This window comes from Bradyrhizobium sp. 160, assembly GCF_023073735.1.
Lineage (GTDB): Bacteria > Pseudomonadota > Alphaproteobacteria > Rhizobiales > Xanthobacteraceae > Bradyrhizobium.
Genome location: NZ_JADPKD010000057.1, coordinates 1 through 52,573 on the forward strand (window position 1 = coordinate 1; position 52,573 = coordinate 52,573).

The 52,573-nt window shown below is 60.2% G+C and carries 70 protein-coding genes and 1 pseudogene (1 of these 71 cut by a window edge); 24 read left to right on the forward strand and 47 right to left on the reverse strand.

From position 1 onward, the window contains the following. Positions 1–364: 364 nt before the first annotated feature. The 6 genes from IVA98_RS22760 to IVA98_RS22785 all read right to left on the reverse strand — a co-directional run bounded on the left by IVA98_RS22760 (position 365) and on the right by IVA98_RS22785 (position 5,712). Positions 365–778, reverse strand: coding sequence for a hypothetical protein (locus tag IVA98_RS22760; protein WP_247355560.1), 414 nt, complete (start codon positions 776–778; stop codon positions 365–367). An 89-nt stretch (positions 779–867) separates the two neighbouring features. Next, positions 868–1,329 (reverse strand): hypothetical protein, encoded by a 462-nt coding sequence (locus IVA98_RS22765; RefSeq protein WP_247355561.1) that lies wholly within the window; start codon positions 1,327–1,329, stop codon positions 868–870. 38 nt (positions 1,330–1,367) lie between these two features. Further along, positions 1,368–3,653, reverse strand: a complete 2,286-nt coding sequence (locus IVA98_RS22770) for an AAA family ATPase (protein WP_247355562.1) — start codon at positions 3,651–3,653, stop codon at positions 1,368–1,370. 97 nt (positions 3,654–3,750) lie between these two features. Further along, positions 3,751–4,299, reverse strand: a complete 549-nt coding sequence (locus IVA98_RS22775) for a hypothetical protein (RefSeq protein WP_247355563.1) — start codon at positions 4,297–4,299, stop codon at positions 3,751–3,753. A gap of 511 nt (positions 4,300–4,810) precedes the next feature. Further along, a complete protein-coding gene (locus tag IVA98_RS22780; protein ID WP_247298639.1) occupies positions 4,811–5,017 on the reverse strand; it encodes a hypothetical protein in 207 nt (68 codons plus the stop codon). 425 nt (positions 5,018–5,442) lie between these two features. Continuing rightward, positions 5,443–5,712: a DUF3551 domain-containing protein gene (locus IVA98_RS22785; RefSeq protein WP_346657732.1), complete on the reverse strand. Its 270-nt coding sequence runs from the start codon at positions 5,710–5,712 to the stop codon at positions 5,443–5,445. Between the two features lie 241 nt (positions 5,713–5,953). On the opposite strand from IVA98_RS22785, the gene IVA98_RS22790 reads away from it, so the two are divergent. Next, complete coding sequence (locus tag IVA98_RS22790) at positions 5,954–6,676, forward strand: SOS response-associated peptidase (RefSeq protein ID WP_247298636.1); 723 nt, start codon at positions 5,954–5,956, stop codon at positions 6,674–6,676. 128 nt (positions 6,677–6,804) lie between these two features. Next, on the forward strand, positions 6,805–7,074 hold the full coding sequence (locus IVA98_RS22795) for a hypothetical protein (protein ID WP_247298633.1): 270 nt from the start codon (positions 6,805–6,807) through the stop codon (positions 7,072–7,074). Here the strand turns inward: IVA98_RS22795 and IVA98_RS36990 are convergent. After that, positions 7,071–7,196 (reverse strand): hypothetical protein, encoded by a 126-nt coding sequence (locus IVA98_RS36990; protein ID WP_256467106.1) that lies wholly within the window; start codon positions 7,194–7,196, stop codon positions 7,071–7,073. The two genes, IVA98_RS22795 and IVA98_RS36990, sit on opposite strands and share 4 nt — an antisense overlap. Positions 7,197–7,441: 245 nt before the next feature. Here IVA98_RS36990 and IVA98_RS22800 point away from each other — a divergent pair, with 245 nt between their 5' ends. After that, on the forward strand, positions 7,442–7,807 hold the full coding sequence (locus tag IVA98_RS22800) for a response regulator transcription factor (protein ID WP_247298630.1): 366 nt from the start codon (positions 7,442–7,444) through the stop codon (positions 7,805–7,807). Between the two features lie 35 nt (positions 7,808–7,842). On the opposite strand, the gene IVA98_RS22805 is transcribed toward IVA98_RS22800, so the two are convergent. The 7 genes from IVA98_RS22805 to IVA98_RS22825 all read right to left on the reverse strand — a co-directional run bounded on the left by IVA98_RS22805 (position 7,843) and on the right by IVA98_RS22825 (position 10,886). Next, positions 7,843–8,139: a hypothetical protein gene (locus IVA98_RS22805; protein WP_247298628.1), complete on the reverse strand. Its 297-nt coding sequence runs from the start codon at positions 8,137–8,139 to the stop codon at positions 7,843–7,845. A gap of 125 nt (positions 8,140–8,264) precedes the next feature. Further along, on the reverse strand, positions 8,265–8,441 hold the full coding sequence (locus IVA98_RS37700) for a hypothetical protein (protein WP_524536399.1): 177 nt from the start codon (positions 8,439–8,441) through the stop codon (positions 8,265–8,267). Beyond that, complete coding sequence (locus IVA98_RS37705; RefSeq protein WP_524536400.1) at positions 8,416–8,754, reverse strand: low affinity iron permease family protein; 339 nt, start codon at positions 8,752–8,754, stop codon at positions 8,416–8,418. Before IVA98_RS37705 ends, IVA98_RS37700 begins: the two co-directional genes overlap by 26 nt. Then, complete coding sequence (locus tag IVA98_RS22815; protein WP_247298625.1) at positions 8,751–9,830, reverse strand: glycosyltransferase family 4 protein; 1,080 nt, start codon at positions 9,828–9,830, stop codon at positions 8,751–8,753. Before IVA98_RS22815 ends, IVA98_RS37705 begins: the two co-directional genes overlap by 4 nt. A gap of 10 nt (positions 9,831–9,840) precedes the next feature. Then, positions 9,841–9,969: a hypothetical protein gene (locus IVA98_RS36995; protein WP_256467105.1), complete on the reverse strand. Its 129-nt coding sequence runs from the start codon at positions 9,967–9,969 to the stop codon at positions 9,841–9,843. 422 nt (positions 9,970–10,391) lie between these two features. Beyond that, positions 10,392–10,637 (reverse strand): hypothetical protein, encoded by a 246-nt coding sequence (locus tag IVA98_RS22820; protein ID WP_247298622.1) that lies wholly within the window; start codon positions 10,635–10,637, stop codon positions 10,392–10,394. A 24-nt stretch (positions 10,638–10,661) separates the two neighbouring features. Continuing rightward, positions 10,662–10,886, reverse strand: a complete 225-nt coding sequence (locus tag IVA98_RS22825; RefSeq protein WP_247298620.1) for a hypothetical protein — start codon at positions 10,884–10,886, stop codon at positions 10,662–10,664. Here IVA98_RS22825 and IVA98_RS22830 point away from each other — a divergent pair. Next, positions 10,885–11,421 (forward strand): response regulator, encoded by a 537-nt coding sequence (locus IVA98_RS22830; protein WP_247298617.1) that lies wholly within the window; start codon positions 10,885–10,887, stop codon positions 11,419–11,421. The two genes, IVA98_RS22825 and IVA98_RS22830, sit on opposite strands and share 2 nt — an antisense overlap. 797 nt (positions 11,422–12,218) lie before the next feature. Here the strand turns inward: IVA98_RS22830 and IVA98_RS22835 are convergent. The 5 genes from IVA98_RS22835 to IVA98_RS22855 form a co-directional block, all read right to left on the reverse strand. After that, positions 12,219–12,407: a hypothetical protein gene (locus tag IVA98_RS22835; protein WP_247298614.1), complete on the reverse strand. Its 189-nt coding sequence runs from the start codon at positions 12,405–12,407 to the stop codon at positions 12,219–12,221. A 163-nt stretch (positions 12,408–12,570) separates the two neighbouring features. Next, a complete protein-coding gene (locus IVA98_RS22840; protein WP_247298611.1) occupies positions 12,571–13,305 on the reverse strand; it encodes a hypothetical protein in 735 nt (244 codons plus the stop codon). Continuing rightward, entirely contained in the window at positions 13,302–13,718 is a 417-nt protein-coding gene (locus IVA98_RS22845) for a phage holin family protein (protein ID WP_247298609.1), read from the reverse strand. The genes IVA98_RS22840 and IVA98_RS22845 overlap by 4 nt, the downstream gene beginning before the upstream one ends. Continuing rightward, a complete protein-coding gene (locus IVA98_RS22850; protein WP_247355564.1) occupies positions 13,715–14,380 on the reverse strand; it encodes a hypothetical protein in 666 nt (221 codons plus the stop codon). Before IVA98_RS22850 ends, IVA98_RS22845 begins: the two co-directional genes overlap by 4 nt. A 10-nt stretch (positions 14,381–14,390) precedes the next feature. Next, a complete protein-coding gene (locus IVA98_RS22855) occupies positions 14,391–15,353 on the reverse strand; it encodes a DUF3618 domain-containing protein (protein ID WP_247298603.1) in 963 nt (320 codons plus the stop codon). Between the two features lie 322 nt (positions 15,354–15,675). Here IVA98_RS22855 and IVA98_RS22860 point away from each other — a divergent pair, with 322 nt between their 5' ends. Then, positions 15,676–17,070, forward strand: a complete 1,395-nt coding sequence (locus IVA98_RS22860) for a carbohydrate porin (protein ID WP_247355565.1) — start codon at positions 15,676–15,678, stop codon at positions 17,068–17,070. A gap of 945 nt (positions 17,071–18,015) precedes the next feature. On the opposite strand, the gene IVA98_RS22865 is transcribed toward IVA98_RS22860, so the two are convergent. The 5 genes from IVA98_RS22865 to IVA98_RS37710 all read right to left on the reverse strand — a co-directional run bounded on the left by IVA98_RS22865 (position 18,016) and on the right by IVA98_RS37710 (position 20,012). Further along, positions 18,016–18,219, reverse strand: coding sequence for a hypothetical protein (locus IVA98_RS22865; protein WP_247355566.1), 204 nt, complete (start codon positions 18,217–18,219; stop codon positions 18,016–18,018). Positions 18,220–18,233: 14 nt separating this feature from the next. After that, a complete protein-coding gene (locus tag IVA98_RS22870; protein WP_247355568.1) occupies positions 18,234–18,437 on the reverse strand; it encodes a hypothetical protein in 204 nt (67 codons plus the stop codon). Positions 18,438–18,873: 436 nt separating this feature from the next. Further along, a complete protein-coding gene (locus IVA98_RS22875) occupies positions 18,874–19,041 on the reverse strand; it encodes a hypothetical protein (RefSeq protein WP_247355569.1) in 168 nt (55 codons plus the stop codon). A 62-nt stretch (positions 19,042–19,103) separates the two neighbouring features. Beyond that, positions 19,104–19,421, reverse strand: coding sequence for a hypothetical protein (locus IVA98_RS22880; protein ID WP_247355570.1), 318 nt, complete (start codon positions 19,419–19,421; stop codon positions 19,104–19,106). A gap of 24 nt (positions 19,422–19,445) precedes the next feature. Beyond that, positions 19,446–20,012 (reverse strand): DUF1236 domain-containing protein, encoded by a 567-nt coding sequence (locus IVA98_RS37710; RefSeq protein WP_524536401.1) that lies wholly within the window; start codon positions 20,010–20,012, stop codon positions 19,446–19,448. Between the two features lie 67 nt (positions 20,013–20,079). Here IVA98_RS37710 and IVA98_RS37715 point away from each other — a divergent pair, with 67 nt between their 5' ends. Together IVA98_RS37715 and IVA98_RS22890 are read left to right on the forward strand one after the other, a co-directional pair. After that, positions 20,080–20,307, forward strand: coding sequence for a hypothetical protein (locus IVA98_RS37715; protein WP_524536402.1), 228 nt, complete (start codon positions 20,080–20,082; stop codon positions 20,305–20,307). Between the two features lie 448 nt (positions 20,308–20,755). Continuing rightward, on the forward strand, positions 20,756–20,983 hold the full coding sequence (locus IVA98_RS22890; RefSeq protein ID WP_038383553.1) for a hypothetical protein: 228 nt from the start codon (positions 20,756–20,758) through the stop codon (positions 20,981–20,983). 274 nt (positions 20,984–21,257) lie between these two features. Here IVA98_RS22890 and IVA98_RS22895 read toward each other — a convergent pair whose 3' ends face one another. From IVA98_RS22895 to IVA98_RS22920, 6 genes are all read right to left on the reverse strand, one after another. Continuing rightward, a complete protein-coding gene (locus IVA98_RS22895; RefSeq protein WP_247355572.1) occupies positions 21,258–21,767 on the reverse strand; it encodes a PRC-barrel domain-containing protein in 510 nt (169 codons plus the stop codon). A gap of 123 nt (positions 21,768–21,890) precedes the next feature. Further along, on the reverse strand, positions 21,891–22,109 hold the full coding sequence (locus IVA98_RS22900; RefSeq protein WP_247355573.1) for a hypothetical protein: 219 nt from the start codon (positions 22,107–22,109) through the stop codon (positions 21,891–21,893). Continuing rightward, a complete protein-coding gene (locus tag IVA98_RS22905) occupies positions 22,106–23,242 on the reverse strand; it encodes a glycosyltransferase family 4 protein (RefSeq protein WP_247355574.1) in 1,137 nt (378 codons plus the stop codon). Before IVA98_RS22905 ends, IVA98_RS22900 begins: the two co-directional genes overlap by 4 nt. Before the next feature lie 133 nt (positions 23,243–23,375). Continuing rightward, positions 23,376–23,888, reverse strand: a complete 513-nt coding sequence (locus tag IVA98_RS22910; RefSeq protein WP_247355675.1) for a hypothetical protein — start codon at positions 23,886–23,888, stop codon at positions 23,376–23,378. A gap of 13 nt (positions 23,889–23,901) precedes the next feature. Next, entirely contained in the window at positions 23,902–24,102 is a 201-nt protein-coding gene (locus IVA98_RS22915) for a hypothetical protein (protein WP_247355575.1), read from the reverse strand. Positions 24,103–24,180: 78 nt separating this feature from the next. Then, entirely contained in the window at positions 24,181–24,333 is a 153-nt protein-coding gene (locus IVA98_RS22920; RefSeq protein ID WP_247355577.1) for a hypothetical protein, read from the reverse strand. 37 nt (positions 24,334–24,370) lie between these two features. On the opposite strand from IVA98_RS22920, the gene IVA98_RS22925 reads away from it, so the two are divergent. Next, positions 24,371–24,811 carry a hypothetical protein gene (locus IVA98_RS22925; RefSeq protein WP_524536403.1) on the forward strand — a complete coding sequence of 147 codons (441 nt, stop codon included), beginning with the start codon at positions 24,371–24,373 and terminating at the stop codon, positions 24,809–24,811. Between the two features lie 80 nt (positions 24,812–24,891). Here IVA98_RS22925 and IVA98_RS22930 read toward each other — a convergent pair whose 3' ends face one another. The 5 genes from IVA98_RS22930 to IVA98_RS22950 form a co-directional block, all read right to left on the reverse strand. After that, positions 24,892–25,311 carry a hypothetical protein gene (locus IVA98_RS22930; protein ID WP_247355578.1) on the reverse strand — a complete coding sequence of 140 codons (420 nt, stop codon included), beginning with the start codon at positions 25,309–25,311 and terminating at the stop codon, positions 24,892–24,894. 95 nt (positions 25,312–25,406) lie between these two features. Beyond that, positions 25,407–25,754 (reverse strand): DUF1236 domain-containing protein, encoded by a 348-nt coding sequence (locus tag IVA98_RS22935; protein WP_247355579.1) that lies wholly within the window; start codon positions 25,752–25,754, stop codon positions 25,407–25,409. 311 nt (positions 25,755–26,065) lie between these two features. Continuing rightward, complete coding sequence (locus IVA98_RS22940) at positions 26,066–26,425, reverse strand: PRC-barrel domain-containing protein (RefSeq protein WP_247355580.1); 360 nt, start codon at positions 26,423–26,425, stop codon at positions 26,066–26,068. 94 nt (positions 26,426–26,519) lie between these two features. After that, positions 26,520–26,765: a hypothetical protein gene (locus IVA98_RS22945; RefSeq protein ID WP_247355581.1), complete on the reverse strand. Its 246-nt coding sequence runs from the start codon at positions 26,763–26,765 to the stop codon at positions 26,520–26,522. Between the two features lie 24 nt (positions 26,766–26,789). Next, a complete protein-coding gene (locus IVA98_RS22950) occupies positions 26,790–27,293 on the reverse strand; it encodes a hypothetical protein (RefSeq protein ID WP_247355582.1) in 504 nt (167 codons plus the stop codon). A 182-nt stretch (positions 27,294–27,475) separates the two neighbouring features. Here IVA98_RS22950 and IVA98_RS22955 point away from each other — a divergent pair. The 5 genes and pseudogenes from IVA98_RS22955 to IVA98_RS22975 all read left to right on the forward strand — a co-directional run. Beyond that, positions 27,476–27,772, forward strand: a pseudogene (locus IVA98_RS22955) (hypothetical protein); the annotation flags it as partial. After that, positions 27,769–27,930, forward strand: a complete 162-nt coding sequence (locus tag IVA98_RS22960; RefSeq protein WP_247355583.1) for a hypothetical protein — start codon at positions 27,769–27,771, stop codon at positions 27,928–27,930. The pseudogene IVA98_RS22955 and the gene IVA98_RS22960, both read left to right, overlap by 4 nt. An 80-nt stretch (positions 27,931–28,010) precedes the next feature. Beyond that, positions 28,011–28,202 (forward strand): hypothetical protein, encoded by a 192-nt coding sequence (locus tag IVA98_RS22965; protein ID WP_247298600.1) that lies wholly within the window; start codon positions 28,011–28,013, stop codon positions 28,200–28,202. Between the two features lie 451 nt (positions 28,203–28,653). Then, entirely contained in the window at positions 28,654–29,238 is a 585-nt protein-coding gene (locus IVA98_RS22970; protein WP_524536404.1) for an ATP-dependent DNA ligase, read from the forward strand. 486 nt (positions 29,239–29,724) lie between these two features. Continuing rightward, positions 29,725–29,928, forward strand: a complete 204-nt coding sequence (locus tag IVA98_RS22975; protein ID WP_247298850.1) for a hypothetical protein — start codon at positions 29,725–29,727, stop codon at positions 29,926–29,928. Between the two features lie 865 nt (positions 29,929–30,793). On the opposite strand, the gene IVA98_RS22980 is transcribed toward IVA98_RS22975, so the two are convergent. The 4 genes from IVA98_RS22980 to IVA98_RS22995 all read right to left on the reverse strand — a co-directional run bounded on the left by IVA98_RS22980 (position 30,794) and on the right by IVA98_RS22995 (position 36,017). Further along, complete coding sequence (locus tag IVA98_RS22980) at positions 30,794–31,519, reverse strand: phage tail protein (RefSeq protein WP_247355584.1); 726 nt, start codon at positions 31,517–31,519, stop codon at positions 30,794–30,796. Then, complete coding sequence (locus IVA98_RS22985; protein ID WP_247355585.1) at positions 31,516–31,902, reverse strand: hypothetical protein; 387 nt, start codon at positions 31,900–31,902, stop codon at positions 31,516–31,518. The genes IVA98_RS22980 and IVA98_RS22985 overlap by 4 nt, the downstream gene beginning before the upstream one ends. A gap of 207 nt (positions 31,903–32,109) precedes the next feature. Next, positions 32,110–34,080, reverse strand: coding sequence for a hybrid sensor histidine kinase/response regulator (locus tag IVA98_RS22990; RefSeq protein WP_247355586.1), 1,971 nt, complete (start codon positions 34,078–34,080; stop codon positions 32,110–32,112). A gap of 1,025 nt (positions 34,081–35,105) precedes the next feature. Then, positions 35,106–36,017: an MBL fold metallo-hydrolase gene (locus IVA98_RS22995; RefSeq protein WP_524536406.1), complete on the reverse strand. Its 912-nt coding sequence runs from the start codon at positions 36,015–36,017 to the stop codon at positions 35,106–35,108. Positions 36,018–36,917: 900 nt separating this feature from the next. On the opposite strand from IVA98_RS22995, the gene IVA98_RS23000 reads away from it, so the two are divergent. Further along, on the forward strand, positions 36,918–37,277 hold the full coding sequence (locus IVA98_RS23000; protein ID WP_247355588.1) for a phosphotransferase: 360 nt from the start codon (positions 36,918–36,920) through the stop codon (positions 37,275–37,277). Between the two features lie 263 nt (positions 37,278–37,540). Here the strand turns inward: IVA98_RS23000 and IVA98_RS23005 are convergent, their stop codons facing one another. Beyond that, on the reverse strand, positions 37,541–38,506 hold the full coding sequence (locus IVA98_RS23005; protein ID WP_247355589.1) for a hypothetical protein: 966 nt from the start codon (positions 38,504–38,506) through the stop codon (positions 37,541–37,543). 311 nt (positions 38,507–38,817) lie between these two features. On the opposite strand from IVA98_RS23005, the gene IVA98_RS23010 reads away from it, so the two are divergent. Further along, positions 38,818–39,234, forward strand: a complete 417-nt coding sequence (locus IVA98_RS23010; RefSeq protein ID WP_247355590.1) for an ester cyclase — start codon at positions 38,818–38,820, stop codon at positions 39,232–39,234. Positions 39,235–39,324: 90 nt separating this feature from the next. Then, positions 39,325–39,501 (forward strand): lactonase family protein, encoded by a 177-nt coding sequence (locus tag IVA98_RS23015; protein ID WP_247355591.1) that lies wholly within the window; start codon positions 39,325–39,327, stop codon positions 39,499–39,501. Between the two features lie 156 nt (positions 39,502–39,657). Here IVA98_RS23015 and IVA98_RS23020 read toward each other — a convergent pair whose 3' ends face one another. Together IVA98_RS23020 and IVA98_RS23030 are read right to left on the reverse strand one after the other, a co-directional pair. After that, the gene (locus IVA98_RS23020) at positions 39,658–39,867 is read right to left on the reverse strand and encodes a hypothetical protein (protein WP_247355592.1); all 210 of its coding nucleotides are present in this window, start codon (positions 39,865–39,867) and stop codon (positions 39,658–39,660) included. A gap of 521 nt (positions 39,868–40,388) precedes the next feature. Then, complete coding sequence (locus IVA98_RS23030; RefSeq protein WP_247355593.1) at positions 40,389–41,939, reverse strand: winged helix-turn-helix domain-containing tetratricopeptide repeat protein; 1,551 nt, start codon at positions 41,937–41,939, stop codon at positions 40,389–40,391. A gap of 98 nt (positions 41,940–42,037) precedes the next feature. Between IVA98_RS23030 and IVA98_RS23035 the strand changes: the two genes are divergently transcribed. Beyond that, the gene (locus IVA98_RS23035; protein ID WP_247355594.1) at positions 42,038–42,520 is read left to right on the forward strand and encodes a cupin domain-containing protein; all 483 of its coding nucleotides are present in this window, start codon (positions 42,038–42,040) and stop codon (positions 42,518–42,520) included. A 191-nt stretch (positions 42,521–42,711) separates the two neighbouring features. On the opposite strand, the gene IVA98_RS23040 is transcribed toward IVA98_RS23035, so the two are convergent. From IVA98_RS23040 to IVA98_RS23050, 3 genes are all read right to left on the reverse strand, one after another. Further along, positions 42,712–44,022 carry an adenylate/guanylate cyclase domain-containing protein gene (locus IVA98_RS23040; RefSeq protein WP_247355595.1) on the reverse strand — a complete coding sequence of 437 codons (1,311 nt, stop codon included), beginning with the start codon at positions 44,020–44,022 and terminating at the stop codon, positions 42,712–42,714. Between the two features lie 378 nt (positions 44,023–44,400). Then, positions 44,401–45,252, reverse strand: coding sequence for a hypothetical protein (locus IVA98_RS23045; RefSeq protein ID WP_247355596.1), 852 nt, complete (start codon positions 45,250–45,252; stop codon positions 44,401–44,403). Between the two features lie 444 nt (positions 45,253–45,696). After that, positions 45,697–46,104, reverse strand: coding sequence for a hypothetical protein (locus IVA98_RS23050; RefSeq protein ID WP_247355597.1), 408 nt, complete (start codon positions 46,102–46,104; stop codon positions 45,697–45,699). 364 nt (positions 46,105–46,468) lie between these two features. Between IVA98_RS23050 and IVA98_RS23055 the strand changes: the two genes are divergently transcribed. From IVA98_RS23055 to IVA98_RS23070, 4 genes are all read left to right on the forward strand, one after another. Further along, positions 46,469–47,044, forward strand: coding sequence for a tyrosine-type recombinase/integrase (locus tag IVA98_RS23055; protein WP_247355598.1), 576 nt, complete (start codon positions 46,469–46,471; stop codon positions 47,042–47,044). Positions 47,045–47,172: 128 nt separating this feature from the next. Then, positions 47,173–48,111, forward strand: coding sequence for a hypothetical protein (locus IVA98_RS23060; RefSeq protein WP_247355599.1), 939 nt, complete (start codon positions 47,173–47,175; stop codon positions 48,109–48,111). A 233-nt stretch (positions 48,112–48,344) separates the two neighbouring features. Further along, complete coding sequence (locus IVA98_RS23065; RefSeq protein WP_247355600.1) at positions 48,345–48,914, forward strand: hypothetical protein; 570 nt, start codon at positions 48,345–48,347, stop codon at positions 48,912–48,914. A gap of 117 nt (positions 48,915–49,031) precedes the next feature. Further along, complete coding sequence (locus IVA98_RS23070) at positions 49,032–49,361, forward strand: DUF3768 domain-containing protein (protein ID WP_247355601.1); 330 nt, start codon at positions 49,032–49,034, stop codon at positions 49,359–49,361. Positions 49,362–49,388: 27 nt separating this feature from the next. Here the strand turns inward: IVA98_RS23070 and IVA98_RS23075 are convergent, their stop codons facing one another. Further along, entirely contained in the window at positions 49,389–49,619 is a 231-nt protein-coding gene (locus IVA98_RS23075) for a helix-turn-helix domain-containing protein (RefSeq protein ID WP_212258283.1), read from the reverse strand. A 101-nt stretch (positions 49,620–49,720) separates the two neighbouring features. Here IVA98_RS23075 and IVA98_RS23080 point away from each other — a divergent pair, with 101 nt between their 5' ends. The 3 genes from IVA98_RS23080 (at position 49,721) to IVA98_RS23090 (ending at position 51,633) form a co-directional block, all read left to right on the forward strand. Continuing rightward, entirely contained in the window at positions 49,721–50,353 is a 633-nt protein-coding gene (locus IVA98_RS23080) for a DUF4339 domain-containing protein (protein ID WP_247355602.1), read from the forward strand. 251 nt (positions 50,354–50,604) lie between these two features. Beyond that, positions 50,605–50,844 (forward strand): hypothetical protein, encoded by a 240-nt coding sequence (locus IVA98_RS23085; protein WP_247355603.1) that lies wholly within the window; start codon positions 50,605–50,607, stop codon positions 50,842–50,844. Between the two features lie 447 nt (positions 50,845–51,291). Continuing rightward, the gene (locus tag IVA98_RS23090; protein WP_247355604.1) at positions 51,292–51,633 is read left to right on the forward strand and encodes a hypothetical protein; all 342 of its coding nucleotides are present in this window, start codon (positions 51,292–51,294) and stop codon (positions 51,631–51,633) included. 366 nt (positions 51,634–51,999) lie between these two features. Here the strand turns inward: IVA98_RS23090 and IVA98_RS23095 are convergent, their stop codons facing one another. Continuing rightward, positions 52,000–52,573 carry the 3' portion of a DUF5131 family protein gene (locus IVA98_RS23095; RefSeq protein ID WP_247306364.1) on the reverse strand. 251 nt of this gene lie beyond the right edge of the window, so the window shows 574 of its 825 coding nt (coding positions 252–825); its start codon lies off the right edge, out of view; its stop codon occupies positions 52,000–52,002.

Genomic DNA, 52,573 nt, shown 5'->3' on the forward strand with positions numbered 1-52,573 from the left:
CGACTTTGGAATCGAAAACCTCATCGAGCTGATCAGGTTCTATAAAGACAACCCTGGACTGCTCAGGCGGTAACCCTGCGGCCTACGCCGAATGGATACAACGCACGCGACCGGTGTCGCAGCTTTTTTCCAAAAGATCAGTGGCCGCGCGATCGACCATCCGAAGCAGCTTAGGCATTCTTGGCCGACCAAGGAACCTGTTCGCAGGCCGGCAGTAGGAGGGCTTGCTCGCCACACAGCTCTATGTCGCGCTCACGCAACCCGGAAAACGGAGACCTTGCTTCCAGAGGTTCCATCGGCATTTCACACGTGTCGTCATCTTGGAGGCGAGCCCATTTGTGTTAACAATCGGTCTCTGATCAGCCTACTCGTTCGGAATCGTCCAGAAGGGCAGCGCCGTCGCTACCTCTATCGCGCTTTGCCCGCGAGCTCTGTATTTTGCCTTGCCGTTGACGAACTCGACCGGACCAAACAGGGTGAACCAGTCCATCAGGGGGTGGGTGTCCATAAACGCAGGAACTGCGGCTATCAAACGATCAATGAGCCTGACATTGCCGTACATCTCGACGTGCGCCAGCACAGAACACGCGACCTGATGCAGGTCTTGGCGCAACTCCATCAGCTCTGCGTTGAGCGCGCCAAAATCGACCTTGTTGGGCAAGTCGCCGAGAGTGAACTGAGCGCCGGATTCCTGCTTCTGCACCCTCAGCAGACCCGTGTCTGTACGCCGGCGTTTGAAGTCATCTATCAGCCTCAGAATCGGTCGAGTATGGTTCATCCTTGTCACTTGGCTTCCCACCCTCAATAATCCGAGCCAGCCGCTATTTTCGACGCAGTCATCGTAAAATCGCAAATGCGACAATGCGTTTAAACCAGCTTTCGGAATCGATCGACCAATTGACCGTACCGAGCACCGTACCCGTCTGGAAAATGCTGACACCACGCGGCAAGGAACCGTTTCTCCAATTCCGGCCTCTTTTCACGCCGCAGAATGATGGCAATGCGCCAGGGATAGTACGGCGCCGGCACTTCACCCATCTTCAGATACCTGGCGAAAGACTCGGCAACGATGGCCGTCTGCTCTCCAAGATCGTTATCAATTCTCTTTAGATGATTTCGGAATTCGCCTTCATCCAGTGAAAGGAAGGCTGGTCCGGACGACGCTTGATTCCAGGTTTCGCCGGTTGCAACCATTCGCTCGAGTACTGCATGCTGGTGGGCGGACAAATCAGCGATCTCATGACGGGACAGCGGAGGCGTCTGCTCCATGCACTCAATCAGTACGAGCAGCGCATCGTAGTCGACTTCACTCGCCATGTTTTCAGACACGATGGAAGGCCCCTTCTCTCCTCCCAACGAGGGCACCTCTACGCTTCAAGCGCATTGATGACCCTCAGCGTCCGGCGCACATAGCCCTTGAGTTCGGTGTCGTCGATCCGATCCGGCGTGGTGTCGTTGTTATCTTCGCCGTGATGATACTCCGCCGAGTAACCATTGATTTGATCGAGCTCGTCATAAAGTGCCGCAGCCGCGTGGGTTGCGCCGCCCTCCCGTATCTTGCGCACCATGTCACCCAGCCAGTCATTATCCTGAAACGAGCTGGGGAATGTGGTCCGGCAATAGGCCTCCAGCACCACCCGCATTTTGCGCACTAAATCAAGTAGATTGCCCGATCCGTTCGACACGAAGCTGCGCAGGTCGTCGGTATCGGTGAGAGTTCGGCCTTGGCATGCCTTTTCTATGTCGACCTCCGCCAGCCTCGTTCCGAGCGCTCGGTGATCCGACAGCATGAAGCAGATGCGTTCGGACGAGGGCGCCTTCGCCCAGAGCTGCTTGAGAAAGGTGGGATCGTGCGAAAGGACAATCAGCTGCTTGCAGGCGCGCGCCACCCGCATGATTTCATGGCCTGTCTGCCTGCGCCGGTACACGTCCTGGCTGGTGAAAGGATCATCGAAGACGACGATCTTGTTAGCTAGGTCGGCATCCTGCTCCAGACCCGCCAGGAAGAATGATAGAGCCAAGGTCATCTTGTCCCCGGCACTGAGGGTATTCTTGAAGCTCGGTTGCGTTTCCGGGGTACGGCTGCCGCCAACGTCAACGGGGGTGCCGTTGATGACGAGCTGATACGATGTGCTCGCGATACCGCCTGGATAACTGTGGGTGGTTTGCGCGATTCTGAATCCGGCGTTGAACAGGTCGAGAAGGTCGTTGATGCGGTTCTGGTAAGGCGCAACGACAGTTCTTGTATGTTCGTTGAGTTCAGCCCGGATCGCACCTCGTTCTTCATCAATGGCCGTCTTTTCTGCCACCAACCTGTTGTGTTCGTCGCACAGTGTCAAAATGGTCGGCGTATGGCGGGCCTTCACGGCCTCAAGGTGGCTTAAACGCCGCTTCGCCCCTTCAAGATCAGCCGTGCCAAGCTCCTGTTTCTTGGCGACGATCGCAGCGTTTGCCCGCGCGACTCTTGCATTAAGTTCGGCCAGATCTTCAAAAACCTTGCGATAGGATTCAACGGCAGCTTCGCAAGTGGGAGGAATGTCAACCACCTCCAAGGGAGCGCGCGCCTTACGATCAAGCAGGTCAAGCAGTGCTTGGCGAAGGTTTCGGACCGCGTCCTCAAATGCCGGCGGCAGCTTGAGGCTGTCCCACTCAAACGCAAGGTACTCCTTCCAGAATTCGCCGCCGGAACTGTTGCGCTCAGCCTTTGCGGCCTGGGTCGCGATGAAGCCTCCCCCGAAATCCGACGCAGTACGCTCTCGCAGAGCCGATACGTCCTTGTGCAGCCGAGCGTATTCGTCGCTGAAAACGGCGCGGAAAGCTTTTACAAGCGGTAGCCCGGCGATCCCCTGCCCGCAAAAAGGACAGTCATCATTGGCGAAATTCAAGCCGGTCGACACCCAGTTGCCGCCACCGTTCTTCATGTTGTGAGCGGCGAAGTGCTTTTCGATCATCCGCTCCGCATCATCGGCAATTCCATCAAGCGTTCGGCGCAGCGTTTCCCGTATTCCCGATGGCATCATATGAAGGTCGAACGTCGACAATTCCGGGCGCGCAAGGATCGTGTCGATCTGAGAGAGGGCTGCCACTTCGACTTCTTGCCTGTCAATTTCGGCGTCGATGTCCGCCTGAGCCTCCAGATTCAGGAATGTCTCAAGTGACATTCCCGTGCCGAGATGCGGCTGTAAGCTCCTTGTTGAAGCAGAAATCTCGGTGGTCCTGGCGCGACTGTCTGCGGCAAGCTCGGAGTCGCGTTCGGCCAGCCCGACCCCGGCGCTTCCTACGATGATCCGGTAGAGGTTCCGCTTCTGGGCAACATCAACGACTTCACCGGCGTGAACGTTCTCTGCGACAAAGAGGCCATCAAAGATGCCGAAGGAGGGCTTGGCTTCGCTCCAGCGCCCCCCATCGAACCGGATGACCCCCGTATCAAACAGAAGTTCGACCTTGCTGGCCTCCGTGGTCCCGAGCGATTTTCGGCCGATGAGTTGATCGGACTGCCCGGTGTGAAGGGAGCGCAGGACGGCACACAGCGTGCTTTTGCCAAACCCGTTGGCGCCCGAAATGAACGTATGCTTAAACAATTGCGGATTTGGAGAACCGGCGGAATTGCGAAACCGCCCGATATTCTTGATGGAAATAAACTTCGTCAGCATTCATGCCCCCTTGAATGCCCGTGACTCTAGGTTGTAGCCGGGCGTAAATAAAGCCGGGCTGTAACCTACTCAACAATTTCCTTGATGGGACGAAAGGCTAAGGCGCTGCAGATGGCGAGCGGCTGCGCTCAGAATCTGCTGAACCATGTTTACAGCGAGCTCGCCTCGTAAGCCCGTATTGCTGCAATCTCCTCCTCGACCAGCTTCTGAAATGCACGAAGGCGAGATAACATTGGTCGCGCTCCTTTTCGAGGAGGTCAGCCATCTCAGCCAGATCGAGCGGCTCATTGCCTCCGAACGTGTACCTGATGCTACCAGCCGCCCCCTCGGTTCTGCTAACCGTTCCTGTCAGTCCGATCATAAACCGGGACGAGAATCCATGGTTGTAGTTGTGTCGGAAATTATCTGACTCCTCGTTGAACGCTCTGCCTGCGATCAGTTCGACGCGGAGCTTAAAGCGGCGGTATTTCTTCCACCCTTTGCAATACGGTTCGATGTCGTTGAGGTAGAGGTTTTTTAGCGGGAAATTGTCTTCCCAGGTCGCTGGGCTCTTGGCTCGGTTTGCTTGGTGACCGAGGTGCCCTGCCGCATACGCAAAACGCGACTTGATTGCATAGGGGTGGCCAAGTGCGACTGTGCCCAGCATACCAATAAATTCATGCGCAACTTCAAGCTTCTCGTCGTCCGATAAAGGAGCTGTGACCGTGGCCCCCGCAGCCGGTGCACGTGATGGGCCAGGTCGTTGATGATGTTCGCGAGCTCCGATGCATACTCCTGCAACATCAGGCTGTACGCCAACCAGGCAACCGGCAACGGATCAGGAAGGGTCCACCAAGAGTAGGGCATGAAGCAACCGCCTACCGCGCTGGAATCCAGCTCTTGGCGAAATCGAGCGTAAAGCTCGGTGAGACGCTTCGAACGTTGAAACGTGAATTCATCTGGCATGGACTTGCATCCTGAAAATGGCGCGAGGTCGGGTTACGTTTGTACAGTCCTTCAGGACAGCGCCAAACGAATTTAAACGCTCTTTTTCCCGTGCAGATCGACATTAACGGCCAACTCGCCGCCCTGCTCAGGATTTCCGAGAGGGCGGCTGAACCCTAGAGTCTAGGGAAGCGTTGGTTGCAGGGACAGGATTTGCACCTATGACCTTCAGGCTATGCCCCTGACGAATCGTCGCGAAGCTGCCCTCGCTTGATCGGCTTTTGTTGGATTCTTTTAGCTGAGGTCTGTCGTAGCTCCTCGACGTCCAGATTCGGCAGGTGCTTGTAGTCGTATTTAACTTCGGCTTTCAGGACGGTCGTGTTTTGCTCGGCAGCCGCAATGATCGTGGCGAAAGTGATGCCGCACATTTGCATCAGCACGGCGTGCCGCTCGTCAAACTCTTGAGCGAACAGGGAGGGTAGGCTTGCTCGATTGTGAAGGCGCTAGTATTCGTCCGCCCTCTGGAGCGATGTAGCCTTGAACTGAAAGCAGGTTGCGACGCGCTCAGCCGTTCCCCGCCCTAATATTCCGCACCTGATCCATAATGGCCTCCGTCGCGTGGTCACCCGGAAGCTCTCGCCGAACCGGCCGTTCTGCCGCCGCGTCAGACGGCGCGCATTAGGTTTGCGGGATTGAGTGCAAGGATCTTGCACTTGCTTGCGCATGGAACTTTGATCAGTCGCAGTTTCGTTCAGCGTGAAATATCGCGGAGGGCAGAACGTTCGAAGGGCGGCAATGATCCGTGCCGCCGCGGTGTGATAAAACTGCAATTGTCGTCAAGCAACACTGGGGCGACGCAGCACCATCATCTGGCGCGGCCACTCTGGGAACGGGAATACGCTTGGGGCCAATACGGATTGTTCAAGCACATGGCGGGCAGTCCCGCCGCCGCTGCTTTACACTGATCCCAAGACGTAAATTTGCACTCGAAATATGTGCTGCCACCCCAGACCCACCTTTGCAAGCAAACCGGATACTTGGGATCGTAGGTTTGCGCTGTTGCAGGTACAATCGTCGACAATGCCGTACCGCCGAACAACAACCAACGTAGCATTTTGCGCATGGCCCGCCTCATTGCCAATCGACCATCTGAGAACCTAATAGGCGCACCAACGGGCAAGTCGGTCAAGTCAGGCCAGCTTGTGAATCGCCGGCAACGTCCCGCCAGAACAAGTGGACATCTCCCGACAACCTTCGTCCACGATCTAGCGAGCAGGCTCCGCTGCAGCAAGTGCGCCAAGGCCAATCGCCGGCCTGCCGCCACACTGCTACAGTTGGCGCAGCGCCCTCGCCAGGCCGCTGCGGAGACCTGACGAATGTGCAATTTGTACTCGATCACGACCAACCAAGCTGCCATCTCGGCGCTGTTCCGCGTCGTCAACCAGTACGTCGGCAACCTCGCCCCGATGCCCGGCGTGTTTCCGGATTACAAGGCGCTGATCATCCGGACCGGAGCCGACGGCCGGGAGCTCGCGCTTGCCCGCTGGGGTATGCCGTCGTCGTCGAAAGCGCTCATAGACGCGACGAAGAAGCGCACCGAGAAGCTACAGGCCAAGGGCAAGACGGTGGATTTCAAGGAATTGCTCCGGCTGGAGCCCGACGGCGGCACGACTAACATCCGGAACGTGAAGAGCAAACACTGGACGCGCTGGCTGGGGGCCGAGCACCGCTGCGTGGTGCCGTTCAACTCCTTCAGCGAGTTCAACAAGGCCGAAGGAGGAGACGTCTGGTTCGCGCTCGACGAGACCCGCCCGCTCGCTTGCTTCGCCGGAATCTGGACCGAGTGGACGTCCGTCCGGAAGGTCAAGGAAGGCGAGACGACCAACGACCTTTATGCGTCCCTGACGACCGAGGCGAATGCCGAGGTCTTCGCCATCCACCCGAAGGCCATGCCCGTGATCCTGACCACGCCCGAAGAGGTGGAGACCTGGATGACCGCGCCGGCGGAAGAAGCGCTGAAGCTTCAGCGGCCGCTGCCGGACGGGACGCTCCGGATCGTCGCCCGCGGCGTCAAGGAAGATCCCGCGCCGGCGACGTAGCGTTCTGCACAGGCGCTGCGGAACACGTGGACAAGCCTTTGCTCTGCCGATTGCGAATCCCTGCTGCGTGCTAACCGCCCGGAACGAAAGGCGGGACACAAGGATTCGTCCCGGCAGGAGCGATGTCGATGCTGATGATGAAGGAACAACGGCCGGCGATCCGGACACTGCGCGGCTGGGCGATCTTTGTGCTGCAGGAGGCCGGCGCCATCCGCGAATGCGACGAGCACGGGTGGATGCAGGAGCGGGCCGATCCGCACGCCCGCGAGCGGGCCAGCCACATCGCCCGCCTGAATCCGCCGGAAGGCATCTCTCCGGATGAAGCCGCCGCCGAAGTTCGCGATGTCCTGGAATCGATCGGGGACACCTGCCCCGAATGCCCGGAGCAAACGGACTAGACCAGCGGCTGCTCGGACGCGCCGTGGGTGCCGGGACGAATGCGGGCGATCTCGAGCCAAGCTTGCGCAATCTGGATCCAGCGCTGCCGCTCGAAGCCGTCCGCGCGCACGGCTTCCTTCATCGCCGCTTCCGCTTGCGACCGAGGATCGTAATCTCTGCCCATGACACGGAATATCGTAGCCGACCGCGGTTAACCGCAAGTGGCGTCCGGTCCGTAGGAATGCGGACCACGAGGCCGGTGCGCGCCGCCCATCGCCACTCCGGCGCGGCGCTCTCGCGATGCGGCTGTCCCCATCGCCCCCGGGAACGACCACCAGCTTGGGCCGTTCGACATTGCGTAGCAAATGCCATCGTGATGAGCTACCAGTGAGCGTGCTTCTCGTTGAGGACGATCCTCTCATCCGCGAATTCGTCGTCGAAGCCCTGCGCGACGCCGGCTATCACGTCATCCATGCGAGCACGGGCGAGGAGGCGCTGGCCTGGTGCAAGCGGCACGCGGCGGACGTTCTCGTCACGGACATCCGGCTGCCGGGGGACGTCGACGGATGGCAGATCGCGGAGCGTTGCCGCGAACACGACCCGGACTTGCCGGTCATCTACGCCACCGGCTTCTCCCCCACTACACCGCGCCCCGTGCCGGGCAGCCGCACCTTGAGGAAGCCCTTCCATCCGGACGAGATCGTGCGGATGGTGAAAGAGCTCGGCGGCGGAAATCGGACGTCACCGCACTAGCGGAATCCTCCGACGCCAACCGCCTCGCTTCAACGTCACTGCTGATCCGGCTTCTTGGCCGGCGGGCCGCTCTTGTTGCCAGGCAGCCCCTTGATGTTGGACGTGTCCTGCTGCTGCACCGTGGGATTCTGCTGGTTGAGTGTCGAGCCGGAGCCGACGGTCTCTCCCGCCTTTGCCGCCGGACCATTCTTGTTGCCCGCCTGGCCGGCTATGCCGGCACCCGAGTTCTGCGCACTCGGAGCGCCGGAGACGTCCGGCTTCGTGGTCTGGGCAAGTGCGACGGGGGCGGAAAGCGCCAGAGCAAAGACCAGCGCGCTCGCAATGGACCTCATGGTGAATCCTCCTCTGAAGCAATTCGGAAGCGCGGATTGCGGCTACCTTCGACTCGAGCTTCGCGTTGCCTCGCGCGTTCCTGCCGTGGCGGCGAGGCCGCTTCTTTGCGCTGGGCTATTAGCCGTCAGCATCGTTCTGGGATCTGAGTGGGCGGCGTCTGCCTGAGCTTCTTCTCTCCGCCCCCACCGCCTTGGCGCGCTCCTGGCAGCGGGTGCTGCAACTCCTCCAATTCGTCGGCCGAGAGATGCTCGATGCCGACGAAGGAATTTTGGACGCTACCGGTCCGGATGAGCTCGTCCAACTTGACCTGGATCGCAGCGCTGTCCCGGTTTTGGGAGTTCTGTATCGAAGACCATCAGAAAGGTCACGATGGTCGTGCCTGTGTTGATGACGAGCTGCCAAGTGTCCGAGAAGTGGAAGAGAGGTCCAGTGATTGCCCAAATCACAACTACCGCGCAGGCCAGAACAAAGGTCGATGCACGGCCGGCCGCCTCGGAGGCCTTGTTTGCGATGGACGCGAACCACCGCCGCGGGTGCCGCTCGCTTTTCCTGGTGGCGCATGCAATCCTCCTTCTATCGAGCCGTAGCCGGACGTGCTGAACAGCGCCGCTCACCGGGCGAGCGGAGACGCGGGCGTACCGAGGTGTTCGGCGGCGACCTGCGGGACGATACTGGCGAGCTTCTGGTAGTGCCGCACATATGCGCGTGCCATCCGTTCCGACGTGAAGCGTTCCTCGAACCGCTCTCGCACGGTTCGCCGGTCGATGCGGGCCAGGTTCTTCACGGCCCTGACCGCGTCCTCCTCGCTTTCGACGATGAAGCCCGTGACGCCTTCATCCATGACCTCCGGCACCGATCCGGCCCGATACGCGATCACCGGCGTGCCGCAGGCCATCGCCTCGATCATGACCAGGCCGAAGGGCTCAGGCCACTTGATCGGAAACAGCAGGGCCGCAGCGCCCGACAGAAACGGCTGCTTTCCGCGCTCGTCGACCTCGCCGACGAGCTGGACCTCGGCTCCATCGATCTGAGGCTCGATATTCTTCTTGAAATAGGCCGCCTCTCCTCCCGGGACCTTCGCCGCGATCCGCAAAGGCATCCCGGCGGCGCGGGCGATCCGGATGGCGTCCTCCGGTCCCTTCTCGGCCGTGAGCCGTCCGAGAAATGCCAGATAGGATCCCCGTTCGTATGACGGACGGAACTGGCCCGCCGGCAGACCGTGATAGACGGTGCCGCACCAATTCGCGCTTCGGATCGGGGTGCGCTGGTGATCGGAGATCGAGACGAAGCACGCGTCCGGAAATTCACGAAGCGCCTCGGGAATGCCGGGCAGATCCAGGCGTCCGTGCATGGTGGTGACGAACGGAATTCCACGGCTCGTCAGCACCGGCAGGTGCAGCCAATCGATATGCGAATGGATGACGTCGAACTCCCGGGCACGCCGGGAGATCGCCTCCAACAGAAGCGCAGCGGCCAGATTCGGGTCGACGCGGGGACGGCCCAGGCGCAGCGCGCGAGGCCAGACCGGATGAAGTTCTGCGCGCGTGGTGGAGTCCCCGCTCGCAAACAGGGTCACGTCATGGCCGAGCTCGACGAGCTCGTCCACGAGCCAGGCGACGACCCTTTCGGTGCCGCCATAGAGCTTCGGGGGAACGCTCTCCGCGAGCGGCGCGATCTGGGCGATTCGCATCGGAGCGGCCTCAGTCCGCCGCGGCGCTGCGCGACGTGAGGCACAACAGAGCCAGCGCGGCGCACACCATCGCCAGGAAGGTCCCGGCCGAGATTTCCACGGGTGCTCGCGAACGCCGGCGCGCGATGGCTGCTTTCATTGGCAACCTCAATCGATCGCCACCAACCGCCGCACCGGGGGAACGTTCCGCTGCTCCGCTCCGGGCAGGTGACCCCATGCCCGCCGCGTTGGACCAGCCAATGCGCACGCCGCCTCGGGGCATCGTTGCCGAAATCTCCCGGAACGACCACCCTCAGTCAGGCGGGGCCCTTGGCATGCGCCTGCGGGCCACTCCGATCGCCGAGCAGCTTGCCTGATGTCGTGTTGACCACATGAAGTGAGCCGCAGGCAGGGCAGCATACAGAGACGTGCATCTTCGCTGCCAAGGACGTCGAACGGTCGTGCACCTCGTGCTGCACGTTCATTTAAAGAGGGCCGGCTGCGTCATGCCCAGACTATGCGGCAGCAGGCGTCTCCGCGAAATTCCGGATGTTCACTTAGGGGCTACCTCGATCGACGGGTCTAACCGTCCTTGAGCGCGTTCTTGACCTCACGCGCGGGCCAGCTTTCGCCTTCAGGAACGACGCGCACCCTGCCCCCGCCGCCGATCAGCACATGCGAGGCGCGATCGTCTTCGGCCGGAGCGACGACGATGGCCGTCTCCGGCTTCCAGTTCAGCGTCAGATCGAGATCGCCCGGAAAGATCTGCCAGCGCGAGCCGTCGTCGAGCTCGACGATGTGACTCTCCGAATGCGCCCGGATCTTCATGGCGGCGGCTCGCCATTTCGGGCGCTACTTCTGAGGCGCCGGCGCCTGGGCGTTCGAGTTGTTCGGATTGGTCTGCTTGTTGGCCTCGTGATGGCCGATGGCGCAGCCGGCGGCAGCTCCGAGCTTGCCGTGTCCGGCCATGTGGCCCGCGACGCCGCCGACGATGGCGCCCTTGATGCAGCCCTTGGCTTCCGCCGGCGAAATGGAGGCGAGCGCAAGGACGCACGCCGCGGCCAGAATTGCTTTCATGATCGATCTCCGAACAGAAATGGTCCGGTGGATCAAGTCCCCGGACGGCCTGCCGTTCCCCCGGCGGCGGCCCTGCCGTACCGGCTACCACGTCAAGTTCGAGGGCCGTCAGCCGGCCAGCCCTGCGCGGGAGGCGGGGAACGGCCGGATTGGCGCAGCGTTGGCCGGAGAGCAGGTGCTGGAGGTTGGCATGGCCCGCGTAGTCCTCGTCGTCGACGACGAGCCGTCGGTACTCGATGTGACGACCCTGATGCTGGAGGATCTCGGGTGCGACGTGGTGTCTGCCGGCAGCGGCGGCGAAGCGCTGGCACTCCTGTCCGAAAACCGAGAGATCGAGGTCCTCATCACCGACCTCAACATGCCTGGAATGAACGGCTACGAACTGGCGGACAAGGCGGCGGATCTGCGGCCGGACCTCCTAATCCTGCTGTTGTCGGGGCGAGAGGGCGATGGCCACGGCCATCCAATCCTTTGCAAGCCTTTCCTAGAAGAGGATCTCGCGCGGACGATGAGGCAGACCACGGGGCTCTGCTAGAGCCGGACTCCCGCCGGACTACTTGGCGGGAGGCCCAATGGACTGTCGGCCCGCTTGCGGTGCAGCAGGTCGACGTCGCAAACCGCGCAGACGTGGTGTCGCCCGCGCGGCCGCACGTGCGTCATCCGTCCTTCAGCGCCGGCTCAGGCGGCATCGCGACCGCCAGGAGCCGAAACCGGCGAGAGGACCCCGCGACGGAACCGCCCGCTTTCCTCGCTGCCGCACTTCGGACATTTGAAGGCGATCTCGCGCTGCGCGGACATATCCTTCCCGGAGCTGACGGCCATCGGCCACGCGCCGCAACGAGGACAGTTCACCAGCAGGTCATTCGTTTCCAACATCGCGATGGCTCCTGAACCTGCGCCCACAGCCGCCAACGAGCCGACAGTGACGCCGTTCCTCGCAGGGCGCGCAGGACTGCCATCACCTCAGCCATCCCCGAGCTCCATCACATGCACTGGGGCGTCGAGATGGCCCGCAAGGGCGGCGTCTCTCCGCACCGGGTCCTGAACGCGATGGCTCTCCGGAGATCACGCGCTACCTGCCGGAGAAGCGGCGTCCGTTCGCCCGGGCGGCGCGGTGCAGCAGGCGCACGCGGTCTCGCTGGAGGGCCTCGCGGTCGCCGACAACGGCTGCAAACAAGGTAATGCCGCTGCGGAGGTCGGCGACTACCAAGCCCTAAGAGGAGTCTAACCGCGCTCTTTTAGAGAGGGCAGATCTATCCTTCGTGAGTAACAGGCCTCCAGTTGTGGAGGCCTCTCGTCAGGAAGTCGCGACGAGGGGTCTTCTGCTTGGATCTAATCTTTTTGTTTCTCTTCTGCGGTTTTTCCATCCGAGCTTTTAGAGCGTTCTTCGAAACGATCAGCGCCCCTAGCTAGATCGTCCCCCATCTTGCTCTCGTTTTTCGCTTCTTCCTTGGAAGCTGCTTCGCGCAAGCCCTGAGCGGCCCGTTCCCCCGCTTTTGATGATTTTCGTTCCTCACCCATCTGCGGCTCCTTGCTCTAAAGACAATCCCCGGAAACTTCCCAGCCCTCGCTTCGCCATCAATTCGCGAGCTGCCTAAAAGCCGGCATCAAAGCATTCCGCGGCGCATGTTCAACTCCTAACTCCACGGGCAGTAGCGCGTGAGAGGGCCCACCGGCCCGTCCCTCACAACTGCTTCTGCTTGCTCTTTTCCTTGGCAGCGTGAGCGGCATCAGTTCCCGCCTGCTTCATGCGATCGACCGCTTCTGCTCCGATGTCACTCGCTTCGGCTGCGATCGTATCAGCAGCTTCGCGCAGCGCTTTCGATACAGCGGTACCGCGTCTGCTCAGGTCATTCTTCACTTCGTCGCTGACCCCGCCGATGTAGTCGTCTTCAGTCTGGGTCGTTCTGAACGCGCCTGCGAGAGCAGCACCGATCGCCAAACCGATCGCGCCGATGACCAGCGGCTGGCGCTCCATCAGGTCGCCGAGCGACGACTGCACTTTCGTTAAGGTATCTCCCCCTGGCAGAGGATTGCCCATCTTAGCAAACTGTTCGCGGGCGTAAGCAACGCCCTCGTCAAACCGGTCGCGTACTCCGTCTACTGCTTCAGACATCGACTCGGTTGGCGTTTGCGCTGCCTCGCGTGAATTCCCGGCCACGCCCCCTTCATGATCCATCTCAGGTGCGGTCGGCGGCGCCGCGGTCCGCTGCAATCCCGAGGCTGCGGCCCTCAAATTGCTGGCGCCGCTATCGACCACACCGGATGCGACGTTGGCGGCGGATTGCGCAGCGCCCTTCAGTTTCTCGTCGCCGACAAGCAGCCAGAGTGCTCCGCCTCCGATAAGCGCCGCGGAAAGCGGGTTCTCTCTAGCGGCAGCGAGTAGACTGTCAAAAAAACCGGTTTGCGCACTGCTCATCGCACCATTCCCTTCACGGTATCTTTGTCCTTTTCGAGCTGGCGGATTGTTTCCCGCGGCGTGAGGGTGCGTGCGTCCAACCGCTTCATGCCGACGGCAAACAGAGTGCCCGATATGGCGGCGGCGACGATCGCCGATGTCAGGTAAGCCAATGCTGGTGACCAACCGGCACTTATCAACGCTGATGACAACGCGAACAGCGCCATCACGATGGCGGGGATGACCAGAACCGCGCCACCGACCAGAAGTCCCAACGCTCCGCCGAGCTTTTGCACCTTTTCGGCAAGTTCGGCCTTCGCCAGATCGACCTCATTCTGAAAAAGCTTCGCGACCTGAGCCATAGCGTCGCCGACGAGGCCCGAGACGTTGTAAAGATCGCTTTTCCCGGTTTCGATGTCGCGCTTGATGCTCATGATGCACCGCCCCCGCCCGAAGTAGGATTCTGCCGCTGTCCCGTGGTGTATCCAGCAGAGGCTTGCGAACCGAAGCCCTCGCCTGCATACGCCGTGCGGGCTCCGGAGCCGCCGGCTTTCTCGCCTGTCCCCGAGTTCGACTGCGGCGAGCTCGACGACCCGCCAGACGCCTTCAGGAACCGCACAGCCGCGAAGCCCGCCAAGACAGATAAGCCGAGAAATGCCGCCGGTTGCCGCTTCGCAAAATCGGTCGCACCATCGACGAGTTCCCGGAAGCTGCCATCGCGGACCTTCGCAGCTGCTTCTTCCACATAGTCCGCCGCTGAATTGATTCCCCGTGCGGCGAATGGCACGTCAGTTTCGAATGCGCCGGCAGCCTGGCGGAAGTTACCCGCCAAGCGCTCGATGAAATCGGCACCGGTCTGTTGCTGCTCCCGGGCCCGTTCCTGAACTTGGTCGACGGTGCCGCTCGCTACATTCTTGGCTGCATCGGCGGCTTCGCCGAACTTGTCCCGAGCCATGTCCGCCGATGCCTGCAGGGCCTCCCCTGCTCGCTGCTTCATCTCGGCCCCTGCGTCGCTGATCTGGTCCTTCAGACCCGTGGAGGAGCTGCTCTCGCCTTTGTTGAAGTTGGTCGGTTTGACCACATCTGAATCGCTCATGCTTTGCCTCTCAAGTGCTCGATTTTGGGGAAGGGCTGAATGCTGCGTCAACAACCTCGGCGGCCGCTTCCTTGAGGTTGTCCGCCAGGTTACGGGTCATTCGACTTGCATGCCGCCCAAGGTCAGCGTCACTCACGCTTCTTGTCGCGGCATCGGCCGCAGACAACGTGGCATCCTTTGCTGCCTCGAATCCCGACTGAGCGGCCTCGCCTGCAGCGCGCTTTAGGCTGTCGCTCGCCGGCCCTGCGGCCCGGTCTTCGAACTTCGTTTGGGGAAGGGCGGCCGCGATAATGGCGCCAATGGCGATACCGAGTCCTCCGATCAGCGCGGCGTTGTCACTGATGATCTGACGTGCCTGTTCCGGAGCGGCGGAGGCCGAATCCTTGATGGAGTCCATCCCGTCCGTGATCTTGTCACCGATCGTCCCTGCGGTCTCCGTCGCTCGGGTCTTGAGGTCTTGGGCGGCTGTCTTGGCCGAATTTATCGCATCGTTGACTGCGCCAGCGGCACGTCCTTGGGACTCGGAGATTTTCGCCTGCGCCCCACTTCTCACTTCCTGAACTCTGTCGGCAGTCTGGTCGATGACCCGACCGGCACCATCCATCACGGGCGATATCGCTCCAGCAGCCCGGTCGCGCACTGTCTTGGAGGTAAGAGCGAGGCCTGCAGCAATCATGAGCAGCGGCAGAGGCACGCCTTTTGCCAGTCGCAGCAGCGGCACAGCTATGGCGGTACCGGCAGCGACCGCGCGCATCGGGTTATCCATCGCCTGCTGTTTAAGCCCCTCGACCCAGCCTTGGGCCTTGTCGCTCACGTAGCCCGACATTTCCGATTTAACGTGTTGAGGCGAGACCATGTGACCCAGATCCCGCGTCGTGTCCGATATCCCCTGCTTGAGACGTTCCACCGTAGCCGCCAATTCCGCCCGGTTACGTTCGGACTCCCGTCGTAGCTCCTCCACCGATCGCGTCATCTCACCCTCTTGTCTTCTTGGATTGTGCTTCGAGGACGAACTCCCCCTTTATTGGATGGTTCCTAGTAGCCTTTGAGCACCTTCCGCCGCTTCGCCGCGCGCCGACGCGGCCGGTGCGTTCTCCCGCCGGCTGCCGCAGAACCGACTGCGGGGCGGTCTCAACGGCCGCGCTGGTTCGAGATCTGCTTGTCAGGGGATCCAAACCCCAGTGGACCCATTCTCGAAGGAGGACAAGCCGCGGGTGTCCCCTTGAGTTTGCCGTTGGGGCGTGTCCCAATACTCCCGACCCTACGGAGAATCTTGGTATGCGGATCGATTGAAAATGTCCGTTAGAGGCCTGGCGCTGGCAATCCTTCTGGCGAGTTTACTCGAAGGCTCCCACGCGTTCGCGCAGGAGGACAAGAAGACCGACGACGACAAGCCCGCCAATCCCGACACCGGCGAGAGCACCGTCGAGGAGAAGACCCTCGGGCTTGTGCCTAATCCGCTCCAAAAGTACGGGATCAAGTTCGCCGCGACCTACATCGGTGAGACGCTGGGGAATACCTCCGGCGGATTGAAGCAGGGACCGATCTACGAAGGCCGGCTAAACCTTGCGGTCGATGTGGACCTGCAGAAGCTCGTTGGCGTGGACAAGCTCACGTTCCACGCCAACATGTTCCAGATCCATGGCGAGGGACTGTCGCGCAACTATCTCGACAATTTTTTCGTCGTGAGCGGCATCGAAGCGCTGCCATCGACACGGCTCTACGAGGCCTACTTCGAAAAGCAGTGGGGCGACAAGAAGGTCTCTTTGAAGTTCGGGCAGCTCGCCGCCGACAGCGAGTTCTTCAACACGAAATACACCGACGTCTTCACGAACGCGTCGATGGGCTGGCCAGTGATCACGTCGCTCGACCTGCCGAGCGGCGGTCCGTCGCCGCCGTTGGCCGCGATGGGCGCCCGGCTGCTGGTCAACATCACCGATCAGCTCTCCGTCCTTGGAGGCATCTTCGACGGCAACCAGGCAGGCCCGGGTCCCGGGGATCCCCAAGAACGCAACCGATATGGCGTCAACTTCCGGATCAACGATCCGCCTCTACTGCTCGGGCAAATTCAGTACGCCTGGAATAACAAGAAGGGCGATCCCAATTTGACAGGCCAGATCAAGTTCGGCGGATGGCGTCACTTCGGGCAATTCTCCGACCTTCAACTCGCAAGCAACGGCGTTTCGCTTGGGGCGCCGAGCAGCAGCGGCACGCCGCTGATTTTGGCGGGCGATATCGGCGGCTGGGCGGTCTTCGAGCAGCAGCTTTATCGCGTCCCAAAAAGCGATGATCGCGGAATCGGCATCTTCGCTCGGGTCTCCGGAGCTCCTGCCGATCGCAATCTGATCGATCTCTACGCCGACGCGGGATTCGAATTCATCGGTCTCAGCGACAAACGACCGGACGACAAGTTTGGGATCGCGGCCGGCTACGCGCACGTCTCGAAGCGAGCCCAGGCGCTGGACTTCGACTATCGCGCACTTGCCGGTCCCGCTTGGCCGGTGCGCAGCTTCGAAGGCCTCCTCACGGCGGTGTATCAGTATCAGGTGAGGGACGGCTGGACCCTCCAGCCCAATTTCCAATACATCATCCGGCCGGGCGGCGGAGCCACGGACCCGACGGGCCCGATGCCGGGCCGAGCGCTGAAAAACGCGGCGATCTTCGGCCTGCGCACGACGTTGAAATTCTAGGAAGCTTCAGTAGAGTGAACTGGATGCGCAAGGTGAAGAGCTCGCAGGCGCGCGGCGCGGTGGGTTGACGTGCGCGCCAAGGACGACCGCATTCTCGTGACGAACGGCGTCGGCTGTCCGGTCCACGTCAAGCGCGGGCTCGCACGCGCTTGATCAGCTGCTGGCGTCCCAGATGAAGGGGGCGGTGACGAGAAGGCCTGTTTCGGAAGCCTGCGAGGTGCAGGTTTCGCTCGCGCGTGACGCATGAGTGCCGCAGACGATGCTCGCCCACTCAAGGTCACGTTCGGCAAGATGCGGCAGAGGGGCTTGCTTGGCGTCCTGGTCTATACTGCGGTCATCACGTGGCGCTCGCTGCCGATCATTGGCCGGGACCGATGCGTTTAGCCACGCTGAGCCTCGATATGTGTGAGGGTTGCTGTTGTCGCGACGCCTCCCGACTTCGAGCGAGGTGACCCCCGCTTATCAGGGGTCATCGAGCGCGACGGACGCCATGAGAGGCCGACAACTGAGGCCGTCTTACTTTGGCTTTTCGGCTCTGACGTACAAGAAGTAGAGCGCGTTTTGAATTCGTCCGTGAATTCCATCTGCCGTGGTCCGTGGAAGAATTAGCGCGGCATACGCCGGTAATGCTGACAAGCGAGTGCACGTCCAGAATAGGCAAAATCCAGCCACGCCACCACCTCGCAGACAGAAGCCGTCAGATGAGGGCCTTACTCTTTGTCCTCAGTCCAAGAGCGCTCGCCACACCGGCACTCGAACATGCGCACGTTCAGGCCGCGCAATCGTATGAGCCAATCGGGGCTGCGCGCCGCATTTGCAGCGCTGCTCTTCCCGTGTCTTCGGTCCCGAAAATCTGTCGCTGCTGAAAAAGTTCACAGAGATCACCCTGCCAAAGGCACTCAATAAGTACCGAAGTGGACAATTGTTCCGTAGAGCCCAATCTGGCTACTGCTCGGGAGGGCTAGGCTCCGGCAAGCCGAGCATCCTGGCTCGCTTCGCGGCCATCTTCCGGTAAGCCTTCGCTTGGCTCTCCATCGCCGCTTTTAGCTCAGGGTCCGATTCTTCGGCCGCCATGCGTTCAAACTGGAGAGCGTGTTCGAGATACTCGCCGAGCAGCTTCACATCCCACCCCTTCAGGAGAGCCAGCATTGATTAGTGGAGATTCATTCGGGCGGCAGGAGGCCGGGTGAACGAAGCCAATCACTCAGACTCGCGCCGGTCTGCGCAATCCTGGCTCGTTTCAGCAGGGCCTCGCGCTCGGCTCCAGCGGGTAACTGGCTGGCCCGTTCTTTCAGCTTTGCCGCCTGTTCTGCCATTCGTTCTTCGAGGGAGCGGGTCTGTATGACCCTGCGACGATGCTGCGTCATGGTACCTTCCCAAGAAATGATTTCAAACGACTCCAAAACGGGGATGGCCTAATTCGGTTCCGTGAATGAAACTAGGCCTTTGGGTAAAATGGAAGCTTGGCGCACAGGGCCCGGGGCGGGGTCAGGAGCAAAGTTCGCCCGGACAAGCTGAGGACTTTCGCTGGCTCGCCGCCGAGCTCGCGGAGCATCCCCAATCCCCTCCGAGGCCGGGGCCGCGTCTGCGCAAGGTACTCGCGGACGTCATCAACCTTGAGCCATCTCCGTCGATCAGGCTATAGCCTCTTTTTGAAGCAGGCCGGCTCTTTTCGGCCGTGAGCCAGGTACGAACTTTGGCATTGGCGCTAAGCGCGCTGGTAAGCGAAGTCGATCCGGATGCAACGCGGCCGCGGTATTGAAGGCGGCGTTTCCTTTTCACACGCCAGCATTCTGACAAGGGCTATTCGTCTGCGCCGAGAGGGGCCGAACTCTCGCCGCCGAGCAGCTTCAGCGCCGTCTCGATCTCGGCCGAGAGCGCTTGGATGGCGCGCTCGTTCGGACCCAGGTCGGCTTGTAGCCGCGCCCTCAGCGCTTCCTTCTGGTCATGGAGCTTCGCAACAGCGGACATCTCATCACCGAGGAAATGAACCGAAGTCGAAAGGGCCGCTCGGAGAGCGGCCCTTTCCTGGTTCACCAGCTCCGGGTGCCGAAGCTGAAGCCGATGCTCGGGCCACCGCCGTAGTAGCCGTAGCCGCGATCATAGTAGCCGGGCCCGCCATAGGAGCCGTAGCTCCGGCGGACCACATAGCCGTCGTCCCCGCCGTAGTAGCGCTGGACATAGCGTGGACCTCGGGTGCGATAGCAGCGGCCGTACTCGTTGCAGACCAGGCGAACCTGGTCGACGTTGGCCATCTCCGTCGACGCGAGGGCAGCGGGTGCAAGCGGGGCGGCACCTGCGGACGACGCCATAATGGTCGCCGCCAACGCTCCTAGAACGATGGTCTTCATGGGTGTTCTCCTTTGGCTGCGAGATCAATCGATCTCTTCGATGACGCGACGCTCATGGGGTTCGACGATGTACGTGTGGCTGTCGCGGTTGATGTACCGGTACTCGCGCAGGCTCGGAGCATCCCGATAGACCTCTTCCGGAAATGCTTCGATCTCCAGGCCTTCCGGCACGCGCTCACCTCGACGGATCTCGGTCCGGACCGTGCTGCCGGTCGTTTGCCGCTCGCGCTCGACGGGACGCGCCTTGGCGTGCTTGCGGACGACTTCGCGATCGCGGTCGCTGAACGTCGCTTTGCGCTGCTCCGTGCGCGCCGGCGCTGCCGCCGTCGAGCGACCGGAGTACGGCAGGGTCGCGACGATCTTGTAGCTCGACGGCTCGACGATCACGATCTCGTCCTTCACCAGCACGAAGTTGTAACCGCGGTACTGCGGCACGATCTCGACGACCTCGGCCGGTAGCGGCTGCAGGCGGACGTCACGCGGAACGACCGTGCCCACCGACAGGGAGAAGTTCACGTTGGTCAGCGGCTGCACGTTCAGGTGCGAGATCGACGTGCTGATGCGGGTCCGCTGCTGGTCGTTGATGTTCACCGACGTGTTCGCGTTGGTGTTCGACGAACGATCTGCCGTGTTCTGCTGATTGGTCGGCTGCTGGGCGGTGTTGGTCGAACCGCTACCCGTCGGTGACTGCGCCTGGTTCGTACCCGAGGCGGGCGGATTGGCACTCTGGGTCTGGGTGTTCGTGTTCGACGGAGAATTGGTCTGCGCCTGGTTGGAAGGCGTCGTGGTCTGGCTTGAGGGCTGGCTGGTCTGGGCTTGGTTATTCGAATTGTTCGCGGCCGGCGCCTGCGTGGTGTTCGTGGGCGTGCCGGAATTGGACGACTGACCTGCAGCCGTCTGAGCGATCGACGGCGACTGGGTCTGGGCCGAATTCGTCGAGGGATTGGTCTGGGCGGATCCCGAAGACGAATTGGATGGCGCGGTGGACGTCGAGGACGGCGTCGTCGAGGTGGAATCCTGCTGACGCTGCGTAGTCGACGGATTGGAGTTCGACGTGCTCGGAGAAGATTGCGCGAAAGCCGAACTCGCGATCGCGACTGCAGCGGTCGTAGCCAATAATAAACGCTTGTTCATCTAAATGAGGACGTCTATCAACCTCTGGTGAGACATGCAGTTCCTTTTCCGGGAAAAATCGGCAACTCTCGCCGGGCGCTTCGGTAGGTACGAATTGCTGCTGTCCCGAAACGGCGCAGGTGCTGCAGCCAGGAACAACCGGAACTTCAGAGGCGCGGCGTCGTTGGCATTGACTACTTACGAGCCATTGAGGAGGACACATGAAGAAGCTGATCGTGTGCGGCGCGCTCGCCGCCTTCGCCCTCGGCACGCAGGCCGCCAGCGCCGCCGAGTTCTACATCGTTCGAGACGCGACCACTAAGAAATGTACGGTCGTTGACACCAAGCCGACGACGACCACCACGACAGTCGTGGGCGACGGCGTCTACAAGACCAAGACGGAAGCCGAGTCCGCCGTGAAGACCACCAAGGTCTGCACCGAACAGTAAACGGTATCGCCAAGCCCAGCCGGGCTGGCGAGAACGTACCGACAGCAACTGGAGGAGCAGATGCCTGTATTGATTTTGTGGGCCGTCCCTGCCGTGCTCGTTGTTGGCGGCGTCGGCTATTGGTTAGTTCACATGCACTGAGCGAACGTAAGCTCGCATGAATGGCTCGCCCGCAAACGGGGCGGGCCTTTTCTTTTCGGCCAATTTCACCGGGTGCTGTGAAAGAAAAAGGGCCTCCGGATGGAGACCCCAATCTCGAAGAACGTTCCGTCCGTCAGTTGTAATCCGAATACTTGAACTGCGGGAGCGCCTTGAGCTGCTCCTTGTTGCCGCTCATGACGGCGTGGTCTGGGACCCAATCGTTGCGGTTCGTGGTGCTGGTCGAAGCCGCGCCGGTCGTTGTGGTGTCGCGCGAGGTGGTCGAGGTGCTGGTCGAGCTCGTCCGGACAGGCTCTTCAACGAACTTCAGCTTGTCCATCGAGACGGCGATGTCGTGTTCACCCATGCCGAGAAAGCCACCGATGCCGATCACCACCGCATTGATCTTGCCGCTCTTGTCGACGAGCAGTTCGTTGATGTCGCCGAGCTTCTCGTTGGCTTCGTTGTAGACGTTCAGCCCCATCAGCTTCGAGGCGCGCCAATTGCCCTTCAGCGCCATCTTTGCATCGGCCGGTTGGGCGGTTGCCGCCGGGGCGGCGCGATCGGCTGGCTGAGTGGATTGGGCGAACGCAGCGCTGCCGATCACCGCAGTGCCGAGCAGAGCAATGGCACGAAAGCTTTTCATCGATATCTCCTCCAACGTGAGCCGCACCAGTCAGGTGCCGGCCCCAACGCCTGGAATTGCCACTTGTTCCTGATTTCGGAACACGCGGCTGACGGAAGGATTCGGTCCCACTAGATCCCGTCCCTATCGACGTTCGGTCGTCACGACCCGGACGGAAACGCCCTTACCTTGGGAGCGCAGGCAGGCATCAGAGAAATGTGGCCACACCTGCTTCGAACAATCTGCCGTGTCCGTCACCGAGTCGCGGATTTGCTGGATCTTCGGCTGCGAAGGAGGTGCTTGGTCCGCGAGAGCCGACGTCGCCTGAAGGACTAAAGCTGCTGTCGCGGAAAGGATCTTCATGGGCGTTCTCCTGATCGGCGACAACGGGCACAGTCTGCAGACGTTCCGGCCGTCGTCGAAGCGCTCTCTTCGCGAGTCCTTAGTGTGGGCGGAGTGCTGGAAAGTCCCTCACGTGTGATCAACTCGCTATACCGGTCTTCATACTCCCTCGCCATCCGGCTCGCGGCGAAACGCTCTTCGAACCGGGCTCGGACCCTTCTTCTGTCGAGCAGAACGACCTCCTTGACCGCTTCGATCGCCTGCTCCTCGCCGTCCACGATGAAGCCCGTAACGCCTTCCTCCACGACTTCCGGGACGGAGCCCGACCGGTAGGCGATCACGGGCGTCCCGCACGCCATCGCCTCGATCATAACGAGGCCGAACCGCTCGGGCCAATCGATCGGAAACAGCAGAGCGGCGGCGCCGGCGAGGAACGGCTGCTTGCGGACTTCGTCGACCTCGCCGATCAGCCGGATGTTCTCACCATCGATCTCGGGTTCGATCTTCCTCTTGAAGTAGGCCGTCTCCGCGCGAGGGATCTTGGCGGCGATCCGTAGCGGCAGCCGCGCAGCGCGTGCGATGCGTATGGCGTCTTCCGGCCCCTTCTCCGCCGTCAACCGGCCGAGAAAGGCGAGGTACGAACCGGGTTCGTAGGAGGGCTGAAGCAGATGCCTGGGCAGCCCGTGCGGAATCGTCGCGATCCAGTTTGCGTCCGGAAGCGGACGGCGCTGGCTATCGGAGATGGAGACGAAAGAAGCTTCCGGAAAACCCCCGATCACGTCGGATAGAGCCGGAAGGTCGAGTCGGCCATGCGTGGTCGTCAGAAACGGCACTCCGGTCCGGCTCAGGACCGGCAGGGGCAGCCAGTCGATATGGGAGTGGATCACGTCGAATTCGCGCGCGCGCTCGGCGATGGCCTCGATCAGCAGCGCGCAGGCGGCATTCGGATCAGCCCCCCTCCGCCCCAGGCGCAGCGCGCGCGGCCACACCGCGTGGAGCTTTCCCTTCGTCTTTGAGTCCCCGCTGGCGAACAGCGTGACGTCGTGTCCGAGATCGACCAGCTCGTCCACCAGCCAGGCGATCACCCGCTCGGTGCCGCCGTAAAGCTTGTGAGGAACGCTCTCGGCCAACGGCGCAAGCTGGGCGATCCGCATCGAGCTAGTCCCCCCAGAACGATCCGCAAGCCGATCACGATGACCGCGGAGATGAGGAACGAGATCGCGAGCAGCGTCCAACTGGGCCCTGTGCTTCCGCGAGCCACTCGGGCAGCGAGCATTTTCATGCCCGTCAACATTCGTCTTGGGGAAGCCGGTGCAGGTAGGCTATCCCGAAACTGGCGAGTTCTTCGGGATCGCTCTCTCGCTCTTCCCATCTCCTTTGCAGGTGGCGCTCGAGCAGGCAGCGACGGCTGTCCTGCGCATCGATGTCGGGATGCGTTGCCCGGTACACCGTCCATGCGGGCTCCGTGGCCCTCTTCAAAACGACTTCGTCCACCATCTCCACGCTCCGGCGACCGCATCCAGTCGCTGCCAACTCAAGGCACTCCGGAAAGTTTCCGGCTTTTCCCGACTGTAGACGAAGAGAGGAGGTCAGGACGCTTTCGCGCGCGCTCGCGCACGCGCCGCCCGACGGCGCCGCAGGCGTTGACTTCGGCCCGCGTGCGGCGAGCCGTTGGTCCGGTCGGCCCAGTCGCGACCGCTCGTCGCCAGGATCGCCATGTCGCACTTGAGGGTCCGCCATGACGGCGAATCCATCGGGATAACTCACCAGGATCTTGAGCACCGTCACCTGGAAGTTCACGCCCCGCTCCCGTTTATCGCGAGATTGTTGGCGCGTCGTGAAGCGCCTCGCGACCGACCTGCTTCAGGCTCTCCGGCGCGGTGTCGCCTTTGGCGGCGGCTTCCAGAATCCTTGAAGCGACGTGGGTGCGAGCGCCGGTTTCGAAACGCGAAACGCCTTCACAGACCTCGTCGAGTACGGCGCGCAAAAGCGCAGTCGTGGCAGGATCGAACATGGAACAAAAGGCGAGAAGCGTAGCCTACCGCAAAAACGAGCTGCGGCGATTCAACATTGTTGACGAAGCCCCATCGCGTCAACGCGAGGGTAAATTCCCGAAATTGTCGCGCCGCAGCATCGGGCCGAACCGGTCGCCGCCGATGCGCTGTTTCAAGGTTGAAGTTTCGAGCGACGCTGTCCCGGCGCCGAGCATCCATTGCCCGCTCGCGGTCGGGTGCAGCAGAAACATTTGCCGCTTTTTCCCGTTGTCCGGCAGGGCGCGAGCAATGAAAGGATACTCGATGAAGAAGATCGCAATGTCGGCGCTGATGGTCGGCGCTCTTGGTCTGGCCTCGGTGGCCACGACGTCTCCTGCCGAAGCTCACTGGCGAGGCGGCTGGGGGGGCTGGGGCCCGGGCATCGCCGGCGGCCTGGTTGCAGGTGCCGTGATCGGCGGGCTTGCCTCCTCCGCGTACGCTGCGGGACCGGGCTATGGCTACTACGGCGGCCCGGCCTACTATGGAGCGGGCTATTACGGCGGGCCTTACGCCTACGACTACGGGTATGACGAGCCGTATCGTTGGGGCGGTGGCTACAGCACCACGTACTACACGGCGCCCGTCTCCTATGCCTATCGCTATCGCCGCGTCGTGCGGCCTGCCTACGCCTACTACCGCGGAGCCTATCCGGTCGTGCGGCACCGCTGGCATCGTCACCACCACTGGTGAGACCGGTCCATCTGGACGCAACGCAGGCCGCGCTCCCGAATGCGCGGCCTTTTCCTTTGCATCACTCGCGAACCTTCCGCTCACCACCACCCGCCGGAAAATGGGTCATACCGCTCGAAGGCGAGACGTCGCTCGGGCGGCACCCTTTTGGACAACTTCGCCGACTGCTTCGGATGCGGACGGGGCTCCGCAGAGATGCGGGCGGGCGGTTCTTTCTTGAACTGGGCGGGAGGTGCTGCCGGCATGGCGGCCATGGCTTCGCGCACTTGCTGCGGTTCAGGAATCGGCTCGTCCTGCGCGATCTTCGGCACATCGTTACGCGGACTCGCGTCGAATACGATCTTTTCCGGAAGGCTCCTGGCCGACCTGATCCGGATGGTCGTCCTGTCGGGATCGGTCGCGTCCTCATGCTCGATGGGAGCCGGCAGGTACCGGTCCGCAGCAAAGAGCAGCGCCAGCAGCAGACCGCCGACGAATACGAAGTACCGGATGATCGGCATGGACCGCCGTTCGCGATGAGAAGACAGATTCTATTCTAGGCTGGACTGGGCGCGGCATGAGGCGGGTCGCTTATTCAGCGCCCGCCTCAGAAGACTTAGTCCACCTCTTGGACCACGGTGCGCGTCGACGGATCGACCAGCATCACGCGTTCGCCGGAGTAGACATAGCGATACTTCGTGAGCGAGGATCCCCATTCGGCGGGCACCGCCTCGAGTTCGACCTCGTGCGGCACGGGCGAGCCGACCATGATCGTCTCGCGGCTCTGTATTGGACGGACCTTGTGTTCGGTTACGTAGGTCCGGATTTTGGTGCGGTATTCCGGCTCGATCTGGACGGCGGCGGCATGGCCGGTGCCCGTGGTCGTAGTGACGACGGTGGACTGCGCAATCGCGCCCGTCGAGATCACGGCAGCGGCCGCGCACGTCAGCATCAGCTTCTTCATGAGAATCTCCTTGCCGCCATATGCGGCCTGCGTGAACCCGCGAATGATGGCAAGGTTCCGGGGCACAGCGGGTGATTGCCTCTTTTTCCCGGGGCGATAGCGAGCATGAACGGCTAGTGCAGCGTTGAACGGGGCGTATCTGAAAGCGAGTGCCGAACGCCGGGCGTCAGCGCCTCAACAAGGCCACACCCCTGGTCAACCCCTGACAGACCGGACGCCACGGCCCCGACCGCCGGATTGTCAACCGGGGCTGATCTTCAGCCAGCAGCGCGCAATCCCAACCGCCGGCTCGGCGGCGTAACTACTTGGCGCTACGCGACCGGGACGCCGTAGTAGTCGTTGACCGAGCGCGTCGTTCCTGCGTCCCAATTCCAGCTGCTCTCGTCGGCATATTTTGGGGCACCTCTGAGCTGGTCCTGCGTGACCCCAGTGACGTACCCGCCGAGATCAGTGTCGTACTTCAGTGTCTGCCACGGCAGCGGATAGTGATCGTCGCCGATCCCGAGCAGACCGCCGAAGCTGAGCACCGCGTAGGACACCTTGCCGCTGATCTTGTCGATCATGACGCGCTCGATGTAGCCGACTTTCTGCCCGTCGGGCCCGTATACGTTGGTACCTTCGACCTTGTCGCTTCCGATGAGACTGAAAGTCTCGCGATCTTCCATGGCCATGTTGATCTCCTGGATGTTGCCGTCTTCGGAATCAACGGAGGCGACATCGCATGCGTTCCTGAAGGCGCCGGCGTGTCCTTGCGACCCGCTGGCTTCAGCCGTCCTTCAGCGCATCCTTGACGTCCCCGGCGGGCCAAACCTCGCCAAAGGGCCTTGCGCGAACTCTCGCGCCGCCGCCGAGCAGTTCGTGGGTGGCGACCTCGTCTGCGACCTCGACGACCGTCAGCTCCGTTTCCGGCTTCCAGCCGAGCGTCAGATCGAGATCGCCCGGGAAGATCTGCCACTTCGAACCGTCTTCGAGCTCGACGATGTGGCTTTCGGAGTGTGAGCGGATCTGCATCTCAGGCCGCGTTCAGATCGCGAGCTAAACTTCGATGTATCGGCTGGCGCGCGCCGTCCCGTCGCCTCGCCCTCCGAAACAGAGTACAAAGGAAGAGACTTGCCGAAAGACTGCTTTCACGCCCATCAACTGATCGAGCGACGGCACGAGCTGGGAAAAGACGGCCGCGCGCGCCCGGGGAAGATAAACTTTTCCTTCGGTCAGCTCTTCGATTTTCTGCTTGAGAACCTTGGTGTTTGTTGGACCAACATTTCCCGCCGGCTTGTAGCCGGATACCCAAGCGCGCCCCATGGTTTCAAGGACGTGAGAAATGTTCTGCATGCGATATTCGATCGCGCCATCACTGCGTCCGGAAAGTCCTCCGGCCCGGAGCTTTTCACGCATAGCGGTCTTGTTGATTTCGCGGCCCGCGATTTCGTCTTCGAGCATGCTCAAATAGGCTTCAGCCGCGAGCGCTATCTCTTCAACACTCCATCGCTCTTCGGCTGCACTTTCGCTGCGCGCTTCCAATTCGATCGTCTCTTGCAACAAGTGCTGCGGGCGGCCGGCATAGAATCGGCACTTGTCTTGCCCTACCGGATCATCCCGCCAAGCGCATCCACGAACTCATGCCCTGGAATTGGCGACGTCAGAACGTCGCTCAGGCCGCATAAGCGCGGTCAGCCATCCGTTCAAGATGACCTAACCAGGGCCGTCACCGGACGCGTACCTTCGGCGCGCGGGCCGGCTGCGCCTGGCGCGAGACGGACGAGGCCGACACAGATCTCGAGACCGTGCTGCGGGACATGCTGTCGGGCCAATACGCTTATCCAGTCCGGATCGTATGCTTCAACCCAACCGAGGGCTGGTCGCGCGATGCCACGTCCGACATCGCCGATGCGCTCGCCGACCGGGCTGCTGACACCGACACAGAGATCTCGCCAGCTCTACAGGATTTCATCACCGCCAATGCCACCAAGCGCTTCGACGTGCAGCTCGCCCTGCCCTTTCGGATTGCGGCCCGGTGACTTCCGAAGGCAAGCCGCTCGGCTGGACACCGCGGGACGAGCGCGATCACTTCATCCGCTGCCCGGTATGCGGCGAAACGCTGGACATGCGCGACCTGGCTCAGGTCATTGACCATCTGCACGGGCAGGACGTTGAGGAGGAGCCGACGATTCAGTGATATCTATTCACCGTCCCGAAGTGGATTGGTTACGACTGGTCGCTTCCCATGCTTCTTCAGCAAGTCGTTGAAGGCCTCAATTGCGAGAGCCACCAGAGTGGTGTCTTTCTCTGCTCGCGGGCGGCGAGGGCCTGCGCGCGCTGCCGCTGGAGATGCGCAAGACCAATTTGCGCGGCCGGCACGGCCACGCGGGCGCCGACGTCAGGCCGGATTTCGCGAGCGGCAGGCCGCCGCAACTCGCGATCTCGAGTCCGCTTGAAGCAGCCAAGTGAGGCGGATCGTTTAACGCCGCCGCCCTTCGTCTCTCGTGAGTGCTGCTAGTCTATCCAACTGGGTGGCTAAGCCGGCGAAGCTCCTCGCGATGTTCTTCAAAAGGGACATTCGAGCCGCGGAAATACCCGGTACTCTGGAAAGTGCTTTGTAATGCTCTGCTGCTTCTTGGCAGGCTGCGGGGGTAATCATTTTCCGGCTCCGTGGCCAAAAACAACCAAAGGTGAGAATGGCTGCCATACTATCGCGGGCCGCGGAGACTCCCAAATCACGGCAGCGGCAACGGGGCAGTAGCCCACAAAAAAGCGGCCTCAGCAGCTGGGCGCAGCCGAGGCCGCTAGGGTCTGCTCCGGAGCTCTTGGGCACACCGGAGCAGAGACCCCAATTGCCGAAATTGCCACTTGTTCCCGACTCGTAAAAAGCTCCGAACTTCCTTATCTTTCGCCCATGCGTATGGCGTACGAGCTCTGCCTGGCGACCGCCGGCAAGCAGGTCCCGTCAGCGCCCGACTGGCTCCATGAAGTAAAGCACGATGGCTACCGAATGCTGGTCATTCGGGAGGACAAGCGCGTGCGTCTGCTGTCTCGCAATGGGACCGACTGGACCAAGCGCTATCCCTGGATCGCTGAGGCCGCGCTGAAGAACCAGGAGACGCACTTCGTCGTCGATGGTGAAGCCGTGATCCTAGGCGTCGACGGCATCTCTGATTTCAACGGCCTGCACTCTCGCAAGCACGATAATGAAGTCCAGCTCTATGCTTTTGACGTGCTGGCTCTTGGTGGCGACGACCTGCGCGATTTGCCGCTGCACCTGCGGAAGACAAAACTGGAGAGGCTACTGGCGCGACGACCGGACGGCATCACCGTGGCTCCTTTCGAGCGCGGCGAGATCGGACCTGACTTGTACCGCGCGGCGTGCCGTATGGGCCTTGAGGGCTTGGTTTCGAAGCACCGCGAGCGGCCGTATCGTGGCGGCCGGCAGAAGCACTGGATCAAGGTGAAGAACCGGACGCACCCAGCAATGGGAAGGGAGCTATGAACTCCCTCTGATCGGGATAAGCCCGCAGAACTCGCACGGTCGAATTTAATCTGGTTGCATATCATTTGAGACGCCGCCTCTACGTGTTGAGGGCGACGATATTCAGCGGCGCGCCGCGTACGTGGTGGTGCGTCGGGCGGCCCTGGTGCGTCCGCAGGCCAGCCCCCGGATGCCCGGGGTCGTTCCTAGCAAAATGTCATGGGATTCACATTTGATGGTGCGGGAACATCGACCGCAATTGACCATCCCTTCACCGGGGCTGGCGCCTTTCATCCCGAATTTTATTATAACCCGGTAGGGCCGCTGTTCCAGAGCAGCGGCCCTTGCTTTTGACCCCGCTAGCCGTGACCCCCACCCGAGGGGCGGGGGTACTGTCCGTATTTAACCCCTAGTGTCCCAAGTGGGGAGTGTCCTAGTTTCACTCACGGAACCGAATTTTGGCAACGTCGTTTTGGAGTCATCTTCAATGTTCATGGGAGGCGCGCCGTGACCGAGCGTCGCCGCAGAATAAAGCAGACCCGCTCCCTTGAAGAACGGATGGCCGAACAGGCCGCCAAGCTCAAGGAGCGTGCCAGCCAATTACCCGCAGGTAGAGAACGCGAGGGATTGTTGAAGCGAGCCAGGATTGCAGAGACCGGTGCCCATCTTAGCAACTGGATTAATTCCCCCGGCTTGCAGCCACCCAAATAACCTTCTGTGCTAGGCTCCAAAAGGCGCTAAAATCACAGACAAGGAACCGCCAAAGAAGCCCGCCGCCAGCGAGAAGCTGCCTCCGGACGAGGAAATGCGTCAGATGGTTCGCGAGGACATCGAGGAGCAGCGGAAGCTAATCGAAAAGCTCCACCGCAAGATGAATCGAGGCCGCCTCAGTGGGCGGCCTCTCCCATTATGTCCCATCATGGCTTTGACTCTGGCCCGTCTGAGGAAGGCGCGGCAAGCTCAACCATCAGCTCAAGCCATGCCTTCAACGCGGCATGGCTCTTTCCCGACATCCCCTTGGAATTTCGAGTGCGACCGTTCCCTCAGGAATTGGAAGGGTTGCGCGAGGGGCGTTACCTTTTCAGGCGTCTACGATCCATCGCTGCCTTGATCTCGAATGCGGCGATGATCGCCGCGCACACCGTTATGCCGCCAGTTGCCAGTATGAGGATCATTTCGACCATACTAGACTAACACTGAGGCGGGGCGCTTAATCCAGCCCGCCACCGTGAACCATGACAGGCCATAGAGGCGGCCTTACTTCTTGGCGCGGGCAGGGATACCGACTTTCTTGACCTTGCGTGCCACTATCAGATGATCCTCAGAAGGTAATTCAGCACAATCGTTGGCTGCACGTTGTTGTGCGCGCCGCCCCCAGTGTTGTTGGAGGTTGCGGAACCGCTCATCGAGCCGCTAACAGAAACGCCAATGTTCTGGTTCGCAGGCGGGCCGGAAATGGTGAATGCGCCGCCACCCGTAGTGCTCGAACTTTGCGGAACAAGAAAGCTGTTGGTCTGCCCGGTCAGCGTGCCGCTGGTCGAGGCGCTCGACGTGATCGTCGGGATCTGCGAGGCAATCAGCGCGATGCTTTGGGCGCCGCCGGCCTCGCCCAGGACATCGCCGAAGCCAGACGTCGCGTCCGTAAGACGGATCCCCCCATGGTGTCGATGCCGGCGACGACGCGTCCGCGAAGGTCCGGGACGTTGAATGTGGTGGACCCGTCGCCAGAGCCGTACGCACTGCCGACCAGGGCGAAATACGTGCTGTAAGTCGTTCGGCTGATCGCCTGACCATAAGGCAGCACAAAGCTCGAGTTGGGCGCCGTCGCACCCGTGAATGGCATAAGGCCGCCGACCGGGATGCCGTACGGATTGCCATAGAAGCCATGCAGGTAGAACGCCGCGTCGCTGCTGTTGTAGAGCGCGACGTAAGGTGTGCCCTGGACTAGGTGGCCAGCGGCAAGCTCGGTGCTCGGGGCAGAGCGCAGTGGCTTGGCGCCGAGACCATCCACGTTCAAGGTGGTGGTGCCGCCGTTGGTCGCGTGCGGAGTGAAGGCAATCAAATTACCGTTGAGCCGGGTCAGGGTGTCGAACACCTCATAACTGGTCACGGTGTAAGCCGTCGAAGTGCCGCCGGTCGTGATCGCGCCCGCGATGTCGTCGCGCCACTTGGCAGTCGAGGCCATCATAGCCCGCGCGCTGTCATTGATGCTGCTGGGCGCTTGTCCCTCAGACCAATTAATGGTGTTGTCCTGGGTGGCGTTGCTCGCCGCGGTCTGCGACCACCATGCAACGCCGCTCATGCGTGCTCCTGACACTTGGCAATGACGGGATAGGTGCGCACCACACGATCGCCGTCCAGGCGAAGCGGGAGCGGCTTCAGCCGCCAGTGCAGAGCAGGGTCAAAGGGCTGGTTGTCCTCGTTCTCGATTGGCAGCCACTCGCCACCTTCAGGATCTTCGCTCGGTTTGAAGCTGGTCGAGATCAGCTCGCCATTCCGAACTAGGCAATACTGCTGGTTGGCGACGGGAAAGTCCTGTTCTGCCCGAACGCGGTTGAGGAGCGCTTGTCTGATGTAGTCCGATTTTGATTGGCAACGTTGACCTGCCGCCCTGTCGATCGCTTTTGACAGACTCGCAGGGGCACGAAATTGTATCAGTTGTTCGAAGTGGGTAGGGTCGTCCATCGCTCGTCCTTCATGCAGATTGCATGGGATTGTCAGTACGAATGTTGCCCCGTCTTGACCATGTCAACGCTGCTGATCTTGCGGACTTTGCCGCTTCCGCGCCGTCTCCTCACGCGCGAGTATTGGCCGCAAGACCTCGGACCATAGATACGTTGGAAGCGGCAGTGGATTGAGGAAGACAGTAGGTGCAGAAGCGGGAAATAGCGCTTAGCCAGATGCAGCTCGATCCAGCATCTCACGTACCCGGAGCGCCAGCTTCGCCAAGGTTATGGGCTTCTCTAACAGGTCAACACCCTCTTCAAGCCGCCCTTGATGGACGACTGCGTTTCGCGAGTACCCCGTCATATAGAGGATCTTTAGACCAGGGCGAATCTGAAGAGCCCGTCTGCCTAGCTCGCGGCCATTGATGCCAGGCATAACAACATCGGTCAGGAGAAGATCAACCCGTGGACTTTCCTGTAGCAGCGTTGTCAAAGCTGATTGCGCACTCGGTGCGGAAATAACGCGGTAATTGAGATCCCTCAGCGCGTCCGATACATAGGCGCGCAAGTCAACGTCATCTTCCACGACGAGAATGGTCTCCAGCTTCTCGCCTTCAGGCACTGCTTCTTCGTGTTCCGACTCGGCCGAGACGTTGCTCCCGTACGAGCGAGGGAAGTACATCCTAATGCTGGTGCCGTGGCCAAGCTCGCTATATATTTTAACGTGGCCGCCTGATTGCTTGACGAAACCGTAAACTTGGCTGAGGCCAAGGCCCGTGCCCTGTCCGGGCTCTTTCGTTGTGAAGAAGGGTTCGAACGCATGGTCGAGAACGTCACTCGACATGCCGCTGCCGGTATCGGTCACACGCAGCACCACGTATTGACCTGGCGAAAGTTCTGGGTTCATCCGGCAATAGTCTTCATCGGCCGAGACGTTCACCGCTTCGACAGTCAACTTGCCGCCGTGCGGCATGGCATCACGCGCGTTTATGCAAAGGTTGATAATCGCCGATTCCAGGTGATTTGTGTCCGCTTCTATCTGCCAAAGCCCTGCGCTTCCAACAGTCTGAACCTCGATGCCCTCTCCAAGGGTGCGCTGGAGGAAGTCCTGCAAGCCGTTCAGAAACGAGTTGAGGTCAATAGGCTTGGGGTCCAGAGCTTGCCGTCTTGAGAACGCCAGCAGACGACTCGTCAATGCCGCCGCTCTTTGCGCCCCTCTCTTGGCGTTTGTTAGTGCACGTTGAATGTTCACACTGCCGGGCAAATGGCGACTATGCCGCTCGGCTGTTTCGATGTTGCCGAGCACGATCATTAGGAGATTATTGAAGTCGTGAGCGATGCCGCCGCTCAACTGTCCCACGGCTTCGAGTTTTTGGGAGGCCACCAACTGCTCTTGGACGCTCTGAAGCTCATCCTGTGCCTTTTTCCGTTCGGTCAAGTCGCGGGTGACCTTCGCAAACCCGATCAGTTGGCCTGCGTCGTCCACAATGCGGTCAATGACTACCGACGCCCAGAACCGCGTGCCATCCTTTCGCATGCGCCAACCTTCGGCCTCAAAGCGGCCAGTCTCGGCGGCCTCTGCGAGTGCGCGTTTCGGTATCCCGAGTTCAAGGTCCTCCGGCGTATAAAATTGACTGAAATGGCGGCCGATAATCTCAGATGGAGCATAGCCCTTAATGCGCTCTGCGCCGGGGTTCCAGGTAGTCACGTTGCCTGATGGATCAAGTTGGAAAATTGCATAATCCACGACCGCCTCAACCAAACGACGGTAGCGGCGTTCACTTTCAAGAAGATCCAACTGGGCCTGATGCCGTTCGGTGATATGCCGCGTCACCTTCGCAAAGCCGATCAGCTGGCCCGCTTCGTCGCGGATAGTGTCGATCACGACGAGAGCCCAGAACCGGCTGCCGTCCTTACGAACTCGCCACCCCTCGGAATGAAAGCGCCCGGTCTCACGCGCAGCTGCTAACGCGATTGCGGGAAGCCCCTTGTCTCGGTCCTCAGGCGTGTAGAAGGTCGAAAACGACTCTCCGATAATCTCGTCAGCAGAATAACCTTTGAGCCTCTCGGCGCCTGCATTCCACGTCCGAACGCAGCCATCCGCATCCAGCATGAAGATGGCGTAATCGACGATACCGTTGACGAGCAGCTCAAATCGGCGCGCTTCTCCGATGCGATCGAATGATGTTCTGCTCATTTTCCCTGATGCAGCGGAGGGGCGGCCATCGGGAACGCGGTGGCAACAGATTAGTTCCGTACGTAATACTAAAGTCGCGGTTCGCTTCGCAACTCAGAGCAAGCTTTCATTGAGTACTGCTTGATCGATACGCACCCGGTGGACGTCTGAATTGGTGGGGCAGAGCGGACACGCTCCGTCCCTCCATTGCAGGAGGCTTGGGGGCACAAGCGGGAATGGCAAATGGGCCCCCGTCAAGCGCACCGCTCCCTTCAGGGCTGGGCGCGAGGTGGCGGGTCGAACCGCTCGATCTTATGGTCGCCGTGCCATAACTCTACTGCGTGACCATCTAGAAGCTGCTTGGCTCGCTGCCGCGCGCTGTCCTCGTCCGCACAAATGAGGTCGACCCGGCCGGTAACGTGACCGTTTTGATCAACGATATACGCTCTGTATTCTTCCACCTTGCGCTCTAGTCTGTCCGCCGCCCGGACAGACACTTTAGAACGCTCCAAAACGTGACGTCTAGTCCCGGCATCCACTTACGTAGAGACCAGTTCGCCCGTCAGTCGCGATAGCCTTTGCACTTCGTCTCTTCTTTTTACCGTGCTTGCCCCACTTCCGCTCGATCTTGCAGAGGCCTCGGTAGTACTCCTGCTTATATTCGCGGTCGTAGTTGTAGGCGCGGTGAGGACCACGATCGTAGCCCCATCGGCCATTGCCGCTCTCATCCTCTCCAGAGGTCGGCGAGTGCCGGTGTCACGATCAATCCGAGAACAACTCCGATTGTCGGAAGCGCATGCTTCATGGTTCGACCTTTCAATAGGTGCCCAGCGCAGGGCAATCGTAGGGCCGTGGGCTTCCGGCAGTTCTACGGCGCCGAAGTAAGCGCCATGAGCATCGCCCGAGCGCTCAAAACAAAAGAGCTAGTGAACAACATGAAGAAAATAGTTGGCCGACGCCACCGATCGCCCAGAACCGGACTCACGCGGCGCAGCAAATTGGTCCGAGCTGATTCGATCATGTCGGTGCTGGATTTTACGCCGGGGTCAAGGTTTGGCGGGTCTTCGGACTTCAACCTTCTCGCCGACGTCAATGACCATCAGATCTTCACCGAGCTCCAAAGGACCGGAGTAAGTCTTCCGCGTTGGTGGAATCAGATCCTGCTCGGTCGCGTTCGGCAGCACGATGTGTGAGTACACCGCGAGCCTAGGCGTCGTCCGCGTAAACACATCTCCAGCCTGCTCTGGCGTGACATGGTGGGCGACAACACTTGTCGTCCGCGCTGGTGGAACTCCAACCCGCTGGAACGTCTCAGGCGAGGCGACCTCGTGAATCAAGAGATCAACATTCTGGGCGTGTCGGACGAGATTTTCAGAGGTGCGGGTATCTCCGGAGAGCACGACAGATCGACCGGAATAGTCGATACGATAACCAAACGCGGGCTTCACCGGGGTGTGGTCCACTTCGAACGCGGTGATCTTCACACCGCTGTTCTCATATACGAGCCCCTCGGTGATGTCCTCGGCGAGAATGACTACGCCGTCTGGTGCCGCTCGGTCATCGTAAAGGCGAATCCTGATGTCATATTCGAATGCCTGCTCGAGGAGCGACATCATGCGCTTCGTTCCTCTCGGTCCCCAGACCTGCAGTGGCCGATCCCGGCCCGGCGTAAGCCAACCGGTTAGCCACAGATCCGGGAAGCCAACGACGTGGTCTGAATGCAGGTGGGTGAGAAAGACGCCGTTTACATCCTGCCAAGGAATCTTGATCTGGTTGAGCCGCTGAAGGGCGCCGCGGCCCGCATCGAAAATGAATTTCTGTCCACCCGCTTCGACGAGGATGCTCGGTCCGAACCGATTCATAACGGCCGGTGGGCATCCTGTGCCTAAGAGTGTTACCTTAATTTCTTGTCCCTTGGCCGTCGCCGCTGGGACAAGGACGAGGGCGAATAGCGCGATTCCTACCATTCTCTGAAGACACTTTGAGGTCATACCCTGCCCTCCCGGTCAAAATCAGAATGATGTTCTATCTGCTGCCGCTGGTACATCGTGCAGCGTGCCGAAGCTTTATCTGGTTCTTTAATCCTCACACTTTTTCACAGTAGCGACCCCAGGGCAACATGACCGCTAATGGGATGGTCCGGCTGTGCTCCGGCCCTGCCACTGCGAGAAGCTGGGGAGGAGGGTTCAAGACAGGAGCACGTCATGCCTCAGAAACTCAGCACGGCGATCGGGGGCGCTAGCCTTGTCGTGTCCGGTCTACCCTCGACAGGCGACTTGCCACGTCCTGCCGCTGTTCGGCTATGGGCCAGAACCGAGCTTGTCTCAAATCGCACGTCCCTTCGCGATTCTGGCAAACGGTGCGGCCGGGGACAAGCCACGATCATGGCTGACAACTAAGATCGCGGGGGGCTTCTCTTTTGCCCGGCTTTGGTGTTTGGTCGCGACCGGCGGGAGGACGGGCAATGCGGGGATCCCTCGGAGAGAAGATCAACCAGGGCGGCACGGCGGACATCCACGCCTGGGCGCCCGGTCAGGTCGTAAAACTGTTCAAGGAAGGTTTCCCGCCGCGGCTCATCCAGCAAGAGGCGCGGATGACCGAGGCGGTCTTCGCCGCCGGCGTGGCAGCGCCGGAGGTGTTCGGCGAGCTGACGCTCGATGGGCGCTTCGGCATCGTGCTCGGCCGTCTCGACGGACCGACACTGCTGCAAGTCACGCGCAGCGGCGCCGTCACGTTCGCTCAGGCGGGTGCGATCCTTGCGTCCCTCGGCCTATCGGTTCACAGGATGTCGCCGCCGCCGGAGGCCCTTCCATCTGCGCGGCTGGATGGACTCCGCCTTCAGGCTCTCGGGCGACGTCGTGCCCAAGCACATCGCCTCCGGCATCCTCGCGTTGATCGACCACCTGCAGCAGCCGGAGGACGGGCTGTGCCATGGCGACATACACCCCCAAAATGTTATCATGACGGCGGACGGTCCGCGACTGATTGACTGGACCTTTTCGATCCGCGCGCCTGCGGCCCTCACTCACATCAGCCTGACCGAGTTTGCCCTCGACGTCACCGACAGTCCGCAGCGGCCGCTTGCGGTCAATGCCGCCGCGCAATCTGAATACGCCCGGCTGTCCGGCACGCCGGTAGCGGCGCTGAAGCAAGCGATGGAGACCTGGCTGCCGATCGCGATCGTCCCTACTTCCTGCTTATGGGAGGCCGACAAGTGAGCGATGGAAGCGGATGATGCAGCGCGCCGAAGCGGCCCTGCGCCCGAACGACTGAATCCTTCATCGCGCGCGCGTGTCCGTCGATGCGGCTGCTCAGCGTCGGTTTCGGGTCCACATGCTGAAGTGAAGAGAGTTCACGGCTCTAATCCGCTCTCCAGTTGAAGGCAGACGGTCATGGGAAGTTCGCGCGAGGCAGCTACGGGTCCAGAAGCAGACCTTATCACTTGTCTGCCCGCAAATCAGGCCATGAGGCTCCTGTCGCCTCATTGCTCGCGAACGCCAGCTTTTCTGAGTCCTTCAACGATGCCGTCGTACTCACGACGAAACTGCGGATTGCTCGAACGTGCGTAGCCGATTTGCTTGAACCACTGGATCGTGAAGTCGGGTCGGATTGCATTTAATTCGACCAATACTTGCTGAGCCATTTCCGATTGGCCAGTGGCTCCATAAGCGGAAATCAGATCTACATACGGAAACCAGTCCGATTTGTTCAAATTTATGGAGCGCCTATATTCCTCAATACCTTCCTTGTATTGGCGCAGATGGACATGAGCGTGACAGAGAAAAAAACGCCAAGTGCCAGCGGCCGGGTCTTTGGGACTTAGGCGCAAAGCGATCTGAATCGGAGAAAATGCTTCACCCGCGCCCAGTCGACAGGTCGGAAAGTGATACGTTACGTTCATACGGACCCGATCTCCGGCCCGCTGCACCGCGCCCTGTACCGCCCATCGGATACCAAGGTCCTTGCCAGGCGTCTTCAGATCGACCTGCTTAGTATAGGTGAAAGCTGTCCCGCGCCCGATGACGAATGTCTCGGGCATTTGCGCGAGATCTGTCGTCAGATCGGTCGTAATGCCGTCGGCGAAGTAGTCCTGCTCCGCATCGTTGTTGAGATTTGCAAATGGCAGGACAACGACGGACAATCGGGGCGCAACGTCAGGCCGAACCGTAGCCTGTTTCTGCGTTTTTTGGTTCTCCGGAAACACGTCTGTGCGGAGGGTCTTCCAAACGGTCCAGTAGCCAACGAGGCCGCCCGCGACTGCACCCACGGCAGCAATCGAGGCGAGCGCGCCGCCGATCAACTGCAATCGTGCCCACAAGCGAACCTTTAAGTTGCGATCGAATGGCGGCTGTTCCCGTTCCTTCTCATCGGATGCTGGTTTGTCCGACTGGTCATTGTCGGATGGCGGTTTGCCAGGTGGGCCGTTGGAGACTTCCCAGTTTGCCACCGCTGCCTCCCCGCTCGGGCCACCGGCCCGGACTTCCAACACTAGCAGAATTGCACACCTTTAGGTTGGTCAAGGCTTCTGTCTCATTCGCGCTGTTTTTGGAGTTATCGCCTCGACAATGTCTGGTCTGGGTCAAAGCGGCCCTCAGTCGCCGGCATGACCTAGGTCGGGTCACCTCTCGGAAGTGCACATCGCGGCGCGCTGGGGGGAGGTCAGCCACGGGCCAAATGGCGACTTTTGTGCTATATTTGTTGGACGCACGGCCGCAGTTCGCATAGCCGATTGTGCTTTGGCAGAAAATGGAGGCGTTGATGTCGAGCGAGGAAAACAAACGTCTCGTGCGGCAATTCTATGAAGAGATTGATAAGGGCAATCTCGACGCTATGGATGAATTGGTCGCTGAGAACTACATCGATCACAGCCCTCCGCCCTTCCCAGGATTAGGGAAAGGACGTGAAGGCTTAAAGCAAGGTTTTAAAATATTCTGGGAAGCGACCCCGGGTTATCACCAGATCGAGGATCAAATTGCAGAAGGAGACAAGGTGGTCACGCGCCTCACTGCCTATGGCAGACATGAACGTGACCTGCCGGGAGCTCCGCGCACAGGTAACGACCTGAAGATGACCTCTATAACTATACATCGCATCGCGAATGGGAAGCTCACTGAAAAGTGGGCAGAAAAGGACGTCATCGGCTTTTTGAAGCAAATCGGTGTGATGCCTCGTTAATATTTCTGACGGCTGCTGCGACGGCGGGTTGACCGAACTTCAAAGGCATGGTCGCGCAATCAAGAGATTCCGCTCGCTCTGGGGGACAATATGCGCGGCAGCATCACGGTGCTGAAGATTGACGGCAAGAAAGTGAGCAAGATCCAAGATATCGAGGTCGGCGGATTGCCGGAGGCCGCGGTATTCACGCCTGACGGCAAATACCTTCTCGTCGGCAACTATCTGACACAGGACTTCTCAATACTGAAGGTAGATGGCATGACGTAACGGATACGGGCAAGCGCTTCCAACTGCCGGGGCACCCCGCCTCGGCCAGGATGGGACCGTAGCGCTTGTACCCTGAGAAGTCGCAGGCCCACTTCAAGTCGGGCTTTCATTCTCTTATCGATGAGTTCGCATTCGGTTTTGACGGGCCCGCTCATTCTAGCGAACAGCTCCCGCCGCAACGTCGTCGCTAGGAACCAGCCAATCCACCGCCAATAGACAAAGTTCAAGGATGGCGAAGGCGACCAGACCGCCAAGCAATCCGAAGAACACAATGGAAAAGGTCGCGAGCAAGATCGCGCAGAAGGCATCCGCAAGCACCTTGCAAGTGCGTTGCCCTCGATCCTGCTTGGACGTGAAGTACGGCATCCGGTTCCTCGGCATTTGTCGCCAGTTTAGCCACAACGACTACGGTCGTCCATTCCCAAAGGGCGCGCCGCGGACCGACGGAGCAGTGTCTCGGCTAGGTTAGGGAAACGCTCTTGTACCTGTAGGCCGCCAATAGGAATGTCTGCTGAGGGCCAATGGTGCCGGTCTGGACCTGATTACGTCGCTTCCGCCCCGTGCGTCCAAACGCCTGCAGTTCGCGGGGACCAACAATGGGATGACGCGCAAGCCTTGATCCCCACCAGACACGGCGGCAACTTCTCAAAAAAGGACAGCACGAAACGGCGCTTGAGCTGGCGGCGGCTCACCACCTGACAGGCTACATCGACGCCATGCACTTGAAAGACCTACTTCGCGATATCCGGACCGATGGTCGAAATTGACTGCATAGGCTGCTCCTCCGAATCGTGGGAGCCTCAAACGGCGCTCAATCCTTGGCACTCTCGTGCCCGTGGAGGAGCCGTCCACAGCATCAACAGCGGACCTTTTTTAGTATCGGCAGATCATTCTGGCAGTCCAGATGCGCGAAGGGCTTTGCCTAGCTTCGATGCCAATTGAGGCGCGCAATCCACACCGGCGAGTTGTCCGCTGATGCGAAAGCTAGGTTGCAATTCCAGCACGGAAGCTGCCGCGGCCCTCGCCTCTTCCATGCGTCCCAGCGCGGCAAGGGATGCGGCGAGTTGCACCCAGGTGATGCTATGAGCGGGATTGGCGAGGTTGGACTTGTAAGCGGCGGTTGCTGCCTCGGCATAGTGATCGCGATTGAAATGACCGAGCGCCTGCGCGTCGTAAGCCGCAAATGCCCAGGGATCGAACGGACTCAAGCGCAGGCCGTGCTCGCTCCAATCGATCGCACGCTCCGCCTCCCCGGCCCATCCGGCGACGACGCTGCCGAGAATCCAGGCAAGCGCGGTCGATGGACTTAAGGCAAGCGCCGTTTCGAAGGCAGCGAAAGCTGCCTGACGATCGTGCGCGTCCATGCCGAGCGAGAACCCGGCAAAAGTGAGCGCCAGCGCATCGTCGCGGCCACGCTCAATTGCAAGGCGCGCGTGCCGCACTGATGCGAGGCGGTCCTCTTCCTTCAGCCCCGCGCGCAGGAAGCGGTTATGGTGGCACATCGCGGCGAGTCCATGAGCCAGGCCGTAGGTGGGTTCGAGACCAAGCGCGCGCGACAGTTGCGTGAGCGCGACCGCAGCGCGGTCGGGCATGCCGGAATCCACATCCGGCTGCGCACGCAGCACAAGCTCGTAGGTATCGAGACTGTCGGGCCGTTTGCGGCGGATGCGTTCAACCTCGGCGCGGCGCAGGCTTGGCTCGATGGCGCCGACCACGGCGAGCGCGATCTCGTCCTGGAGCGCGAAAAGGTCGCCCACGGTGCGGTCGTAGCGTTCGGCCCAGATCTGCGCACCGCTTGCGGCGTCGGCGAGCTGCGCGTTGATGCGGACGCGGTCGTCGGCGCGGCGCACGCTGCCCTGCAGGACATAACGCACCCCGAGATCGCGTCCGACTTGCTTGACGTTGGCGATACGATCACGCCAAACAAAGCTCGAGTTGCGGGCGATCACGAATAGCCACCTGATGCGCGACAGTCCGGTGATGATGTCGTCGACCATACCGTCGGCGAACCAGGTGGCTTCGCCCGATTGCTCGAACGGCAGCACCGCGATCGAAGGCTTTTCTGGTACAGGAAGCGGGGCCGGTTGATCGGCCTCGGCTGCATTCGCTTCGACGCGCGACACCGGTGGGCCAATATAGCGATAGCCGCGGCGTGGCAGTGTCTCGATCCACCGTCCGCCGCCCGGCTCGAGTGCGCGGCGAAGCGCCGCAATCTGCACAGTAAGATTGCTATCCTCGACAGCGAGTCCGGGCCACGCGGCTTCGATCAGCGCGTCCTTGCTGACGGGAACTGCGGCGCGCTCGAGCAGAAGGCGCAGCAGCGCTGTGCCGCGCTGGCCGAGCAAGCTTGGGATACCCTGGCAAAGCAGCGCGCCGGTCTCGACATCGAGGGAAAAGGACCCGAATCTGTAGGTTGCTGGCGCAGGTTGCTCGGTCATTTCGGCGACATTTTGCAACAATTTCGGAGATGTTTCACGACTTTTGGACGGTCCACCGGCAGATTCAAGCTCGCTGACCACCAGTCTGGAGAGTTTTCATGAACCGACAGCCGATCATTCGACGCTCCGGGGAAGGCAAATCCGTCAAACTCGCCGGTCAGCCGATGGGATTTCTGGTCACCGGCAGCGATACCCGGCACACCTCGATGTTCGAGTGGACAATCCGGCCAGGCTTCTCCACCGGGCTGCATGTCCACCGCGTGCAGGAAGAGACATTCTATGTACTGGAGGGCGAGTGCGACTGGCAGGTCGGGGACGAACGCGTGCGCGCCACTCCCGGCACTTATCTCTTCTTGCCGCCGGGCGTGCCACACAACATCGCCAACACGTCCAACACCATCGCTCGCGTGCTCATGACAGTGTCTCCGCCCGGCCACGAGCGCTATTTCGAGGAGCTCGCCGCGACGGTGGCACCACGAGGCGGTGCGGATGCAACGACAATTGCAGAATTGCGGGCACGCTATGACACGGATCAGCTATCGACGCTCAGAAGCCAGGCGACTTCAACCCCCACGGCCTGAAAACGCAATTGCTGTCCGCTCCAAATGTCTCGTTTGGGTCCAGAATGCGAAGAACTCAACGTGAGCAAATCGAGTCCGCCATGTCTCGTTCAGCGGACCTGAAGGAGCGGCGCCCTCACTTCTCTGATGGGCCACAGGTGAACATCGGCGATAGCGTCTCAGCTTTTTAAGGCGGAATCGGCGGAACTTATTCAAGTGACGGCTGCGAATAGGCGCATTGGCTCGGCGAGACCCTTAAGCTCAGCGGGTCCCTGGTCGACGAACTTGAGGCCAGCGCCTGCCACCAAGTCTTTTACCGTGCTTGAGGCCAGAACTTCGCTTGCTTTCGCATGCTGAGCTACCCGTGCTGCGATGTGCACAGCAATGCCGCCCACATCGTCGCCCATCATTTCAACCTCACCGGTGTGGACGCCGGCCCGCACTTCGAGATCGAGCGGCCGCACCGCGCTGACAATCCTCTGGGCGCAGCGGATAGCGCGCGCCGGGCCGTCGAACAGCGCCAGAAATCCGTCGCCTGTCGTTTTAACTTCGCGTCCGCGATGCCGCTCCAGTTCCGAACGCACCGCCGCATGATGCGCTTCCAAAGTTGAACGCCACTGCCTGTCACCCACCAACGAAGCTTTCCTTGTCGAATCGACGATATCGGTGAACAGCACGGTCGAGAGGACGCGATCAACGTCGACGGCAGTAGCGGAAACACCCATGAATTGTCTGATCTCCTCGACGAGCCGGTCCTGATCTCCTGACCATGCGAGGTGATCGTTACCCGGTAGTTCGATGTAGCGCGCCTGAGAAATTCTCTCTCCGAGCTCCCGGCCGGCCAGTGCACGAATGCGTACGTCGTCGCACCGGTGCATGACAAGTGTAGGAACACGGATCGACGGCAGGATAGCCGTTACGTCGATCTCACGGTTCATCCGCATCAGGTTGATCACATCAGACGGGCTGGCCGCCGAGCGCTCGAACTTGGCGAAGCGCTCCATGGCCCCGGGAACGGCGGCTGCCGATGGGGAGAAACTGGGCAGACTCTTGCCGGTTCCCCAGTTGGAGCGGATATCGCGCTCCAATCCCCCAAAATCGTCAAACGGAACGGAGGCGCCCACCGTGCGCGCATACGTGCCGAACAGGATGAGACCGGCGACCCGTTCAGGGTAGGTCGCCGCGAACAGGATCGACATCGGCCCGCCCTCCGAGACACCGAACAAGTACGCCCTCTTAGAACCCGCGGCGTCGAGCACGGCGCGGATATCGTCGATCCTTTCATCGAGATGCGGGACACCGACGCCGCGATCGCTGAGACCCGTGCCGCGTTTGTCGAATCGGATCAGTCGCGAGAACGAGCCGAGGTCGTTAAGGAAGCGCGCGGCGTTGGGATTCTCCCACGACAGCTCCAGATGCGATACAAAGCCGGGCGTCATGAGCAAATCCGGACCGTCTTGTCCGGATATTTGGTACGCGACGAAGACCTCGCCGCTGGTCACATAGCGCGTCTCGACAACCATTGGGTTTTCGCCGGCCTCGCCCGCTGGGTAGCCTACGGCTAACGGCCAAGCAGTGCAATTGATCGGGATAACCTCGTGAGCAGTGCGCCGATAGCCTCAGCCGCCCAAGCTCGCTGAGGGTACGCGGCGGACCTGAGCTGGAGCCCCTGCCGAGGGTCGGCTTGGGTCACAGGCTGCCTTGGCCATTCGCGTGGCTCTGGTCCGGTCCTTTGCGGAAGCAGACCTCTCGCGTCTAGGCAGTTCAAAATATCGGGCGAAACGCGACTGATAAGCAAACTCTCAAAAGCTTATCAGTTGATTTGAACCGGCGGAGGCGCTCCCTCTTGCATCACGTGGAGAGTAACCGCCGGACGGCGCTATCTTGAGCGCCCCCCTCAATCAATTGAAGCTGGGTGCTAGCCGGCGCTTCGTCGTCGGACGAGTGCAACGGATTTCGCCACCAATATAGTCGAACTCGACGGCACACAGCTTTTTCACATTCGTTGGCATCCAAATGGGCGATCTTCCACCGCTCGCTGCGTATTCCTTCTGACTTTGTGAGAGCCACTCGGGAAGGAATGCTCGCGGATCGATAAGGTCAACAAGTCCTAAGCGAGCCAGTATCGGCAGGGCAGTGCGGATAAAGCTTGCCCGGGACATGCGCATACTAGGAAAGCGAACATTCAAAGCATCGGCGCGATCTGTCAGTTGCCAGCCGACGACCGGATCCAGCCTCACGCCGTCCGAGAATCGCCTAGCATCTTTTAGCGGATCTCTGGGTCGATAGCTCGAGACTGTCGGCGGCAACACTCGTTGACTCGAAATGAGCGCCCCTGCACGATCGGTGGCTGCACGCAAAGCTTTCGAGAACTCCGCCGGAACCCAGTCAATGCTGTCGGTCTCCGAATCGTAGGCTGCATATTTCCAAATATCTTGAGGATATTCGACAGTATTGACCCAAATGGGCTGCCCGCCTCCGTGACGCACAAATTTCTTCTGATCTGCGGATAGCCAATCCGGCTCGCCCGCAGAAGGCGTCACCGTAGCGACTAACCCGAGTGAGGCTAGCAACCGAATTGCTAAACTGGAGAATTCCGCCTTAGATTTGGTTGACGGACAATGCGCGGCAAAGTGACGAGCTGCAACCTCAAGTTCGGCAGCCACAGCTGGTTCTAACCGAACTCCGTCCACAAATCGTCGCGTATCTTTGAGAGATTTAAGTGCGGGCCTGAAGTTTGGATTCGTGGTCATGATGACTCCCTCGAGTAAATTGAGTGAGTCACTTTACAAGTTTGATTTTGTGGGCTCGCGAGAGCAAATACGTGTCTGACAGTGCATGATTAATTACGCTGCCAGCGAGGCTGCGATTGCACCCTCGCGCTGATATCTCTCCACTCTGCGATGAAGTGCAATCTGCGCACGCCGTTCTGCACACTTTGCACACGGCAACACGAAATACGCTGGGTCCACTCCAGCTCAGAACTGATAATGAAATTCTGATTTCCTTATCAGTCGAGGCGACGTGCCCATTTCCCCCAAACATCAATCTTCTTGCACCTCGCGCCACCTTAACCGTCCGTCGCCATCGAGACGGTCAATGCTCACTCGGCGAAACCGTCGGCTCTCTGAAGAAAACTATAGAGGGGCAGGCTTGACGGCCTGCCCCATGGAGAAGGCTCTCGACGCTCGGCTTAACTATCCGGCCGTTAGCGCGCGGTCGGTCGTTTCAACAATGTAGTCATCTCTGTACTTTCCGATCCATAAGCCGTGCTCTTCTATTTGGTCCGCAAAGTTTCGAAGGGTGTGCACAACATCGGAAGCACTCATTTCCGCGCCCGCCAATATGATCAATTCGTCTCTAAGCGCACCATGCGCGATTGGCGGAACGAACTTTCCTCGACTTCGTCTCATCTCACGGTACCCACGCGTTTCCTTCTTTTTATCCTTTTCATCGGGATCGTAGAAGGTCAGCTTGTAGTCGCAAAGTCGACTTCCGGAGCGCGTGCCCGGATACTGTACGACAAGAGCGGACGTGACGCCGAATATTTCCTCTCGCTCTTGCACGCATTGATCAAGCTCGATTTCAACCTTTTTGTCTTTCATAGTTCTCTCCTCGATTTCTTGCCTGCCCAGAAACAGGCAGGTCACAGCTCGGTGCTCTGCCCGTGACGACGGTCACGGTCCCATCCTTTACAAGTTCATTTTCCGCCTTTGGCGCAGACGATCTCGCCGTCTCTTTCTGAACGTGCTGAACTGCAATTTGCATGCGCCATAGCGACTACGTTGCGGCGAGCAGTCTGTGCACGCCGTGCCGCACAATTTGCACATGATCTTAGGCAGGCGGAGCGCACTGCAGCTACGGACTGATAAGGAAATCTTGACACTCTATCAGTCAGAGACATGCTAGATTTTCCCTTGCACGCACAGCCTGATTGTCTAGAATCTTGCTGTAACTGGTTTAAGCACGATGGCCGGCAAGCAAGCCAAGACACTTTCGACTGATCATATCGACGATCTCTTGTTTTTCGCCGCGCGCTCTCGCCACCCACTTCGCAACCGCCTCATCGTCTTGCTCTCGGTCAAGGCAGGTCTTCGCGCAGCCGAGATCGCCAAATTGACGTGGGCGATGCTGCTCAATCCAAGCGGCGAAGTCGGCAGCACGCTTGAAGTTCGCGACGAGATCGCCAAGAAGCGCAGCGGCCGCTCGATTCCAATTCATCCTGAGCTTCGGCAAACTCTCATCGAGGCGCGGCAGCTGTCTCGGGGGCAAGGCCCCCTCATTCGATCTGAGCGCGGCGGCGCAATGACACCGATGAGCATCGTGGTCTGGTTCAGCCGCGCTTACGAGGAGCTCGGGTTCGAGGGATGCTCGTCGCACTCCGGGCGTCGAACTTTCATTACGCGAGCGGCTCGCTCGGTTCATAAGGCGGGCGGCTCGCTGCGCGACGTTCAACTGCTGGCCGGCCACCGATCCATCCAGACGACCCAGCGCTATATCGACGGCGAGAGCGACGCTCAACGGAGACTAGTATCCCTCATCTAGCAACCAGCATTCCGGGCCGTCGCTCGACGAAAGCCGCTACCGGCAACAGGCTGGTCGCGACGAGAACCCCAGATCCGCTAGGCCGGGCTGAGAGCTTGATCCGGACTGTCTGCGCGGTCGCGGGGTCGATGTCGTTCCTTGAGGAGATCGACGACGAGGCTCGGCACGCGGGCTTGGTTCGAGCTGTCGCCCTCGCCGACACGCCGCCGATTTTCGATTGGCTCGTTACGACGTTTAGCTTCCAAGGCATCTCCGACCGCGTCGCACGCAGCTACATCCACAAGCATGGCACGGCGTCCTGGTCGGCGATTGCAGCGAGCGAGAAGAATACTCCCTCTTGCCCGAAGCTGCGCAGCTACTGGCATTTCGAAGGCTGTCGATACGACAAGACCAGCTTTACCTGCGCGGAGCCCGACCACATTGATGCGTGCGCCCTGCCCCGGCCGCGCCTACGCAACGGTCGACTGAACCAAACTGCGTATTCGCTCTTCTTGTTCGTCCGCGACCTAGCCGAGGGCGACCTAGTGGGCTGGATAGATGGCCGACTGGACAGCGCGAAAGGTGCAACCAGAGCCGAACTGGAAGCGGCGCGTCAAGACGCCTTGATCGGACCTCTGCGAAACGTCTACGGCGTCTCCGACAAGATATTGATGATGACGCTTTCGACGCTGTTGATCGGCGTACGCGAGCATCGGCCGCTTTGGCTTGAGACCGGTACCGCGATGATCGCGGTAGACACGCTGGTTCATAATTTTCTGCATCGCTCCGGCATTTTACAGGACTGCGGTAGCTCTCACGTTTACGGCGCGGCTTGTTACGGTCCGGGTGGCTGTGCCGAGATTATCAGGACCGTGGCCGGCCGTATCGATACGCGCACCTTGAACCCGGCATTCCCGCAGAGGTTCGCTAGGTTCGTGCAAAATGCCATTTGGAGGCTGTGCTCTCTCGACGGCCTCAACGTGTGCAATGGCAACAAGATCGACGACCGGCAAGCCTGCCAAATCGGCTATTGCCACCTGTATCAGAGATGCAGTCGAATACCACTGAACGCGCGAAAATTGACGTAAAAACAGATACTTAGAACGTGTTTTAGTGCATATTTCGCTTGAGACGGCGCTACGGTTCGCCTATACTCGCTCTGCAAGGTCTAGAAACGACTTTGCAATTTATAGTGGAGAACTTCCGTGATTAAGTTGCCTCGGCGGGCGCCTGGCCCGCCACCGTGGCCAAGCCATGACATCGCTAGAACCGCAGACCACGGGGCCCTATTGGGCCCCGTCTGCTTTTGAGGAGGAGAAACATGGGAAAGCAGCCAGAGAAGAAGACGGCGAACTCACCAGACAAGCTCTTTGTCTTCGGCCTTGATGAAGACGGAAAGCCGAGGGGCGCGCGGTTTGCGGAGTTCAACGAGAAAGTCGTAAGCGCCGCGGCGCAGATGAAGCTAGCGTCCGTGCACCCCGCCTCTCCAGCAGTCACCGAGATCGGCATGAAGCTGCCCGTTGGGAGACTATACGCCAGCGGCAAGGCATTCGTGCCACCGATCCGGCGGGACCTTCTGGGCAAGCTCAAAGCCGCGCTCGATGTGCCTGGCGACGGAAGTCAGGTACAACAGCCCGCCCCAGCGCCATCCCCCGAAAAGGCAAACGAACGCGCCGTTGTTGCTGCTGGCCTACCACGAACGTGGGAGAGCATCGCTGTCGGCCAACTGGTGCTCGTCGAGGACGACGACCCGGGGTTTGGGTGGTGGCCTTGTTTGGTGACCCAGCGCCAGGGCCAGGTCTTAACGCTTCGGCTTCGCGACTACCCAGACAAGGGCACCTACGTCCGGCACATCGCTCAGGTGGGGCTTGTAAACCCCGGTCCAGAATAACCTGCTCGCTTAGCGCCAAGCCCGGACCACGGCCCGGGTTTCGACCACCTGCCCCTGCCTGACGCTCAGCAGGGGCGAGCGAGGCCCACCAACCAACAGACATAATGGAGAACAGGCATGTCCCTTCACACGGACCGGATACGCATGCTCAATGACGAACTTCGCCAGCACCTCCTCGGCGGCGGCGCCGTGATTACTACGGGGATCGCCGAACTAGGGGCTGAGGCCGTCAAACGTCTGGTGAAAACAATTGCAGTGTTCGACGACTTTTGCCAAGCCAACGATTCCTACCAAGAGCATGACTATGGTGTCTTTGAATTCGAAGGCACCCAGGTCGCGTTCAAAATCGATTACTACGATAAATCGCTTACCTTCCATTCGCCCAACCCGGCAGATCCCTCCGTCACCGAACGGATAATCACGATCATGAGGGCTGACGAATACTAACGTCGTTGGCATCGACCAAAAACGGCTTCACTGCTCGCTCAAGAGTTTAACGAGCGGCACCGACAAAGCCTCAGCAATTCGAGCCATCGCCAAGAGGCTGGGGTTACGCCGCCCTCGCTCGATCCCGCCGATGTAGGTCAAGTCCAGGTCAGCTTCGAACGCCAGCTTCTCTTGGGTCATTCGACGCTGCTGGCGAATACGCCGGACGTTCTTGCCAACAATGACGCGCCAATCCTGCATTGCAGGATGGAGCACCATCGGGCATATAGTCTCTAGGAACTATATTCCCTATCAGCGAGATTTTGGGTCGAAGCGAGGGCGAACTTCAAAAGACTGCCTTTAGAAACAGGAAAGCCAAAATGACTGAAGAATTGTCTGCACCACCCCCGCTGCCAAACCTCGGAGACCCGAACAACCAGCCATCAACCGAGTGGTACTACGTGGCGAATGGCTCCCGGCAAGGACCTGTGTCCGCCTCGGCTATCAGAGAGTTATTGAAGAAGAAGGAGATCGCGGCCGACACGCAGGTTTGGCGCAAAGGCATGCCCGAATGGAAAAGCCTGCGTGAGAGCGATCTCGCCGAGTTTGTTGCAGCGGAGCCGCCCGCGATTTCGCCCCAGCACATCGGTAATGGCTACGTCTGGATACTGGCGCTGTTGCCACTGCTTATCGGTGTCATCGAGGCAGCTGTGAGCGCGAGCAACCAGGAAGCTGCGGCTCGATCCTTGGTACTGGGATTTCCATATCACCCGAGCAAAGGGCTACCCTTCCAGATACCCCTTCTCGTCAATGCCTTGCTCGGCTGGCTCGATGATCGAAAATTGAAGCAAGCAGGGTATGGTTCTCGGGTAACCCGCGTCACAGCCGTGCTATTCCAGCCCGTCTATCTGTTTTTAAGGGCGAAGCGCCTGAAGCAGCGGCCGTACTACGCTGTCGCCTGGATCATCAGTTTTATTGCCGGCCTCCTGATATACGCGTCCGTCGAAGGGTGACGTGGGCGCTCAACTGGTCCCGGATCTGCCAAATCCGTAACTCACACATCAGAGGTCACAAATGTTGAAATGGATTGTATTGCTCTCAATTTTTGCGTGTTCATCGGCGTTTGCACAGACCACCCCGCCCGACCCCGTATCGGTGATCCGTGGCCAAATAATGCAGCACTGGTTTCCCGCTCCGCAAGTCAACCTCGACTAATGCTGTCAGCTTTGACCTGGATCGGGACGGAAAAATTATCGGTCAACCGGTGGTCGCCGCAAAAAGCTACGATCAAGGCGGCTCCGCGGAGAGCCTGAAATATGCCGTCCTGGGCGCGCAGCCGTTCCTTTTGCTTCGACCGGAGGATTACGAGAGCCGGAAGCACGTCACGACCACCTTCACTCGCGCGGATAAACACTCAACGGACATCTATGCCTTCACAAAAAGGGATATTCTGGGGGTTGCGACCGGTATGCCTGAAGCTGTGGCAAAGGCGGGCGATGGTTGAAAAAGGATGTAGCGTTTCGTCACCCAAGCCAACGATCCTAGAATGTACGAACAAGGGCAATCAGCTTGTCGCCCGATTGACAGAGAACATGTCGCCCAACGTGGTGACAGCTGTATCCTACATCTTCCAATTTGGCGCGCCGACCCAAGAACTCGTCGGCATAATCTCCGCCCAATTTCATATCCGGCCGTTTAACCGAATTTGGCACCTCAGCAACTCTTCAACGATGCAGCTTGATCAATACTCCACAGAACGGCGATCAGCGAATTCGCCCATCCCGTCCTGGGTGCTGATTATCAACGAGCCTCGGTTTTTGGACCAAGATCGAGATGTCCTCCTGGAGAAGCAACGGGCTGCAGTGCCGCCTCCCAAGTTCTAACGCAGAGGTTTACGCAGCGACGAAAGAATGAAGGCTACCTCGTCGTTGCGACCACTCCGGGAGTTATGATGGGCCAAAAAGGAGAACCGGCGGGGGCAGACCAAGTCTACGTCCTCGGTTTGGATGACAATGGAAATCCTCGTGGTGCTCGGTTCACCGTCCTGAGGGACAGCATCGTCTCCGCGGCCATTGACATGAACTGCCGGGTTCTAATCCGGCAGCCCCCCGAGGTGTGCGCGCTGGCCAGAAAACTGCCGCTGGGGTACGTGCTCGGCACCGGGAAGATAGTGAGGTTATTGATCCCGAGAATTGGATACGATCTCTACAGACTGATTTTGGAAGCTTCGCGTATTGCTGCCCTCCAGGAAAAAGCCAGCATCGTCGCTGCTATTCCGACAACCTCGCACTGAGTCTTTTTTTGACCGGCAATTCGCAAAAAACATGATTTGGGAGCGCATCAACAGCTACGAGCGATTGCTAATGTTGAGACAGGTATTAGCAATGAGCCAAATGAGCAACGGCGGTGGACCTGATAGCTCGCTGCTCGCCGAGACCAAACGATCACGGCAGAGCAAGCGCGAGTGGAAGACGCTGTGCGCCAAGGGGGCCTTGGCAATCCACGCAGAGTGCCCGTAGTTGCGAGCGCTACGGACCGTCGCCCGCTCCAGGTAGACACCGGAGCGGGCTCATGTTGTAGTCCGTGACCTCAATGCGCATCGCTGATGCGACCGCAGCATTGGGCACAATTCGCTTTCGAGGCCGCCCGCGAGATCCGCTTAAGGACTTTTATTCCGATCTGGGAATTCACGAACGAGCTTACCATCGACCAACCCGCCACCCTTCCCCTCTGTATCGACTGCGCGTGCTTCACGAACTGTCATACCCTTCTCCACCACAAGCGGGTTGCTTTCGTAACATCCCCATTGCTTATGAAATGGTGCAACACCAGAGCGGCGGCAATCGGCGATAATGTCGCGAACCCAACGCGGCCTCAATGTGCGGGCACCCGCGCCGCTTTCGCCCCCAGATATTAGCCAATCCGGCAAAAGTTCGCCTGGCGGCAAGCGCAGGGGCCCAAGAGCAGGCTCGTAAGAAATAAAGCGAACAACCGCGGGTACTTTCTTTAGGCGCTTCCATCGGAAATCAAACCGTGTCTGATCTTCGGCCGTTGTTCCGAGCCACACGTTGGGATACCCATCACGCCAATTGGAAGGCAGCATTTTTTCTATGTTTTCCGGCCTCTTCGTAAGCACCAGCCAATCTAATGCGTCGCACTTGCGGATCAACGCGAACAAGTCCCTGCGCCACGAAGAATCAACCTGGTTGTCAAAGACGTCGGCGAGCGACGCG

Excerpts from the sequence above, each read along its gene's own strand:
- IVA98_RS23030 (WP_247355593.1), bottom strand. The coding sequence starts at position 41,939 with ATGACCGAGCAACCTGCGCCAGCAACCTACAGATTCGGGTCCTTTTCC.
- IVA98_RS22830 (WP_247298617.1), top strand. The coding sequence starts at position 10,885 with ATGATCGATCTCCGAACAGAAATGGTCCGGTGGATCAAGTCCCCGGAC.
- IVA98_RS22945 (WP_247355581.1), bottom strand. The coding sequence starts at position 26,765 with ATGCAGATCCGCTCACACTCCGAAAGCCACATCGTCGAGCTCGAAGAC.
- IVA98_RS22785 (WP_346657732.1), bottom strand. The coding sequence starts at position 5,712 with ATGAGGCGGGCCATGCGCAAAATGCTACGTTGGTTGTTGTTCGGCGGT.
- IVA98_RS23010 (WP_247355590.1), top strand. The coding sequence starts at position 38,818 with ATGTCGAGCGAGGAAAACAAACGTCTCGTGCGGCAATTCTATGAAGAG.
- IVA98_RS22815 (WP_247298625.1), bottom strand. The coding sequence starts at position 9,830 with ATGCGAATCGCCCAGATCGCGCCGCTCGCGGAGAGCGTTCCCCCGAAG.
- IVA98_RS22930 (WP_247355578.1), bottom strand. The coding sequence starts at position 25,311 with ATGCCGATCATCCGGTACTTCGTATTCGTCGGCGGTCTGCTGCTGGCG.
- IVA98_RS22875 (WP_247355569.1), bottom strand. The coding sequence starts at position 19,041 with ATGTCCGCTGTTGCGAAGCTCCATGACCAGAAGGAAGCGCTGAGGGCG.
- IVA98_RS23055 (WP_247355598.1), top strand. The coding sequence starts at position 46,469 with ATGGCCGGCAAGCAAGCCAAGACACTTTCGACTGATCATATCGACGAT.
- IVA98_RS23045 (WP_247355596.1), bottom strand. The coding sequence starts at position 45,252 with ATGACCACGAATCCAAACTTCAGGCCCGCACTTAAATCTCTCAAAGAT.
- IVA98_RS22840 (WP_247298611.1), bottom strand. The coding sequence starts at position 13,305 with ATGAGCAGTGCGCAAACCGGTTTTTTTGACAGTCTACTCGCTGCCGCT.
- IVA98_RS22895 (WP_247355572.1), bottom strand. The coding sequence starts at position 21,767 with ATGAAAAGCTTTCGTGCCATTGCTCTGCTCGGCACTGCGGTGATCGGC.
- IVA98_RS22900 (WP_247355573.1), bottom strand. The coding sequence starts at position 22,109 with ATGAAGATCCTTTCCGCGACAGCAGCTTTAGTCCTTCAGGCGACGTCG.
- IVA98_RS22850 (WP_247355564.1), bottom strand. The coding sequence starts at position 14,380 with ATGAGCGATTCAGATGTGGTCAAACCGACCAACTTCAACAAAGGCGAG.
- IVA98_RS22985 (WP_247355585.1), bottom strand. The coding sequence starts at position 31,902 with ATGGACGACCCTACCCACTTCGAACAACTGATACAATTTCGTGCCCCT.
- IVA98_RS23035 (WP_247355594.1), top strand. The coding sequence starts at position 42,038 with ATGAACCGACAGCCGATCATTCGACGCTCCGGGGAAGGCAAATCCGTC.
- IVA98_RS22825 (WP_247298620.1), bottom strand. The coding sequence starts at position 10,886 with ATGAAAGCAATTCTGGCCGCGGCGTGCGTCCTTGCGCTCGCCTCCATT.
- IVA98_RS22855 (WP_247298603.1), bottom strand. The coding sequence starts at position 15,353 with ATGACGCGATCGGTGGAGGAGCTACGACGGGAGTCCGAACGTAACCGG.
- IVA98_RS22880 (WP_247355570.1), bottom strand. The coding sequence starts at position 19,421 with ATGAAGACCATCGTTCTAGGAGCGTTGGCGGCGACCATTATGGCGTCG.
- IVA98_RS22980 (WP_247355584.1), bottom strand. The coding sequence starts at position 31,519 with ATGAGCGGCGTTGCATGGTGGTCGCAGACCGCGGCGAGCAACGCCACC.
- IVA98_RS23075 (WP_212258283.1), bottom strand. The coding sequence starts at position 49,619 with ATGGTGCTCCATCCTGCAATGCAGGATTGGCGCGTCATTGTTGGCAAG.
- IVA98_RS22870 (WP_247355568.1), bottom strand. The coding sequence starts at position 18,437 with ATGACGCAGCATCGTCGCAGGGTCATACAGACCCGCTCCCTCGAAGAA.
- IVA98_RS22820 (WP_247298622.1), bottom strand. The coding sequence starts at position 10,637 with ATGAAGATCCGGGCGCATTCGGAGAGTCACATCGTCGAGCTCGACGAC.
- IVA98_RS23080 (WP_247355602.1), top strand. The coding sequence starts at position 49,721 with ATGACTGAAGAATTGTCTGCACCACCCCCGCTGCCAAACCTCGGAGAC.
- IVA98_RS22905 (WP_247355574.1), bottom strand. The coding sequence starts at position 23,242 with ATGCGGATCGCCCAGCTTGCGCCGTTGGCCGAGAGCGTTCCTCACAAG.
- IVA98_RS23015 (WP_247355591.1), top strand. The coding sequence starts at position 39,325 with ATGCGCGGCAGCATCACGGTGCTGAAGATTGACGGCAAGAAAGTGAGC.
- IVA98_RS23050 (WP_247355597.1), bottom strand. The coding sequence starts at position 46,104 with ATGAAAGACAAAAAGGTTGAAATCGAGCTTGATCAATGCGTGCAAGAG.
- IVA98_RS36990 (WP_256467106.1), bottom strand. The coding sequence starts at position 7,196 with ATGAAGGAAGCCGTGCGCGCGGACGGCTTCGAGCGGCAGCGCTGGATC.
- IVA98_RS23090 (WP_247355604.1), top strand. The coding sequence starts at position 51,292 with ATGGGCCAAAAAGGAGAACCGGCGGGGGCAGACCAAGTCTACGTCCTC.
- IVA98_RS22915 (WP_247355575.1), bottom strand. The coding sequence starts at position 24,102 with ATGTTCGATCCTGCCACGACTGCGCTTTTGCGCGCCGTACTCGACGAG.
- IVA98_RS22770 (WP_247355562.1), bottom strand. The coding sequence starts at position 3,653 with ATGCTGACGAAGTTTATTTCCATCAAGAATATCGGGCGGTTTCGCAAT.
- IVA98_RS22760 (WP_247355560.1), bottom strand. The coding sequence starts at position 778 with ATGAACCATACTCGACCGATTCTGAGGCTGATAGATGACTTCAAACGC.
- IVA98_RS23070 (WP_247355601.1), top strand. The coding sequence starts at position 49,032 with ATGTCCCTTCACACGGACCGGATACGCATGCTCAATGACGAACTTCGC.
- IVA98_RS22835 (WP_247298614.1), bottom strand. The coding sequence starts at position 12,407 with ATGGGTGAGGAACGAAAATCATCAAAAGCGGGGGAACGGGCCGCTCAG.
- IVA98_RS22935 (WP_247355579.1), bottom strand. The coding sequence starts at position 25,754 with ATGAAGAAGCTGATGCTGACGTGCGCGGCCGCTGCCGTGATCTCGACG.
- IVA98_RS22795 (WP_247298633.1), top strand. The coding sequence starts at position 6,805 with ATGCTGATGATGAAGGAACAACGGCCGGCGATCCGGACACTGCGCGGC.
- IVA98_RS22940 (WP_247355580.1), bottom strand. The coding sequence starts at position 26,425 with ATGGCCATGGAAGATCGCGAGACTTTCAGTCTCATCGGAAGCGACAAG.
- IVA98_RS22890 (WP_038383553.1), top strand. The coding sequence starts at position 20,756 with ATGAAGAAGCTGATCGTGTGCGGCGCGCTCGCCGCCTTCGCCCTCGGC.
- IVA98_RS22865 (WP_247355566.1), bottom strand. The coding sequence starts at position 18,219 with ATGCTGGCTCTCCTGAAGGGGTGGGATGTGAAGCTGCTCGGCGAGTAT.
- IVA98_RS22925 (WP_524536403.1), top strand. The coding sequence starts at position 24,371 with ATGAAAGGATACTCGATGAAGAAGATCGCAATGTCGGCGCTGATGGTC.
- IVA98_RS36995 (WP_256467105.1), bottom strand. The coding sequence starts at position 9,969 with ATGAAAGCAGCCATCGCGCGCCGGCGTTCGCGAGCACCCGTGGAAATC.
- IVA98_RS22990 (WP_247355586.1), bottom strand. The coding sequence starts at position 34,080 with ATGAGCAGAACATCATTCGATCGCATCGGAGAAGCGCGCCGATTTGAG.
- IVA98_RS22970 (WP_524536404.1), top strand. The coding sequence starts at position 28,654 with ATGGCGTACGAGCTCTGCCTGGCGACCGCCGGCAAGCAGGTCCCGTCA.
- IVA98_RS22920 (WP_247355577.1), bottom strand. The coding sequence starts at position 24,333 with ATGTTTCTGCTGCACCCGACCGCGAGCGGGCAATGGATGCTCGGCGCC.
- IVA98_RS23065 (WP_247355600.1), top strand. The coding sequence starts at position 48,345 with ATGGGAAAGCAGCCAGAGAAGAAGACGGCGAACTCACCAGACAAGCTC.
- IVA98_RS22805 (WP_247298628.1), bottom strand. The coding sequence starts at position 8,139 with ATGAGGTCCATTGCGAGCGCGCTGGTCTTTGCTCTGGCGCTTTCCGCC.
- IVA98_RS22860 (WP_247355565.1), top strand. The coding sequence starts at position 15,676 with ATGTCCGTTAGAGGCCTGGCGCTGGCAATCCTTCTGGCGAGTTTACTC.
- IVA98_RS23060 (WP_247355599.1), top strand. The coding sequence starts at position 47,173 with ATGTCGTTCCTTGAGGAGATCGACGACGAGGCTCGGCACGCGGGCTTG.
- IVA98_RS23020 (WP_247355592.1), bottom strand. The coding sequence starts at position 39,867 with ATGCCGTACTTCACGTCCAAGCAGGATCGAGGGCAACGCACTTGCAAG.
- IVA98_RS22845 (WP_247298609.1), bottom strand. The coding sequence starts at position 13,718 with ATGAGCATCAAGCGCGACATCGAAACCGGGAAAAGCGATCTTTACAAC.
- IVA98_RS22790 (WP_247298636.1), top strand. The coding sequence starts at position 5,954 with ATGTGCAATTTGTACTCGATCACGACCAACCAAGCTGCCATCTCGGCG.
- IVA98_RS22775 (WP_247355563.1), bottom strand. The coding sequence starts at position 4,299 with ATGCTGGGCACAGTCGCACTTGGCCACCCCTATGCAATCAAGTCGCGT.
- IVA98_RS23040 (WP_247355595.1), bottom strand. The coding sequence starts at position 44,022 with ATGGTTGTCGAGACGCGCTATGTGACCAGCGGCGAGGTCTTCGTCGCG.